Raw genomic sequence first — 57,671 nt, 5'->3', positions numbered from 1 at the left:
GCAGCGTATCTACATAATCACCGGGAGCGAGTTGAATGATGAAAAACGACAACGCTGACGCCAACAACAAAGTTAGCAGTGCCTGCAATAGTCGCTTTGCCACATAAACAAAAGTTTCGCTCGTGACTAGCCCGATTAGCCAATCCCGACCTGTCTCCAAGGAAATTTTAGTAGATGTCATTTATATTTTGTCCTTTGTCATTTGTTCTTTGTCCTTCGTCCTTTGTCCTTCGTCATTTGCCAATTGTTTTGCTATTGACCAATGACTAATGACTAATGACCAATGACTAATGACTAATATTCAATTAAAGAGATAATCGGCACGTCCGGCAAATGTGTACGCCCTTGTAAATCCCGTAGCTCGATAATAAACCCAAAACCTACTAGTTCGCAGCCAATTTTCTGCACCAACTTTGCTGTGGCACTTGCAGTTCCACCTGTGGCAATCAAATCGTCCACAATCAAAACTCGGCTACCTTGGTATAAAGCGTCTTGATGCACTTCTAGGCAATCTGTACCATACTCTAGTTGATATTCAATTGAGTGAACGGTTGCTGGTAACTTCCCTTTTTTGCGGATGGGAATAAAACCAGCTCCTAATTTATAAGCCAGAGGTGAACCAAAAATGAATCCTCTCGACTCAATACCAATGACATAATCAGCTGTTATTTCAGCTTCATTGCATTTTTGTGTTAAAAAGTCAATAGTATAGCGCAGTCCCTCTGGATCGCGCAGTAACGTAGTAATATCCCGAAATAAAATTCCGGGTTTCGGGAAATCTGGAATGTTACGAACGAGAGACTTTAAATCCATAAAATGGGGAATTGGAAATTGGGAATGGGGAATTGGGAATGGGGCATTGGGCATTGGGCATTGGGCATGGGGAATGGGAGCAGGGGAGAAGTTGGAGTAAGTTTTTCCCCTCTGCCCCTTTGCACCTCTGCCTCTTGTGCCCAATGCCCATTACCCAATTTCAGATACCTGAAAAATCGTACACTATAATGTCATACGCTGGGTGTCGAGGCTGAAGCTTCGCCCTTCATTGACGATAATTAGAATCTAAACCAAGCTAGAAAAGGTATTGCACTAATAAATGAGGTGAATTTAGTTATGTTTTAAAATTTTGATTTCAATATAGGGAAAACTTTGAGTAGAAAGAGTTAAGTAATGTATATATCAGGTAGTCATGCTACTGCCACAAGTCTAACGCTCAAGTCTTGGCTACCGATCTTAAATTTGTTTTATCTAGTCTGTTGGAACCGCACAAGGTATTTATAGAATGAATGTTTCAGCAAGTTTAACGCCGTTCAACAGTCCAACCCAAGACTCACTGCCGATGATTCTGGACACTTTACCAGATCCTGCGATCGCTTCCAAAACGTGTCCTCGGAGAACCAGGCTGCAAATTGACCTGATTTTACTGGCAATTGAAGCTTTAGAACTTGGTGGTTCGGAAGCAATCCTGGCTTTTGCTCAAGAGTTGGATCTTAAAGGAATTGTTAAAGACAGGGTGAATTTATGGCGGATGCGTAGCTCTAACCCACTACGAAGAGCGCACATGCGCCGTCCCTTAACTATTATGGAAGCAAAAGCTTTGGTAGTCATTGCTTGCTATATAGCACGGCGTTTAACTGTTGTTATCCGCCAGTTATTAATGATATGTCAACAAATGGAAGAAAAACAGATTCCATTAGAACAGAATTTGCGGCTATCTAATTACCTAGAGCGGTTTAGAGCGCATTTTAAAAGCCGGATGAATACTCGACGTTCTGGTGTACTAGCATTAACTTCTGATGAAAAATTAGATGCGCTAGCAATAAATTTGTTAGGACAATTACTATTTTGTACTGGTACTGCTGGAATGCAGCGGTTCTGGATTAGTCTTTTTGACGGTGAAGTGGAATGAATATTCAACGTAAGTACAGTCTACCTAATTGTACTCTTCTTTTAGAAGGGTTAAGTGATGTCACCAGGGCTGCACAGTTCCAGGAAATGCGCCCAGAATTATCAATATTGGTAAATGCAGAATGCTATTTATCTGGTTACAATCAACCCCTAACCGGAGGGCGGGAATTTTTTGAAAGTTTGGTGAGGGCTGTTAGTGGTTACGCCCAAGAATTTCTGAGTACTGTACCCAATCCGCAAGCACACAATCAAGAATCGGAGCTAGTAGAGTTTCAAAAAATTGATGGTAATCTCCACAGGTTGATCGTACATTCAGAGAATGCTCCAGAGGGGTTCGAGTCTCACTCTAATAATTCTAAACGTCCGCCGATTGAAATAGATTTGAATACGGTGCAGTTGTTTGATTTGGTAGAAGCAGTGGATCAGTTTTTTGCTGATACCCAGACTTTACCAGAATTATCCCTAGAACTACAACCAGTTACTAGACGCTATGGTGGTGCTAGTCAGGCTGTAATCAGGCAGGCTGTTCCTGCTGCTGTGGGAGTATCAAGTTTAGCAGTAGCAGCGATCGCATTTAACTTGATTCCACCTCCTCAAATACGTCCACCGCAGCCTAAGCCAGATGAGCAAACTAGCTCTACAACAAAGAGCCTTAATCCTCCAGCATCAGCGGCTGCAACACCCATTGCAGCTGCAACACCCACACCAACAGCTAATGCAAAGCCAGTAGTTAAAGATTTAGAAGCACTTTTAAACACAGTTCCAGAAATTACCGATCCATCCCAGTTGCGTGCATTGAATCGTCAAGTGTATAACCAAGTTCATCCAGCTTGGACTAAGCGTTCAGGATTGCAACAGGATTTAATCTATCGTTTAGGTGTAGCTGCGGATGGAGCGATCGTTGGTTATAAAGCGGTGAATAAAGAAGCTAATCAAGGAGTCGGCCAAACTCCTCTGCCTAACCTACTTTACAATCCTGCTAACCGCGCTCCCATTTCCAATGAACCAATCGCCCAATTCCGAATAGTGTTTACTACAAATGGTGTGCTGCAAGTTAGCCCTTGGCGAGGATATGCTAAGACACCAGAGGTAGTCGGTGCAAAAATTACTGACTCTAATATCACTAAAGGTTTAAATCAAAAGCTTTATAATACAGTTCGCCAAACCTGGAGTGGCACCCCCACCTTTACGCGAGATTTAAAATATCGGGTAGCAGTCAACAAAGATGGTGTAATTGCTGACTATGAACCACTTAATCAAGTCGCCTTTGATTATTTCCGAGAAACACCTCTTCCTAAGATGTTTAACGCTATCTACGGTTCTAATGTAGCTGCTCCCAATGACAAAGAACCTCTAGCCCACTTCCAAGTGATATTCAAGCCTAGTGGCAAACTCGAAGTTACTCCTTGGCAGGGATATCAGTAATTGAGCATGGGGCATTGGGAAGAGAATTAAGTTACTATTCCCTATTCCCTATTCCCTATTTCCTATAGCTTTGAGATAAGCATTGAGCTTGAATAGTTCATCAAGAATTGGTTTAAATCTGTTTACCTGTTCATTTGCCAATAACTGTCTGGCATAGGCTAACGCACCGTAATTTGTCAATCGTGCCCTACTGGACTGTTTCAGCTAAAATAGGGCAATATAAAAATCCGATTATGTTTTTAAACTTGAATTTCTCAGAGATTTTTAATGCAACATTTTAGCCTTGCCACGCTACTACTCTGAGCAATAACACACCTGACAATTGAATTTTCTACCTATCTCTGTAAGTTTGCGATAATATGGCGCTAACCTGAGAAATTTAGATTTATGACCCAGGATTTTGCCTTTTTAAAGCGTATATATAATGCTTTTGACCCATTTCGCCCCTTACCCGCAGGAGATCCCGCTTACGTTGATTGTACAGAAGTGCGGGGAGATGGTGACATATTAGTAGAAGTAGGTAGAGAGATTTTGTATTCCGACAGAATGACCTCTCAACTGTATGCAGGTCATCGCGGTGCTGGGAAATCAACAGAATTACTGCGGCTTCAGAAATATTTAGATGAGCAAGGTTGCTTTGTTGTTTATTTTCCCGCCGATGAACAAGATATCGATCCAGAAGATGCCCAATATACTGATATTCTTTTAGCTTGTACCCGCCACTTATTAGAAACATTAAAAGATAGCACTTCTCCAGCTAGTTTATTGAACTGGTTAAATGAACGTTGGCAAGATTTAAAAGATTTGGCATTAACTGAAGTCTCCTTACAAAGCTTAAGTATAGAAGGGCAAATTGCCCAATTCGCCAAATTAACAGCAAATTTGCGAACAGAACCTACTCAACGCCAAAAAATTCGTGAGCGTGTCAATCCGCATACAATTACTTTGATTGCAGCTTTAAATGAGTTTATTCAAGATGCCAAAAAGCACTTACCTTCAGGATATTCTCAACTTGTATTAATTGCTGATAATTTAGACCGGATTGTGCCTATACCTCAAGAAGATGGACGTAGCAATCACGACCAAATATTTCTCGACCGTAGCGAACAACTCCAAGCTCTAGATTGCCATTTGCTTTATACAGTACCCATTTCTTTGCTGTATTCTAATCGCGCCGCAGACCTAGCTAATATTTATGGTAATACTCAGGTATTGCCGATGATTATGGTGCAAACGCCTGATAATCAACCCTATCAACGCGGTATTAATAAAGTTATAGAAATACTGCAAAAACGTCTGAGTTTGATAGACTCTAGTTTATCTGTGGTAGATATGTTTGAGCAGCGAGAAGCTTTAGAAAGACTATGCCTCATGAGTGGAGGTCATGTGCGAAATTTATTATTATTAATGAAGGAGGCAATTAAATACACTAACAGCCTACCCATTCCTACCCGAGCCTTACAGCGTTCAATGAGCGAGTTGCGAAATACTTATCGAAATACAGTTTTTGCTAATGAATGGGAAGCACTGGCAACAGTGTATCATTTTAAAGAAATAGAAAACGATCCATTGTATCGAGGCTTATTATTTAATCGCTGTATTTTAGAATATCGTTATTTAAATCGAGAAGGAGAAAGTCAAGTTTGGTATGATATTCATCCTCTTATCAAAGGTATTAAAGAATTTCAAGATACTTTTAATCGACTGTATTCATCATAAAAATAAATCACTCTGTCATTCACAATACCTATACCAAAATGCAACATTTTAGAAGGGTGTCGCTATAGGAACAAAGGCTACCTCTGTAGGCTATCAGGTATTACACAGCTAAGATTATGACCCTAGAACTGACTGATTGGGATAAGGATTTACCATCAGAAATAAATGAAGAATATCAAGCCTTAGTCCGCACACTGAATTTTACAGAAGGGTTTGGTTTATTATTTGTCCGTTGCTCTCCGGCAGAGGGTGTGCAGTTAATTACTAAAATAAAAGAAAATATTACTAATAAAAATATTGAAGTTATACGGCTGGAAGAAGCTGTCACTAATTTATATGAAAAAATTGATTCTTTAGAAAATAAAGAAAAGATAAATATTTTATTTATCACAGGATTAGAGCATTCTTTTTATGAATATGAAGAATGCAAAAGATTAATGGGGTGGAATAGTAGAGATATTTATTCATATAGTTGGAAGGGTGTACCACCTGTTTTAATTAACCTCAACCAACAGCGAGAACGGTTGAAGGATAAATTTAATATCTGTTTTGTGTTATTGCTACCGATATTTGCAATTAAATATTTTATTCAACGTGCCCCAGATTTTTTTGATTGGCGTTCTGGATTGTTTGAATTTCCAATAGATTCAGAAACTTTAGAAAAAGAGTCATCACGTATTATTCAGGATCGAGATTATGAAAAATATATAAACCTCACACCAGAAGAAAGAACTCAAGAAATATTAGCAATTCAAGAATTAATAGCAGAATACCACCAAACACCCGATCGTCAATATGATTTACTGATTAACCTGGGAAAATTACAGTCTGCTGGAGAAGAATATTATCAAGGTTATGAAGAAGCGATCGCTTCCTATAACAAAGCAGTAGAAATTAAACCTGATGAGTACCAAGCTTGGTACAACCTGGGGTATGCGCTAGAGAAATTAGGACGCTATGAAGAAGCGATCGCATCTTATGACAGAGCCCTAGAAATTAAACCTGATGTCCACCTAATTTGGTACAATCGCGGGATTGCACTAGATGATTTAGGACGCTATGAAGAAGCAATTTCCTCCTATGACAAAGCGCTAGAAATTAAACCTAACGATCACCTAACTTGGTACAAACGCGGCAATGCGCTACAATATTTAAGACGCATTGAAGAAGCGATCGCTTCCTATGACCAAGCACTGAAATTTAACCCGGATAAACACGAAGCTTGGATCAACCAATCCCTTGCTTTACAAAATTTACAACGTTATGAAGAAGCGATCACATCCTATGACAGAGCGCTAGAAATTAAACCTGATGACTACCAGACTTGGCATGATAGGGGCAATGCGCTACGAGATTTAAAACGCCATGAAGAAGCGATCTCATCTTATGATCAAGCACTAAAAATTAAATATGATGACTACGAGGCTTGGTATGATCGGGGCAATGTGCTACGAGATTTAAAACGCCATGAAGAAGTGATCGCATCTTATGACAAAGCGCTGTCAATTAAACCTGATGACCACGAAGCTTGGAATAACCTGGGGATTGTGCTAGAGAAATTAGGACGCTATGAAGAAGCGATCGCCTCCTTTACAGAAGCCTTGAAAGTTAAACCAGATTACCACTATGCCTGGAACTGGCATGGCTATGTGCTGGAGAATTTAGGACAGTATGAAGAATCTATTATTTCCTATGAAAAAACATTAAAAATTAAACCTGATGATGATTATGCTTGGGTTAATAGGGGACAAGCTTTAAAGAAATTAGGACGCGATGAAGAAGCGATCGCATCCTACAACCAAGCACTAAAAATTCAACCAGATGGTTACTATGCTTGGAAATGGCGAGGCATTGCATTGAACGAATTGGGTAGATATGAAGAAGCACTCATTAGCCTAGACAAAGCCTTAGAATTGGAACCTAAGGATGACTTGTCTGACCTTTTTTATGTCTGGAAATGGCGAGGAATTACATTGAGCAAATGGGGTAGATATGAAGAAGCGATCGCCTCCTATGACAAGGCACTGGAAATTCTTCAACCTAATTACCATTACCATGATGTTTGGAGCTTGCGAGGGCTTATGCTCTATCAATTGGGACGCTATGAAGAAGCGATCGCCTCTTATGATAAGGCAGTAGCGATTAAACCTGATGATCATTATGCTTGGTACTTGCGGGGTAATGCGTTACGGAATTTAGGCCGCAATGAAGAAGCGATTTTCTCCTATGACAATGCACTGAAATTTAACCCAGATAATAAAGCTTGGAACGACCGGGGAATTGCGCTATGTAATTTAGGACGCAATGAAGAAGCGATCGCATCCCACAACAAGGCTTTGGAAATTCAACCTGATGACCACGAAGCTTGTTACAACTTGGGAATTGCGCTATGTAATTTAAGAAGCTATGAAGAAGCGCTCGCATCCTACGACAAAGCACTGTCAATTCAACCTGATGACCACATAGCTTGGAGCTTGCGAGGGCTTGCACTCGATCAATTAGGACGCGATGAAGAAGCGATCAAATCCTATGACCAAGCACTAAAAATTAAACCTGATAACCACATAGCTTGGTACATCCGGGGGATTATGCTAAAGAATTTAGGACGCAATGAAGAAGCGATCGCATCCTATGACCAAGCACTAAAAATTAAACCAGATGACTACGAGGTTTGGAATGACCGGGGCAATGCGTTACGGGAATTAGGACGCAATGAAGAAGCGATTTCCTCCTATGACAAGGCATTGGAAATTCAACCTGATGACCACGAAGTTTGGAAGAACCGGGGGAAAGCGTTATTTGATTTAGGACACCATGAAGAAGCGATCGCATCCTATGATAAAGCACTGCAAATTCAACCTGATTTAACTCGTGAGAGGTTAGAGTGATTGCACATTTGCCAAATTTCATTAGCTAGTTTTTCAGCAAGTTGATAAACTTCTAAGTCCTCAAAATCAGGTCTTCTCACAAAAGTCCATTGATCATTAATTGATCAATAGTTACCAATCCTCAATGCCCAATGCCCAATGCCCAATTACCGTGTAATTCTCCGCATATAATTTCCCCACAACTGAGCTGCTTGAGCGCTGCTACCAGATGTCGGTGAATTATTGTCGTTTCCCAGCCAAACGCCAGTTACAAGTCGCTGACTGGGGATAAAACCAATAAACCACAAGTCAACGTTTTTATCAGTTGTGCCAGTTTTACCAGCTTCCCCTAGCCCAATGGCAGCACTACGACCAGTACCTCTTGCGATTACACCACGCATCAAACTAGTCATTTCATCGGCGACATTATTTGTCAACACTCGTTTGTTGGCACCTGGATCTTGGTCGAACGAGTAGATTACACGACAGGTTTTGATATCATTGCGATCGCTGCAATCACCACTGTCTAAAATTCGGCTAATGGCATGGGGAGGATTCAACACACCGCGATTGCCAATAGCGCCAAAAGCACCAGTCATTTCCAAAACATTGACTACACTTTGACCCAGTACCAAGCCAGGAACCGGATCGAGGTTTGATTTTATCCCCAAACGCTGCGCCATTGCCACAACTTTATCCAGCCCCACTTGTCTGGCAACTCGCAAGGCGATGGGATTTTCTGAAAGCGCTAGCCCGGTGGCAATATCTAAACTAGTGTCAGCACCAGCACGACAGGGTTTATAAGTAAAGCCTTGCCAAGTTAAAGGGGCGCAAGAATAACTGTTGGATGGTGAAATTCCCTGTTGAATAGCAGCGGTGTAAGCAAAGATTTTGAAGGTGGAACCTGGTTGTCTTTTTGCTTGAACAGCACGATTGAACTGACTTTTTTTGTAATCAGTCCCGCCTACCATTGCGAGGATACTGCCTGTACTAGAGTCAAGAGTGACTACTGCCCCTTGAGAAAAATTAAAATTTCTACCAGAGTTGTTCACTGAATTATTCAACGCTGCTTCTGCTTGTCTCTGTATCGCTCGATCGAGCTTGGTTTCAATGATATAATTACCTTCTCTTGCTGCTCCCTGGCCCAAAATTGATTCGAGTTCAGAGAAGACATAATTGTAAAAATAAGGTGCGATCGTTTTAGCTTGCTGTTCGCAGACTTTAGGACTAATTTGGACAGTAGAGCGTCTAGCTCGGTTCGCATCCTCTGGTTTAATTTTGCCCATCTCCAGCAACCGCTTAATCACGCGATTCCGGTATTCAGCCGCTTCTAGCTTATTGGGCCCATCTCCACAAAAATCGAAAGCGTTGGGAGCAGGTAAAATTCCTACCAATGTTGCTGCTTCTGCCAAAGTTAATTCTTTAGCCGACTTCTCAAAGTAATATCGGGCTGCATCCTCAAAGCCAGAGGTATCACCTCCCAAAAAAACCCGATTTAAGTACATCAGCAAAATATCATCTTTGCTGTAAAAGGTTTCGAGCTTTAGGGCGACAACTGCCTCCCGCAATTTGCGGCCAAGGGTATCTTGTCTACCTACATACTCGCGGAATAAACTGCGGGCAACTTGCTGGGTTACAGTGCTGGCTCCTTGTTGCACATCTCCACTGCGGCTATTAATCAACACAGCTCGTAAAATTCCCAGAGGATCAACCCCAAAGTGCCAATAATAACGACTATCTTCTGAAGCCACTACCGCAGCAGGCAAATAAGGGCCAAATTCCTCTAATCGCTTCATGTCTACATGAGAGATTGTCCGAGGTTCTCTCAGGGGAGTGGCTCCATCACGCGCGTAAACAACTACTGGGGCGCGTGTCGCTGTCGGTAGAGGTTTGACTGAAAATTTCAGCCATTCGACGCCAATCACTAATGTTAACAGGGCACTGACACCACCAACTCCATAAGCTGTCCAACTTGCAGCTTTGACATACCAAGCTGGTGGATCGACATATTGCAACCGTACAGAAGCGGCAAGTTCTGGGGGTCCCAGAGTCAGAATATCGCCGTGACGCAGTTCTAGGGAACTAACACGACGCTTGCCACGATAAATGCCATTGGTGGAGTTTTCGTCTTTGATCGTGAAAACTGGTGTGTGCTGAGTAGAATTCCGCGATAGTGACAGGTGAATTTGGCTGACAACAGGGTTACGGATGACGATATCGCTGGATTTGGAACTACGACCGAGAATATAGCGATCGCCCAACAGTGGATATACCTCTGCTTTATCCGCCCCCGCATCCTGCACCCAAAGTTCTGGTACTTTGGCATTAGGCTTGAGCGCCAATTTTGAAAAATCGACCCTAGCTTGAATCGTATGTACTGCTTGAGTCAGTTGACCTAGTAACGTTTGTGGCTTGTGAGGGGGTTGGGGAGAACTCATCGGCTATTCACATCACAGTTTTTAATGAAGAATCGGGCGAATTACGATCAATTTTAGATGTTAGTCTTTCATCATTTTACTCATAAGCCAAAGCATAAATTAGCTATACGGAACTTTTTGATCTAATTTATACTTTAATTTATGTTAAAGCTAGAATTTATTTGTGATTTTAATCACTTTTTTATACAAGCAAATATTTTTTTATATTCTCAAAGGCTCATCTAAGCTAGTGTTACTAGTTCGATAAATACAACCATAATTTTCCCTTTTGTCTTTTTAAACACTAGTTTTCAAGAAATAACTGATTTAATTTTTACCAATTTTACATATCCACATATTCTGAAACAAACCTAAATCTCTTCATTTAGGAGGATTTTCTAAATCTTAGTTATCTGCTTTAATGGGGCGAGTGTTCCGTTGAGGTTAATTTCAGAATGATGGGAAAATCTCTGAGCCTGATTGGTACAGCTTTATCTTTGGCACTTACCACTAATATTGCTGTAGCCGAATCCAGTAAATCCCCCATAGCCCAATCTAGCAGCGACTCCACTAGCGCACCAACGGAAATCAAGATGTCGCCAGAAGGTATGAAAATTCTGTGCGAGCATTTTCCGCTAAACTCTCGCTGTTCCGGTGGTACAGCAGCCACCCCTAGCGCTCCTGCGCCTAGCGCTCCTGGTAGCACTACAGTACCAGCAGAAACAACAACGCCTGATAGCAGCACCACTCCTGATAGCACAACTGCACCAGGAACCACCCCTCCTGAATCTGGCACTCCCGAAACCACTCCAGCACCAGGAAGCATAACCCCACCGGCACCTGGCGCACCTAGCAACTTAACTCCACCACCAGGAAGCTCAACCACTCCTGAAGGCGCACCTAGCAACTTAACTCCACCACCAGGAAGCCCAACCACTCCTGAAGGCGCACCTAGCAACTTAACTCCACCACCAGGAAGCTCAACCACTCCTGAACAACCTGGCACCCCTGGTAGCACTACCGACCCAGGAAGCGCAACCCCACCAGAACAACCTGGCACTCCTGGCACTCCTGGCAGCAGTATCGAACCCGGTAGCTCTCCCAGTACTCCCGGCTCTAGTTCGCCAAAAACTCCTACCACAGGTAATTAAATTAAAAGCTGGGGCATAATCTAAATAATGGTTTGCCATCAGCGATCGTCGGTGCATCTTTCTTAAAGTCTTGCACCAGTTATGCAAACTGGTGTCAGGTGACAAATAAAAATTGATAAAACCTTATACGTAAAGTCTTCGCATATAAGACTAAGCAAGGGTTTCACTAAGTCAATAGCCTGGGATTAATCATCCCAGGCTTAATAGTTTAATGGGATCTGCCAGTTGAAGTCGGTGTTTTTTGCAAGGAAGCAATTAACAGGCAAACAATACCGATACTAATAAATGAATCTGCCACATTAAATACAGCAAAGTTTATTAGGCGAAAATCAAGAAAATCAACGACATAGCCTAAAACAAAACGATCGATACCGTTGCCCATAGCTCCACCTAAAATCAAGCCATAGCCTAACTGATCCCACAAATTTAATGTTGGGCCAATTAACGCCAACGCTATCAAGACTAAACTCACTCCTAAAGATAGCCAGCGCAACCACTCTACTTTCCCACTCAACAGACTAAAAGCCGCACCAGTATTAGTAACATAGGTGAAGTGAAATATTCCAGGTAACAGTGGTAGTGTCTGCCCCAAGCTAAAGCTTTGTACTACCCAGTACTTTGTTATTTGGTCTAAGAAAAAAGCGATGAAGGCAGCGATCCAGAAAAGACGATTTTTTAAACGCATGGCAAATTAGTCATTGGTCATTGGTCATTGGTCATTGGTCATTGGTCATTGGTCATGAGCTTTTGACAAATGACAAAGGACAATAACAATGAACTAATAAAACATTAAGTGACGCAATATATATGCTATTACAGTAACTGCACAGACCACAGTTAGTTGACCTGGTAGTGCAAACCAGGAGTATCTAAGGATTGCTTGCATCAAGGTTAGATTTTCTGTGCCTTTCCACTGAAAAAGATAGCTAATAATCAAATAAGTAATACCGCATAGGTGGAGAGTTAACAAGCCACAGACACAACTAAAGGCAAGAGTTTCTAGTCGAGGTCTCGCTTTAAAGGCAACTAAGCCACAAATCCAAGCTCCAGGAATAAAGCCTAGTAAATAGCCAAACTGAGACAGCTTGACATAACCAATACCGCCGCCATCGGCAAATACTGGTAATAAGGTTAACCCCATGACTAAATAGGCAATTTGCGAGAGCGCACCCGCATTTTTTCCCCCTAAACAACCCACCAACAATACTGCGCCAATTTGAAAAGTGACACCTAAAGAAAAAGTCTGAATTCCGTGCTGACTCCAAGTCCAAGGTAAGGTGATGCCATAAACTTCTAAGAAGGTACCACCCATTGTCAGGAGTAAGCCAATCATAGACCATAGTAATTGATTGGAAGCAGCAAACATTTATCAGGCAACCAAGGAAAAGCAAAAGGAAAAACCAACAGCAACTAGTATATTCATTAATATTGAAATGAAATTTGTGCTTACATCTTAGGAACTAGCATATTTTCTTTTGCCTTTTTGGTATGTAATTTTTCAGTTCTACGAATTGTAGCTGAGGTGTCTATTATCTGATTTTCTTGGCTGAGGCGTGCTGTGAATTCTGGTATTTAACCTAAAATATGGTAAATTAACATTATTTATATTAGTATTTATATTAGTCTTGCAGAGTAGTGCCTAAATTTAGCTACAAAGTGTTTAATGCTTAATCTTAATTAATATTTATATACTTTTTTGATTACTTGACCAACAAAGTTACACTATCAATAAATTTTTGTAAATAGGTATAACAAACTTACTCTAGTAATATTTCTATCTTAAACTTAAAGTAAGAGTATAAAATTTATCAATAAAAACTAAAAAGCAGGGTTTGCTCTTCATCAAAAAAACAAGTATCTTTATTGCTTTGTTAACCTTTCGTTAATCTCTATTGTTGTCCTTTGGGAGTATCTTAGAAACGCTCACCTGAAAAGTTACTAAAAAATTGATAGCGATGCTCTCACGTCTTAGTGCAACAAAAATTCATCGCCTCACAGGTTCAATTTCAGTGTTAGCACTGACAATCAGCCTAACAGCTTGTGGCGGACAGCAAGCACCAGATAATACAGCCACCAAGGATGCGCCTTCTGGCACTGCTACAGATACTACTGCTTCTAGCACAGCTAAATTAGACCTTGGCGGAACCGTAAAGTTAAGCGGGGCTGGTGCGTCTTTTCCGGCACCACTGTACGATACCTGGTTCACAGATTTAAACAAAAAATATCCCAATCTGCAAGTTGACTATGCATCAGTTGGTAGCGGTTCTGGAGTTGAACAATTTATCAAAGGCACTGTAGACTTTGGTGCCAGCGATGTCGCAATGAAGGATGAAGAAATCCAGAAAGTACCAGCAGATAGAGGCGTTATTTTACTGCCTGTGACTGCTGGTAGCATCGTGTTGGCTTACAACTTGCCTGATGTTCCAGAACTCAAGCTCCCACGAGCAGTTTACGCCGATATTCTACTAGGCAAAATCACGTCTTGGGATGATGCCCAAATTGCCAAGGCTAACCCAGGTGCAAAGCTTCCGAAAGAGTCAATCACAGTTGTTTATCGTTCCGATGGTAGCGGAACTACGGGTGTGTTCACAAAACACCTCAGCGCTATCAGCCCTGAGTGGAAGAGTAAAGTTGGTGAGGGCAAAACTGTCAACTGGCCTAAGGGAGTAGGGGCTAAAGGTAACGAGGGCGTTACTGCCCAAATCCAACAAACTCAAGGTTCCATTGGCTATGTCGAGTATGGCTATGCCAAACAAAATAGTCTCAAGTTTGCTGCTTTGGAAAACAAAGGCGGTAAGTTTGTTGTAGCTAGTGAGGAATCAGCTTCTAAAACTCTCGAATCAGTACCTCTACCCGCAAATCTCCGCTCCTTCATTTCCGATCCCGAAGGGGCTGATTCCTATCCCATCGTCACTTACACCTGGATTTTGGCTTACAAGAAATATCCCAATGCGGCAAAAGCCAAGGCGATTGAAGCTGCGATCGAATACGCTTTAACTGATGGACAGAAGCAGGCTAGTGCATTAGGATATGTTCCTCTACCGCCCAATGTCATCACAAAGGTGGCTGCTGCTGCTGACCAAATCAGCCCAGAATATAAAATTTCTGTCGCCAGTGGTAGTAGCGCTAGCAAGTAAGCAATCAAACACGCTTATTCAGTAGTAACTTTGAACATGGAGTTACTATTGTATCAGTTTAAATAGATGATGAGGCGACAATTTTACTAATCTGGTTGCCTCCCATATTTTTCTCTGATTTAATTCTGAAAGTCGGTATTCATGACTACAAATTCTCAAAATCTTTCATCAGCGATGAAAAATCGCTCTGACGCTGAAAAATCCTTAGATTTGGGTTTTATTTGGCTGACTAAAATTTTCGCTTTTGGAGTTGCTGGGACTTTATTATGGATCGGGTCGCAGGTTGCAATTGCCTCTTGGCCTGCTATCCAAAAGTTTGGTGCTGGCTTTTTAGTCAACACCACTTGGAACCCGGTTAATGATAGCTATGGGGTGCTACCCCAAATTTATGGAACTCTTGTGAGTTCTTTTATTGGTCTGCTGATAGCAGTGCCAATTGGGGTTGGTACTGCTATTGTACTGAGCGAGGATTTTTTGCCTGCTAAAGTGAAGCTGGTACTGGTTTTTGCAGTAGAACTGCTTGCAGCTATTCCCAGCGTTGTCTACGGAGTTTGGGGTATTTTCGTTTTAGTGCCAATCTTAACCAACTTGGGAAAATGGCTCAATGGTTACTTTGGCTGGCTACCATTTTTTAGCACTTCTCCTACAGGCCCAGGAATGTTGCCGGCGGGAGTCATCTTAGCGATTATGACTTTGCCCATCATCACAGCCTTATCCCGCGATGCCTTGATTTCTGTACCCCCAAGTTTGCGCCAAGCCTCTATAGGACTAGGAGCAACACGCTGGGAAACTATTTTACAAGTTCTTATCCCAGCAGCCTTTTCGGGCATAGTGAGTGCTGTGATGCTGGGACTTGGGCGGGCAATGGGAGAAACAATGGCTGTAACGATGTTAATCGGCAACTCCAACAACATCAGTCTTTCTCTTTTAGCACCAGCCAATACGATTTCTTCTCTACTGGCAAATCAATTCTCAGAAGCGAGTGGTTTGCAAGTTGCGGCTTTAATGTACGCGGCTTTAATTCTATTTTTTTTGACACTGGTAGTCAATATTCTGGCAGAGTTGATCGTTCTGAGAGTCAAGCGAATATAGCTTAGTTTTGGGTTAAATTATGACTTCTAATTTTCCAGAGCGCAGTTTAACTCGCTCCCCCACGTCTCAAAGGACACTGTTTAATACAGTGATGACCGTCATCGCTTTTACCTGCGGAGTATTGGCACTTTTACCTTTGCTAGCAGTGCTTTCTTACGTGATTATTAAAGGCTTTAGCAGTCTGAATCTGGCCGTGTTTGTTGAATTGCCACCCAAAGCTCTCCAAAAAGGAGGAGGCTTTGGTAATGCCATTTTAGGCACGCTGCTGATGGTAGGAATTGCTGCCTTGATTAGTATTCCCTTTGGAGTTTTAGGGGCGATTTACATCACAGAATTTAGTTCGGCGAGAGTAGCTAGATGGGTGCGTTTTGCAGCTAATGTCCTTAGTGGAGTCCCCTCAATTATTGCTGGGGTATTTGCCTATGGGATTGTAGTTTTGACAATGGTAAAGTTGAACTTAGGATCGTATTCAGCTCTAGCTGGAGGGTTTGCACTGGCAATTTTGATGTTGCCAATTATTCTGCGAACTACTGATGAAGCGTTACAGTTAGTATCGCAAGATTTGCGACAAGCATCTGTAGGGTTGGGAGCGACTAACTTTCAAACGGTGAGTCAAGTAGTCTTACCAGCAGCTTTACCAGCTATTGTAACTGGGGCAACGCTAGCGATCGCCAGAGCATCTGGAGAAACCGCACCTTTGCTATTTACTGCCCTATTTTCTAACTTTTGGCCAGATGGTTTATTCCAACCAACAGCTTCCCTGGCTGTTTTAGTTTACAAATACGCCATTTCTCCGTTTAAAAATTGGCAATCTCTAGCTTGGGCAGCATCTTTAATTTTGGTTTTGATGGTTCTAATCACAAGTATCATCGCTCGCTGGGCAACTCGCAAAAAAGCTTAGTAAACAACCATCCACAGTGCAAATCCCATCGTTTAAACCAACACTAGATTTAATTTATGGCTACCAACACTAGGACAGTGAATAACACTGAAACCGTTTTACGCACTGAAAATCTCAACGTTTACTATGGCAAGTTTTTAGCCTTACAGAATATTTGGCTAGATATACCGAAAAATCAAGTGACAGCTTTTATCGGCCCTTCTGGTTGTGGTAAAAGTACGTTGTTGCGATGCTATAACCGTCTCAATGACCTGATTGAGTCATTTCGGGCAGAAGGTAAAATACTTTTTTACGATAAAAATTTGTATGCATCCGACATCGACCCTGTAGAAGTGCGTCGGAGAATTGGAATGGTGTTTCAAAGACCAAACCCATTTCCTAAATCAATTTATGACAATATTACTTTTGGAGCCAAAATCAACGGCTATAAAGGTAATTTGGATGAATTGGTAGAAAGCAGTCTCAGAAAAGCAGCTTTGTGGGATGAAGTCAAAGATAAACTACAGCAAAGTGGCTCATCTTTATCGGGTGGACAACAACAACGGTTATGTATTGCTCGCGCGATCGCAGTACAACCTGAAATTATACTGATGGATGAACCTTGCTCCGCTCTTGACCCCATTTCCACCTTGCGTGTTGAAGAACTGATTCACGAACTTAAAGAGCAATATACTATTGTCATTGTCACCCATAACATGCAGCAAGCAGCACGTGTTTCTGATAAGACAGCCTTTTTTAATGTTCGGACTTCAGAAACAGGAACCCGTAATGGCTATATGGTAGAGTATGATGCAACAGAAGTAATTTTCAACAATCCTCAGCAGGAAGATACCAGAGATTATGTCAGCGGCAAATTTGGATAAATAAATATTTTACATTTTTGATGTTAAAGCAATGAGGGATACTCGGAAATTAAAGTTGTGCGATATTCCTCTATGTTTTTTATTTGAAGGACTTTTTTTCTCCCTAACAAACTTCATTTCCATGCTGTCCGATGTCTATTACTTGGTGCGCTCAAAAACTGACGGGAATTATCTTATAGCTCGTCCTGATGCTGAAACATCAGGTTATTTATTGCTATTTCAAGAAAACTTTGACGCCCTTAGCTATCTCAACACCCATGCAGCAGAAGTGGCAAATCGCTTTGCTGTGGAATCTATTGCGCGTACACAGTTAGGAAATTTGCTCAAACGCTGGGGTTTTAACGGTGTGGGTATTGTGACTGACCCGTTGTTGCCCAAAGTTGAATTTTTACAGCACAATTAACTAATTCACGTTTAATGTGAATTAAGCTTTGAAACCCTTGTAATTTCATAGGTAATCCCAAAACTATGATTTTGAGCGAATCTAGAAACCCTTATGGAATAAGCGGCGTTTCTAATTCACATCAGACGTAATTCGTAATTCGTAATTCGTAATTTTATTAATTAAATACTTGTGCGATCGCACAAGTAAAATTAGGCAATATGGGTGAACTCAATTCATCACCATTAAACAATGTAGCAACTAACTTTAAACTTGCTTGTTCGCGTCTATATACTTCCACCTGTTGCTTGCGCCAATCTACAATCCAATATTCTCTGACACCTCGTGATGAGTAGAGCTTAAGTTTTAGTTCTCTGTCCCGCTTTTCATTTTCACTACCAGCAGATAGCACCTCTACAACCAGTTCTGGCGCACCAGTCAAATGCCCCGCCTCGTCTAAAAGTAAAGGCAATCTTTCGTTGCTAGCCCAGACAACATCGGGAATAACATTATCATTATCGCCAAAAATTATTCCTGGAGCAGTCACAACTTCTCCCAGACCAGTAATTTGTGACCAGTTATCCAAGGAAGTGCTAATTCTGACACAGGTTTTTTGATGCTTCCAATGAGGCGCTCTAGTCACAAATAATTCCCCGTCGATAATTTCATAGCGATTCCCGTTATCTGGAAACAACTCTAAGTCGGCGGTAGTCCAGCGCACTCTCTCAGATATTGGCTGGTTCATAAATCATCTCTGTTAGGGATTTACCTATTTTAGCCTGAGTGGAAATGGAACATTATAGCGTTTTTCGTTTGTATGCAATACAGTCTGACCTCTCTCCTTTTAGGCTTTGAATCTTACTCCCCAACGCTAGTAGGGAAGGATACAGCTTTTAAATATGAATGCTGGGACGAAGCTATTAAAGCTTATAGTATTGCTATACAAGCAGTAGAGACTAGCCGCAGTTGGGTAAAGTCTGAATTACGCCGTCAAAAGATTCTAGAAAATTCTATCGGCATTTACGAAAACATGGTGCAAGCCTGCATCAATGCTGGACAAATAGAAAAAGCTTTTGAATATTCAGAGCGATCGCGTTCTAAACGCCTGGTAGACTTAATGGCAAGCTACAACCTCTCTAAAGGCGAAGAAATTCCCCCAAAAGTCTAAGAATTATTGCAGCAGTATGAAGCACTGCAATGGCAAATTGACCAAGAACGCCAAAGCCATAAATCTGAAAATAATCGCAGTGACACACGCGCTGCTTGGGAAGCTTATAATGAAGCGATCGCATCTTTAGAAACCCAAAAACAACAAGTTTGGGAAAATCTCAGACGCGAAGATCGCGTATTAGCTGGCGAAATTCAAGTTAACCCCCCCAAATTCAGCTACGAGAATTTACAAAATTAGACCTAAATAAAATATTTCAGGAAGTAGAAGCAAGGGAAAAAGAATTAATAGGAAATAGAAAAAAATATCCTTCAGATTCTATCGAATATCAACAATGGAAGCTTGAATATAATATGTATACTAAATTGAACAGACAAATTAAAAAAATCGAAAACTCTACTCAGCAATTTCCCTTTTCACTTCCTCATTACTGGGCTGCTTTTATTTGCCACAGTTTACGGTGAGAAAATAATAGTATTGGGGTAATTACTCGCCCTGTTCATCAACCTGATTAAAATTTGGTAATAATTTAGGATTCAAAGTTTGATCTAAAGTGTAGGGACAGATTTCTGGAAAAACATTTTCACCCAACTCAGTTTCTCGAATCGCTAAAGCCAAACCTAGTTCATAAACACTGAAGAAAACTTCATCGAGATAGGGTTTCAAACTAGGGCTATCTTGCAGAAGCAGCTTAATTTGAACACGTTGCTCTCGAATTGTACCCAACCAGCTATTGCTACGTTTTTCAGGTTGAAATTGCCATTTTAGTAGATGTCCTAGCAATACTCCCAGCCGATTTCGCAATTCTTGCCGTTCTCTTCTGCCCAAAGTTTCAATTTCTTCAATCAGGTTAACTGTATCTAATTGTTCCCACTGTTGAGTTTTGAGCAAGCTAACCTGCTTTTGCGTCCAATCATAGAAATCTGTTTCATATAGGTGAGATGTGTACATTTTTTCCACTTTATTTACACCTATCTACTTACCTACCCCTGCGGTAACGCTTGCAGCAAAATCCAAAATCCAAAATCTAAAATCCAAAATCTAAAAATAAATATTGGGTTTAGCGATGCCTACAGTGGCAAGCTACGCCAAACCCAACCTCAAATAATCTAAAATCTCAGAACTAATTCGCTACCTCAGCCACCTCAATGACTCGCCCTTCATAGTCCTTGACTAAAAAGTTCAGGGGTTTCTGGTTACGAATCTTCAATTTCAAACCGCGCGTTTCGACTCGCATTAAAATCATTTCCAGGCAGTCATGGTCAAAACAAACGTGGCGTTGCTGATTTTTGCTACCTAAACTCGCACCAGTAATGACGTGTAACTGAGTGTTTTTCTTCAATTGATACCACAGCCCATCGTTAGCATTATTCATCATTTTGCTAGACAAGCTCGGTCCAGTAGACATATATAACGGATCGATGCCAGTTGCGCCAATAGTTTGTTCGTAGTTGTAGTAGTAGTGCAATGGCACCTCAGCTGCTGGCAAATCTAGCAGCCCTTCATACAACTGTCGGGCAATCTCTAAATCTGACACCATTACAGTGTGTACTTTTGGGGCACTGGTGAGAAACATCCACATGGCACCAGCATAAGCTGCTAGCAGCATCACCATAATGCCTTGAGTGGAGAACAGGCTATCTAAGGGCAGGGAAGGCAGAAAGGAGCCTAAAGTAAGGGGACTGAGGAGGAACGATATGACACTAACTGCTATAACCATGAACAAATAAGGATTCTTTAAGAGAGTTGATTTTATGATTGTCGATTAAGACTAAAATTAAGTCCTTGTTTCTAGTTTATCAATACTCAACTAGTCTGAGTCTCATCTACAAACTGAGCAACACCAAGATATTATGCGATTAACTAGGGGAGTGCAATTCCCAACACTATCTATTTTAACAACTATCAACTCCAAGACTTGTGCAAATTCCTCATTTTCCCGAAGCTAATCACCCACTGGTGAAGTCGCTGTTCCATCACAGTGACCATGAACTACTGACTCTGTTTCAGCGCTATCCAGATGCCGGAAAGTACTTTACAGTGATTTTTTGCCGCTATAGCCCCATAGTCTACACCTTAATTCGGCATTCGGCGCGATCGCCTGTGCAAGCAGATTATCTGTTTGCCCTCACCTGGCGACATATTTATTACGAACTCGGTGGACTAAACTTAACTGAGTCTGAATCAGGTGAGGAAGCCTTGACCATGCAAAATTGGTTAATTAATATGACAGCTTTCTGTATAAATGAGATTAAACTACCACCCACAGAAGCAATTCATTATTCTCTGCAAGCGACTTCACCGCCGCTATGGTGCTATGTACAACAGGCGTTAGACCAACTACCGCCAGTTTTACGATTAATTGTATTAATGGCTCAAACTTTCCACTGGAGTGAAACTAGAATCGCTGCTTATCTACAAGCTGAAGGAGAAGCGATCGCTCCTAAGGAAGTAGCGAATTTTCTCCAAGAAGGCTATCGTATGCTAGAGGACAAATTACCCACAGATATCCGCGCCATATACTTTGGGGAAGATTTAGCTCAATCAAAACTTAAGTAGAAATGCGTATATTAATTGTCTTCAATTTAAAACTTAAAACTTCTTCTTAGACCTTCTACTTAAACCCGCAACTTTACGGGTAATTTTTATGAAACAACGGCTTGTATCTCCCTGGCAAAAGGTAGGCTTAATTTGTGTAGGTGCGATTTCTTGTCCGCAGGTACTTTTACACAGCTTTTTACTGTTTACTTTTTTGCTGAGTCCTGTAGCGGGTGCGGTTGATATTTCTGAACAACTCCATCGCCCTTTAAATAATTCCGTTGGGCGACAATCAAGAGATGAAGCAGACGGTTTGCTGCGTGTTGCTCAACAAGAATACGCTTCAGGACATGCCGACAAAACAATTGCGTCTTGTTTGCGGGCATTAGAACTATATCATTCCATTGGCGACCTGAAAGCACAAGGTCTGACGTACAATTTGCTTGCTAAGGCTTATGTGCAGCTTGGTAGTTCAAAAGAGGCAGAAGATGCTTTCAGAAGAGGATTAGCGATCGCTCGTGATACTAAAGACTTCCAATCTCAGATTTTTGTGCTGAATAATATCGGTACATTTCTGCTGCAAAAAGGCGAATCTGCTGCTGCTGGTGAAACAATTGAAGATGCACTCGCAATTGCTCATGGGGTCAAAAATATTGAAGGTGAAGGACTGTCTTTGAGTAATTTGGGTTTAGTAAGTGCCAGGTTGGGAGATTATAACAAGGCGATTAAACTGTACGAAAATGCTTTAACTTTCCGCCGTCAGACTGGCGATGCCATCGGTGAAGCAAATACTTTGAATAATTTAGGAGATGCTTATTTAGCATCTGGAAATTATCAAGATACCATTGCTACTTATGGTGAAGCAATGCAGACAGCTAAAACCAACCGCGATCGCACCAATGAATTACGAGCAATTGACGGTTTAGTTACGGCTCACACTGCTGTAGGACGCTACGAACGCGCCTTTGACTTACTAGAGCAACGTTTAGCACTCGCGAAAGAATTACAAAATTTACGCGAAGAATTAAAATCTTTTGAATCTTATGCCCAGTTATATAAGCAACAAGGTAATTACCTAACTGCCAGCAATTTTTATGAAAGGGCAATTATACTGGCGCGGACATTGCAAGATAGCAAGCAAGAAGTGCAATTGCGGGATCAATTAACTAAAATGCTTCAGCGAAAGTAGTAGTCAATTGAACGTTAAAAGGGCGGTTAAAAACCGCGTCTACACAGGGAGAACCTATAAAAGCTTGATTTTCTCTTACCCCAAGTGGGTGTAGCTCTTATTTGTGTAGCCGCGAATTACCTTCGCCCTAGCTCTAAATTAATTAATTCAAGAACACTGAACCGTTTCGTTCAATTCTTAGAGCACTTCTGCCCTGTGCTGCATTGGTGGCTTCCTTAAATGTAACTTCCAAACTTCCTGGCTCTGAAGAAGCTTGTGGAGTCACTATTAACTGTCCACCATCTTGTCGTTCAAATGTTACTGTTACTGGTGCTTTTAAAGCTTGCAGTGTTACATCTGACTTACCTTCTAGCGATCGCGGTGCCGTATCGCCAATCACTTGAAAAGTTATCTTAGCCGCAGTATTATTCACCAACCTGATATTAACCATACCATTAGTGAGTGCGATCGTCGCACTGGGGGTTTGCCGTGGTTCAACTAGTGGTTGTTGGTCATTAGAAACCGCAGGTGGTGAAGGCTGTTGAGTTCGATCGCCAGGAATTGGGCGTGGTGGTCTAGCACCTGGTTGTGGTGGTACGGGAGACACTTGCCCCTCAGCCGGAGGAACTGGTTGTGGTGGTACGGGAGACACTTGCCCTTCAGCCGGAGGAACTGGTTGTGATGGTGTGACACCTGATTCTGGTGATACGGGAGCTTGAGAGCGCTTGTAGGGTGGTTCGTTAAAAATGCTGGGACTTGGGTTTAGTGTTGAAGAAGTAGCTCCTGGCTCTTTAACCTTGGGAGTAGATTCTTGTGCGAAAGCTTGAGGAATTGCTGGCAGACTAATCAGGAATCCCCCACAAAGAGCGCCAAATAACTTGCTATACTTGCGGAAATTTTGAAATTTCATATTTTTTCTAAACTCCTAAAAAAACTTCAACTTTTTTTCTGACAAAGATTTCTCCAACCGGAAATTAAATTAGGTTTTATCGGTCGTTGAATACATCTAAACATTTAACAAATTACTCAATTGATCGCATCTAGCTAAGGATACGGAAATAATCTAAAAAAATGAAAATATTTCATTCTCAAGATTTAAAGTCTTAATCATTAGACCTCTTGCAAAAGTCCCTAACACCCCACCCCCAAAGCATCGGGGAGGCGAGCGTTTGTGTCAGCAAATGCGGAGTGGCGTTCTTTATTTTTGATTTATGCAAGAGGTCTATTGTCATTAAGCACATTTGTGTAATAGTCAAATTCAATATACTGCTAAAAAATAAATTTTCTCGCTAATAACTAAAGTCAATTTGAATGGGCTAAAATCTTACATCTATCACAGGAAATAAAAATTTATTCGCGAATTAAGACTCAAGAGTTATTGGTAAAGTGATAGTAAAGGTAGCACCAATGCCTTGGGTACTTTCAACTTGAATATGACCGTGATGATATTCGACAATAGCTTGAGCGATCGCTAATCCCAATCCTGAACCTGTAGCACTGGCTGTCGCTGTATTCCCCGTCCTATGAGTACGTGCCGGATCTACTCGATAAAAGCGGTCAAACAAGCGTGGTAGCGCTTCGGCTGGAATTCCAACTCCGGTATCACTCACCTTAACTTGCAACTGGGCACTGGTGTTACGTAGTCCAGAAACACGATTTATTCCTTCTATCCGCGCCAATTCCACTTTCACTCGTCCACCTGCTGGAGTGTAATGCAAAGCGTTAGCAATTAAATTTGTGAACAGCCGCACCAATTGATCCCAATTACCTACAAGAGTAAACCAATTTTCCAGTAATTCGGGGCTAGTTTCAGAGATAGGAGGGTCAACTAAGTCTAGAGAAAGGGCGATTTCTTTCTCAGGGACTAACAATTGTTGTTCTTCAACCACCTCTATTAGCAAAGCGTCCAATGGACAAGGTGAAAAAGTATCTTTGCTAAGACCACTATCCTGTCTTGCTAGGAAGAGTAAGTCATTGACTAACTTACCCAAACGCTGCGTTAACCGTTCCACCACCTTTAACTGTTGTCGATATTGCAAAGAAGTAGTCGTTTCTGTCTCTGCTAAATCCAAGTCAGCAAGCGCAACTTGCACATTAGTTTGAATCAAAGTGATAGGACTTCTAAGTTCGTGGGAAGCATCAGCAGTGAATTGTTTAAGACGTTGATAAGATTCACCCACCGGTTCCATCGCTTTACCCGAAAGAAACCAACCACTTGCGCCTACAGAAAGCACCATTAAGCCAATACCTAATGCCAAATCAAAAATTAACTGGCGACTAGGTTTAGTAACTTCAAACCAGGGATGACTAACGCGCAGATATCCTAATACTTGTCGTCTCACTTCTACTCGTTCGGTGACTTGTCGTAATAAGAGTGGGGAGCTAGGAATTTTAAATTTTGAATTTTTACTCTCTCCTTTGACTACGCGCACAGTTTCACCAGTGCGATTGACACGAATGGGAATATTTAGGGGTTCAGATAGCGTTGACCAAAGTAATTTACCAGTTGGACTAAACCATTCTAGGTCAATGTGGTCATCTTCTACAGTGTCGGTATTATCACCAAAACTGGCTTCTACATTAATGCGAAATTTATCTGCATCAGTATTAATTGGCTCAAATATGAGCGTAGATGCACAACCACTGGTTGTGAGGCAACGCTCCACTATTTCCACTACATGGTTAAGGGTGTCATCAATCCGCTCAATCAGTGTAGTACGAAAGTATAAATAAACGCCACTGGCAAACAGTAGCAGCAATACAGCAGTGACGGCAGTGTACCAAATTGCAAGACGGCGGCGAGTAGCCTGAAACACATTTTCACCTACTTTGTTTGACTGAATCTCATCAGATTACGTGTTAAGTATAATTTTAAAGTGCTTTTTATTATCAACAATTTTGTCCAAAATAATACTGGTTCAATTGTTTGCGATCGCAAACAATTTTAACGCTCAAAAAAATAATATAAATATAACTTTGATTCCATTTACTGAGGGGTTAAATAAAAAATTTAATCTTTGTATATGGTGAGTTTCTACGCGTCTTATACAACAAAAGGTAAGGGCTTTTAAAACCTAGTTTTTAGCCAGAAGCTAGAAATGCTGCTCATTGGGCTGACAGCAACCCAATGAACAGCATCACAGTCTGAGGCTGCGAAATAGGCAATCTTTCAAAGCTTTGTCTAGACTGGTTTTTAAGTTAAGTTAACACATGTAGTTAGATGTCCACCCCACAAGCAACAGTTGAGTATTTTTTATCTGGAAGTCACTTGAATTCCGAATTACTATAGCGGTTCCCATTCAGATGCGGTACAACATTATATCCTGGGGTGTAGAGGCACGGCAGTGCCCATTGGTGTCAACTTAAGCCGAAACCCTTTTCAAACCTCGTTTACAGCCGGAGGCTGAAAATGCACATCATTGCGGCTTTGCCGCAAGTCTTGAGGCGGAGCCTCTAAGACGGCATTCCCAGTCAGAGCAGGGGAACAAGACAATCTCTCAAAGCTATGTCTAGACTGGTTTTTACGTTAAGTTGACACCTGTAGGGGCACTGCCGTGCCCCTACAGGTGTACCTCACGCAAACGAGAAGCGCTATATCTTCTCTACGAGAGGCTGTACGAACGAATAGTTCAGGGTTAGCTAGGAACGAGCATCTGTAGAAACATTATTACGAATTACAAATGATATTAAACCTCTACCAAAATGGCCTCCCGCAGCTTGCCAATCACATCACTCAGATTACCCGTATTCAGACGGTAACTCAAAGGATGGGCAATCAATCGCGCCGTGCTTTGATACAGACTAGCAATTTCAATCAAACCATTTTCGCGCAAAGTTCGCCCTGTAGAAACCAAATCTACGATCGCCTCTGACATTCCAGTAATTGGACCTAGCTCTACTGAACCATACAATGGCACTATTTCCACAGGTAAATCCAGACTATGGAAATATTCACGAGCGCAATTCACATATTTTGAAGCAACTCTACCATGCGGTGGTAAATCTAAAGGCGATCGGTAAGAACTTGATGCTTTTACCGCCACCGACATGCGACAATGACCAAACTGTAAATCTACCAAGTGGGCAACTTGCGGCTGTTTCTCTCGCAACACATCGTAACCAACAACCCCCAGTTGTGCTTGACCATATTCTACATAAACAGGGACATCTTGCGCCCGCACCAGTAAAGCTTTTGCAACTCCCTTAGTGTCAGGAATTTGAAGTTGGCGAGTTCCTGAATCTAAAAAAGCACTAAAATCTAATCCGACAGCTTGTAGCAAGCGGATGCTATTTTTAAGTAGTTCCCCTTTTGGCAATGCAACAGTCAGCATTTTTTGTATTGGTATCCTTAGCGTCTTGGCAGTTGAATAATATTGAGAATATCTCTATATGCTTACCACAAGTAGCATGAGAATTTTATTAGTTGATGATGAAGTTGAACTAACTCAACCCTTGAGCCGCTTGTTAACTCGTGAGGGTTACGCTGTAGATGCCGTTTATGATGGGACATCTGGTAACGAACTTGCACAAGCAGGCAGTTATGACCTACTTATTTTAGATTGGATGCTGCCAGGAAAAACGGGGTTAGAGATTTGTCAGGAATTGCGACGCCAAAGCAAAACCACTCCCGTTCTGTTTCTTACAGCTAAAGATACTCTTGATGACCGCGTACAAGGTTTAGATGCTGGTGCTGATGACTATTTGGTTAAACCTTTTGAACTGCGGGAGTTATTAGCAAGAATCCGCGCTTTATTGCGTCGTTCCGGTACTCAAATTTATGAAACTACTACCGGACGTTTAACCGTTGCTGATTTAGAACTAGATTGTGAAAATCAAGTAGCCTATCGCCAAGGACGAATAATTGAGCTATCGCAAAAAGAAAGCCAGTTGTTGCAATACTTTATGGAACATAGTGGACAATTGCTAACTCATGCCCAGATTATGCAAAATTTGTGGCAAGAGTCAGAACAACCCAGTAGTAATGTGATTGCGGCATTAATTCGTTTGCTGCGGCGTAAGATTGAGGTAGGTAGAGAAACTGTGCTGATTCACACAGTCTACGGCAAAGGCTATCGTTTCGGTGCTTCCTCAGTAGAGTCAGTTTAGCGGCCTGTTTGGACTCACAAAGATTTGGTTAATTGTTCGATAACATCAGCATTTGCCACAAATAGATAAGCAAATGCAAAGCTGAATCAACAGCTTGAGTTTACAAGGGATGCGATCGCCATTTAATCTTGTAGCAAATAGTTCTAAACCCTTACAAAGCTCTGTTACCAACGTAGACATCGCTTTATGTAATAACTCTATTCTTTTTGGTGAGAATCAATTCCAGCCGACGGACTTTACAAACATCACAGCTAGCAGTTAAGTCAAAAGCGTAAAATAATTACGTAAACTTTATGTAACAATAATTACGTAATCTTTGATTGCAGTGGTAAAGTTCAATTCAGGCGATCGCAACCTATTCTACAGTCGCTTATACCTGTGTGAAAAAAATTTTAAACCAGTCTGAAGATGAAAGATTCTCCTATAGAAGAAGTTAATCCAGACATCGAAAGTATTGTGAAGGGAAACACTGCTTTTGCTCTTGATTTGTATGAAAGACTTAAGTCAACGGAAAAAAACCTATTCTTTTCCCCATACAGTATATCTTTAGCATTAGCTATGACTTACGCTGGTGCTCGTAAAGAGACAGAAAGGCAAATAGCTCAAGTTCTCCATTTCACATCGGGGCAGCAACAACTTCACCAGATATTTGCTTGCCTAGAAATGGAATTGAAAGCAGTACAAGATTGGTCAGGAATTCTGTTGCAAACTGCCAATTCACTATGGCCCCAAACGGGATATCCTTTGCTTAAAGAGTTTTTAAAGCTCGTAAACAATTCTTATGGGGTGGTAGTTACTGCCGTCGATTATCAGAAAGATCCAGAAACAGCAGAAAACATTATTAATGCTTGGGTTGCTGAAAAAACTAAGGATAAGATTCAGAATTTGATCCCGGTAAATTCTCTGAATGAATTGACACGTCTAGTCTTAGTCAATGCGATTTATTTCCAAGTAAACTGGAAAAATAAGTTTGACAATACCCTCACGGAAACAGCTCCATTTTGGATAACATCTGCCAAAAAGATTCAAGTGCCTATGATGGAGCAGCAGGAGACATTTGGGTACAGAGAAACCGAGGACTTACAGGTTCTTCAGTTACCATACGTTGGCAATGATCTATCAATGCTTGTTCTGTTACCCAAACAGATTAACGGACTGAGGAAAGTTGAAGACAACTTAACCCTGGAAAATCTGGCGAATTGGGTAGAGGGACTTCAAGAGAGAGAGGTTCGTGTATTTCTGCCACGTTTCAGAGTCAGTTCTCAGTTTAAATTAAATGAGACTTTGATTGCGATGGGGATGAGAGATGGTTTTGATGAAAATAAAGCTAATTTCTCTGGTATGGATGGCAGAGAAAATGGGTTGTACATTGGAGCAGTTGTCCATCAGGCTTTTGTTAATGTAAATGAAGAGGGTACTGAAGCAGCAGCCGCAACAGCTATTGGGATGGTAAATTTATGCTGCTCTGAGCCACCTTTACCAGTACCAGTTTTTAAAGTTGATCGTCCCTTCATTTTTCTGATTCGCGAGAAGATAACAGGGAGTGTCCTTTTTCTTGGGAAAATAGTCAATCTTGAGGGGAGTTTGTAGCCTTTTATTTGGAAGTCCCTAAATCAACCATCTATCTTAGCGATCGCACTCAGTTGACTATGAAGGCTAGACTTGATCGTGATGTACTTTTGTCAGGCAGCGATCGCACTCTGCAAAGAGACAATGGAATATATAGTGAGATTTCCCAGACGACGAGAGTTAGGATCGGAAGGTAGTTTGTCGAACACATACTAACTATATAGCATCAACGTCGCGTGTTGTTCATAGCGACCCCGATATATTGGGGGGAACCCCTGTTTTTGTTGGTACTCGTGTGCCGATAAAAACCTTGCTCGATTATCTGGAAGCAGGTGATTCACTGGATGAGTTTTTAGATCACTTTCCCAGTGTCAGCTGTAAGCAAGCAATCGCCACTCTAGAATTAGCAAAGGAAATGCTAACTGCCTATGCGAATTCTGCTTGATGAGTGTGTTCCACGACCCTTAAGGCTTCAACTCACTGATTATGAGGTACGCACAGTTGTGGAAATGGGATGGTCAGGTAAAAAGAATGGTGAACTTTTGCAATTGATGGCGCAGGAGAGTTTCACGGTTCTCCCGACAACACACCAAAACTTACGATATCAGCAAAACTTGCAACAGGCTGGAGTGGCGGTCGTTGTTCTGGTGGCGTCTAGTAATCGCCTACCTGATTTACTTCCATTGATACCTAGTGTTCATAGTGTCCTAGAAACGATTGCTCCGGGTGTGGTTGTTGAAATCAGAGATTTTTGATGCGTAGGTGCAGCCCGCTGTAGGCATCGCTTTATGCAATAACTCTATTCTTTTTGATGATGAAACCGAATTCCTAAAAAGATGTCATAAACAAACTCAAAAAAGTCCTTTTTCTGCAACAATCCTGAAGTTTGATAACATCCTTTTTCATCTAACAGGGGCTTCATCACATAGTATGCAGGTTGATAATTATACCAGGGAATCGAAGGCCACAAATGATGAATTAAGTGGTAATTCTGTCCCATAATCAAGATATTGAGAATCGGGTTAGGATAAACGCGAGCATTTTTCCAGCGATCGCGCTCTGCAAAAGGACGATGGGGCAAATAGTCGAAAAATAATCCCAGTGCTATCCCGACTACAAAAGCCGGTATAAACCAAAAATTGAGAATGTAACCCAAAAAGTGGTATTGCACTGATGTATAAACAATTACACCGACAATTAAGCGGCTGATAAACCATTCTAGTAGCTCATATTTACGCCACAGTTGCCGTTGAAAGAAAAACACCTCGTGGTACAAGAAGCGGACTGCAATCAGCCACAGCGGGCCACCCGTAGAGACATAATGATCTGGGTCGTCTTTAGGATGATTAACATGTCCATGATGCTGTAAATGCACCCGCGTAAATACTGGAAAAGCAAAAGCTAGCATCAACGCACTACCATGCCCTAACATCGCATTCATCACCCGGTTGCGATGGGCAGATTGGTGACAGGCATCATGAATTACTGTTCCAGCACAATGCAAGGCAATCGTGTTAACGCAAAAGCATAGCCAGTGCGGCCATTCCCAAAGCCAGTAACCAAAGTTGGATAACACCAGCATGGCCACAGCAACAGAAAACAACAGCAGCGTCGGATTGAAATCACCGGGAGGCGCTAAAAATTCCTTGGGTGGGATTGTCAGTGGCTTTTGTGCCTCCGATGCGATCATCTTTTAGATTGACTCCTTCTTCAGCAGACATTACGAATATACGATAAATATTAGTGAATAATAAAGTTTTGCAAAGTTTTGTATGGCAAGATTTATCCACAGCTTTGCATATCAGCAGATGAATAACGCTATGATTCCAGACGAAGCCTAGTCTTTACTGATAAGTGGGGTATGACAATCGGCAAGAAGTTGATGGAATAAACTCCTTCGTTGGGAGGATGTATACAAGATTGATGTACTATATCTAGTCTATCCCACAGCCCCCACCTCCCATAAACCCTCATCTAACTGCTTATATCTGATTGATATAGCAGTGACTGAAAAGGAGATGCCACTTAAGTTACGATGACTTCCCAGATAGCTCCCTAACTTCAGCCCCTATGCAATTAAGAGATTCTCTGCGCCGGACAAAAATTGTCGCTACTATTGGCCCCGCCACTAGCAGTCCTGAAATGCTCAAGGCGATTATTGAAGCGGGAGCCACGACGCTGCGGCTAAACTTCTCCCACGGAACTCATGCCGACCATCAGCGTAGTATTCGCTTAATTCGGCAAACCGCTTTTGAATTAAATCAGCCAGTAGCTATTCTCCAAGATTTGCAGGGCCCAAAAATTCGCTTGGGGAAGTTTGACAACGGGTCTATAGTTTTGGCAAAAGGCGATCGCTTCACCTTGACAAATCGTCCAGTGGTAGGTACTCAAGAAATTAGCTGTGTCACCTACGATTATTTAGCCGAAGAAGTCCCAGTCGGGGCAAAAATCCTCCTTGATGATGGACGAGTAGAAATGCTGGTGGAGGAAATTAATCGGGACAAAGGTGATTTGCATTGTCGGATCACCGTGCCTGGTAAACTTTCTAACAATAAAGGCGTAAACTTTCCCGGCGTTTACCTGTCAATTAAGGCAATGACCGATAAAGACCGAGAGGATCTAATGTTTGGTCTAGATCAAGGTGTCGATTGGGTGGCACTTTCCTTTGTCCGCAATCCCCAGGACATGATCGAAATTAAAGAACTAATTTCTAGTACAGGCAAACAAGTGCCAGTGGTTGCCAAAATTGAAAAGCACGAAGCCATTGAACAAATGGAAGCGATTCTGGCTTTGTGTGATGGTGTGATGGTTGCCAGAGGCGACTTAGGGGTGGAATTACCAGCGGAAGATGTTCCGGTACTCCAAAAGCGGCTAATTGCGACAGCAAATCGCTTGGGGATTCCGATCATCACCGCTACTCAGATGTTAGATAGCATGGTGAGCAATCCCCGTCCCACTCGCGCGGAAGTGTCGGATGTGGCAAATGCGATTTTAGATGGCACAGACGCGGTGATGCTCTCCAATGAAACCGCTGTGGGTAGCTTCCCTGTAGAAGCAGTGGCGACGATGGCGCGAATTGCCGAACGTATGGAGCAAGAAGAAGCCCAACACTTAAACTTACGTTCTGCCAGAGATGCCCGACGCTCTATTCCCAATGCGATTAGTCAAGCTGTTGGTCAAATTGCCGAACAACTAGGTGCAGCGGCAATTATGACCCTAACGCAAACGGGGGCAACAGCTCGCAATGTCTCTAAGTTCCGTCCTCACACACCGATTTTGGCAGTGACACCCCATGTAAATGTGGCGCGGCAGCTACAGATGGTGTGGGGAGTAAAACCGCTGTTAGTGCTAGGATTGCCTTCGACCGGTCAGACATTTCAAGCTGCGATTAACGTGGCTCAGGAACTTAAGTTACTGTCTCAGGGAGATTTAGTCGTGATGACGGCTGGTACACTCCAGGGGATTTCTGGCTCTACAGATTTGATTAAGGTAGAGGTAGTAACGGCAGTACTAGGTCATGGAATTGGACTGGGACAAGGTTCAGTAAGTGGTCGCGCACGGGTAGCTAGTACTGGCATGGATGTGAGTAACTTTAATCCTGGAGACATATTAGTTGCACCCCGCACTAGTGCCGATTTTGTCGAGGCAATTCGGAAAGCTGCCGGGATTATTACGGAAGAAGAAAGTCTCACAAGTCATGCAGCAGTGATTGGCTTGCGTCTCGGTGTACCAGTGATTGTCGGCGTTAAGCAGGCAACGCAGGTGATTCGGGACGGAGCGATTATAACGCTGGATCTACAACGGGGTTTGATTTACTCTGGGGCGGTGAGAACGGCTTAGAAGTGGGGATTGGGAGCAGGGGAGCAGGGGAGCAGGGGAGCAGAGGAGAGAAATAAGCAATGCCCAATGCCCAATGCCCAATGCCCCTTTATTAAACAGTTGCGATCGCAGCCCCAAGCCATCCAGCAAAGTTTTGCTGCTGTGTGGAGTTAGGATGTTCAACAGGCTTTACCTGATATCTAGTTGGATGTGGTGACGCTAGGGTGATGGAATAGATACGCAGTTCGTCTTGGTGAAAAACTGCGACTTGGATGCTATCCTTGAGTTGGTAATCTTTCAGGCGATCGCTTAAGCCACCCGCCGTTATCTTAATCCCATCAATTGCTAACAACTCATCACCTGCATCAATTCCGCCTACTTGTGCAGGTGAACCAGTCTCCACAAACTTAACGATCTCCCGCCCATTTTCTGTATTTATTCTCACGCCCAAGTAAGGTTCTTCCTGCTGTTCAGCTACCAACTGCAAGCCAAAGGGTTCTAAATACTGATTGAAAGGCAAATCATCAGTACTATCAATGTAGCGTTTAAAGAAATCAGTCAAATCGATTCCGGCAACAGATTCGATAACTTCTTGCAACTGTTTTGGGGTATAGCCAATTTCATCTTGCCCAAATTGCTGCCACATTTTCAGCATCACGTCATCAAGGGAGTGCTGATTGTTGTGAGTAGAGCGAATCAGCAAATCCAGCAACAACGATACCATTTCTCCTTTTAAATAGTAGGAAATTTGGGAATTACCGCTATTGGCATCTGGGCGATAGAGTTTTATCCAGGCATCAAAACTCGACTCGGAAACGGGTTGTATCTTGCGCCCCGGTGTAGTTTCATATTTGGTAATTTCCTTACCCAAGTTATTCAAATACGATTGAACATCATAAATTCCCGCCCGCAAAGGAATTAACAAGTCGTAGTAACTAGTAGTGCCCTCACAAAACCACAATGATGGTGTATAGTTTTCTTGGTCGTAATCAAAAACCTCTAATGCTTTTGGGCGAATTCGCTTGACATTCCATAAGTGAAAGAACTCGTGTGCAACTAATTGAAGAAAGCGATCGTATTTTTCCTGAGCGCGAAATCCAAAACGCTGGTAAATTAACGAGCAAGAGTCTTTATGCTCCAAACCGCCAAAAGCTTGGCTAAATAAATGTAGCAGAAACACATATCTTTGATATGGCAAACCGCGGAACATCTGCGCTTCTACCTGAATAATTTTTTGGATATCAGCAATCATCTGCTGGGCTTGATAATTACCTTGCCCCCAGATTGCCAATTCATGGGGTTTTCCTAATACCTCAAATTTATACAATTGGTGGCTACCAATCTCAAAGGGAGTATCCACAAGAGTATCAAAATCGCTAGCTAAGAAAGTATTCGTTTCTTCACCAACGGGTGGTAAGGCAGTAGTTACCTGCCATTCCGGCTGTGGTGGTACGATGGTGACGCGAATGGGTTGCTTATCCCAGCCAGGTATTCTAAAAAATAGTGCCGCACCGTTAAAATAACCGTGGGTGCTATCTAAGTGATTTGTTCGTACCGATAGCTCATTGGCAAAAATGCGGTAACGTACAGTTAATTCTGAAACATCTATTTTGTCTATCTGCCAGTGATTTTTACCGATTTTCCGCCAATTTAAAGGCTTATTCTCTGCAAAAGCCTCAAAATCCTGTAAATTCTTCGCGTATTCCCGGACTAAATAGGAACCAGGTGTCCACACTGGCAGTTTTAAATCGAGAATCGGTGAGGAATAATCGACAAGGTGTAAAGTCACCTCAAACAGATGGGTTTCTGGTTGGGACATTGCCACCAGGTAATGAATCGTTGGCTCGGTTTCTTGGAGGTAGGTGTTGGGACGAATTGCTGTTGCTTTAGTCATCTTGCGTGCTGAGTTAATAATCAATGGGTAATTTCCCCATCATGACAAATTTGCTTTTAACATCGCACGCAAACCGTCTTTCGTTCATCATCATCCAAAATCTCTGGCGTTAAACTTACAAAGAAGCAAGCTACGCGAGAATCGGATAAAAAAATTACACTTTCCCAGCCAAGTTCATCAACTGTTTGAAGTTCACAAGATAAGTGATGTTGTTGGCGCTATCAATTTTGATCCACCCTTTTTCATGTAGTTTTTCCATGATTTTGGTGGTTTCTTCAACACCGATTTCTGTCACCTCTGCTAAATCTTTAAAGGGAATGTTAAAAATTTCTCTTCCTAAGTCTGATTCCTGACCATAGCTTTCACCCAAAGTCACTAGGGTATGGGCGAGTTTAACCGCTGGTGGTGAAGACCGCATTTGTAAGCGCAGGTTAATTTGCCGCAATCGCCGCACCATCAGTTGCAACATTCGGTGATGTAACTGTGGGTCTTTAAACAATATTTGAATAAACCGCTCTCTGGAGATACTAAGCAACTTCACCGGTGAAAGGGCAATGACATCAGTTGAGCGTGGAGATTCATCCAAAATTGCCATTTCTCCAAAAAAATCGCCACGCCCAAAAATTGCCAGAGCTACTGAATCTTCCCCGACGGTACGCCGGACTTTGACCCAACCAGAAACCACAAAGTAAACGGCGTTACCCCAAGCATCTTCCATCACAACGGCTCGCCCAGATGGGTATTCATGTTCAATTGCAACGTTGAGTAGCCATTCCAATGTCTGTGGATTGGCTGTACTCATTAAGGGGAAAAGTTCACTAAAAACCTCAGTTAGCATGAAATATTTGCAACAATAGGATTCAAAAGTGGGAAACTAACTTTGCTACTATTAAGTTTGTTTAAACCGTAATCTTACTCAGAATACGATCGCAAAATTTGTATTTATTTAGAGATGAATCTCTAAGCTTTATCAGTCTAGGATTCAATTACAACATAACAATTATGTATGCGAACGAAATCAGCGTTTTCACTTACTGACCGATGATTTACTCTTTGTTGATAGATTGCTATTTAGTACCAGTATTTTGATCTGTTGGTCTAAATTTTTCACTAATTGATTTAGGGCAACTAAAGCCTCTAATTGCTGAGAATCAAGGCTAGGATTCAGTAAAAGTCGTTCTTGTAGTTCATGTAACTTGATGCTTAGTTGCTGAGAAATTCCTAAAGCATCGCGGCCTAGACGCGTCAACTGCTGTTGTTGATAGAATTTTAATGCTGCTCCCCGCAATACTTGGAGTGTTGCCTCTTCGCCATAGATTCCCGGCATGACTCGCAAGCGTAATAATAAGCGATTTTTTTGATATACGTATTCCTTTTCTACCTGTTTTGGTTCTGCAACCGTGGTTACAGGCAAGGAAGCAAACCGCTTTAATTCATTCAGTACTCCTTGGAAAACTGAGAGCGGCAGTTTGTCTAATACAGACTGCAAAACTCCATTGTCACTCCACAGTATTCTGCCTTCATAAGCTTGTCTTTCTAAGTACAGACGACCAATTCCCCCAGCTAGGATTCGCCCTAGTAATTCTTCTAGTAATTTTTTGGGTGGCAGTGTTTTTAGGAACTCAATGGAACTCAGTAGTTCGGAAGCTTGTGTGGGAAAAATAGGTAAATTGTTTGATGATGTGGCTTCAGAATTCTCTCCCGGTTGAGTTCTGGAAATAGGGGTCAAGAACGTCGTAGTTTGAGATGATTGGTCTGGCTCTGGGATAGGAGGCAAGTCTACCCGCTGACCAGAATTTTGACGCTTTTGCGTCTGAAACACCATCAATATTGGTTGTTGATTTGATTCCGAGTCGGCATCTAAGGAAAGATTAAATATGTCAGCAATCGTAGGTGGGCTATTTCTTGGGGGAAAGTCCACTGTTGGCTGATGCACAAGTTTTGCATCTAGCTGGGATGTATTCTTATGGTTGAGGTAGGCTGATAGTATTCTGCGATGGGCATCGACTGCGATCGCCTCAATCACCACTGTGCAATTGATAGAAGACAAAATGCGACTAACGTAATCTAGGGCTTCGCTCTCTTGTGGATGAACCATGCCTAGCAAGAGGTTTTTGTCTTCTAATCCAAAGGGCAAAATTTGGTGGTAGAGGCAAGCTTCAAAGGACAAAAGATGATCAATCAGGTGGAATATTTGTTCGCGATCGCCTCCTTCCTCCCACCTAGTTTGAGCAGCAGTTAGCATTTGCTGTCCATTTGCTGCGGTATCATTTAGTTCGTCCTTTGAAGACAACATACATTTGATTCGTTGGTGTTTAGTTATATTTTGCCTCTAATTCAATAGGTAGTTAATAAAGATACTTTGTTATATTGTTAAAATTCCAATTATATATACTTAAGTAAATGTAAGTAGAAGATGAATTTTAGATTATGGATCGGGGATAATACTGAGGATTGGGGATTGGGTATTAGGTATTAATTATTCTCCCCTGCTTCCCTGGTTTCCACTCCCCATTACCCCTTATCCCCAGAGGGGGCCCCACATTTCCCATTTTCCATTTTCCACTACAGGCTACTCCTGGGTTCTTAAAGCTTGGGCTGCAAGATAGACTTTCGTCCATTCGCCTAGCACTTGATGGGTTTTGAGTTTTAACTGTTCAGCGATGGCTTCTATTGAATTACCTGCTCTCCGCAAATTTAGGATCTGCCGCCCTAAAGGAGTCAATTTTTCATCAAGTTGCTGCCATTGGTTTTGGGTTAATCCCAAGTTATGTTCTTGCAAGGAAATTGAGAGCCAGTTGTCTACGAGTTCTGGATTACCTTTGAGGGCAAAAACACGTACAGCATGGTAACTAATTTTTTCTCGCAGACGGTAGACTTCTTTAGTCTGCTTATTCAGTTTTTTGGCGATCTCTTCCTGGGACTTACCTTGCAGATACAGCCGTAGCCATTCCACTGCTTCTGTGCCGAGATTTTCTTGTAAATAATTTTCAAATTCTTTTTGTACTGACTGGCGCAGCCCCTGTTGTTCCTCTAGTTGTTGTGCTTCTTGATATTCTGCGATCGCCTGACTATCGACTAAGTTAACTCGATTGTCACTGTCGTCTGTGAGAACTTCTTCTGATACTAGTCGAACCAAATCACGTCCTGGCACTTGGGTTAAACCACCGCGCTGAGTGCGACGCAAATAATTCACAAATCGGTAAGCTAATAGGGGTTGATTCCTTACTGGCCGCAAACAATATTCTTCTAAACTGGCAAATAGCAGAGCATCTCCTAATCTTCTATCGGTTGTATATTTGGCAATATCAGCCATTTGCTGTTGCATCTGGCTGTCGTTTTGGAGTAATTCTTGGAGTACTTCTTGTAACACATCCATCACACTGCGCTGGCGATCGCGGCTGAGAGAAACCCAAGTCTGAATCTTATTCCGTAATGTTACTAAACTCCCCAATCGGGTTATCAAGTTGCGATAAGCACGTTCTCGCCCCAGCCCCAAGTAGCGTTGACGTAAAATCCTCCAGCGATATTCCATCGCTTGCTTGGCGATATCGAGTTCTTTAGGATTAAACAGATCGAACCGTTTTGAGTCAGATCCCAACAGCCAGAGAATAATGCTTTGCCTAGCGGCTTCATTTTGATCTGGACATTCAACAGCCAAGCGCTTTTGCCAATCTAGAGCCAGTTTTTCCACATCCCTTGTCATAGTGAGATTGCATTCCTCGAAACTCAATTTTGAAGTTTGCATCACAACCCCCATTCGCCCCACCTAATTGTTTAACTGGCAGCTGCCCCAGATTTCATGAATTTCATGAAAATAGCTCAGTGATTCTACTTTTATTACGTCTGAATTCACTAAAATTATGCAGAAATTTCTACATTGATGTTTTACTTTTACTTTAAAAAGTCCAAAACCAATATATATCAAGCATTTGGGACATTCTGCTAATTTAAACTTTGTGTAAAGTTATGTTTTTTAGTTGAGAACAGAAATCTGCTTAAAGTGGTGAGGATACACCTTGCACGAAATGGATCGGGTAAATCTGATATTTTGTAACAGATTCGAGAAACGAATCTAATTTAACTCAAAGTTGGACGTTATTCCACCAGTATAAGTTTCAACTCTGTACAAACCCTTAGGTAGTATGATATTTAGTTGAATCTCAATATCCTTAGTGTTAACGAGATTTTGCCCTGGAAGATTCCCTAACCCCCCGGACAAGTTGGCTGAATTGCCTGCTTTTTAAGGAGGATCGGGCTTTAACTGAATCGTATTAAGTTACGTTTTGTGATATTTGTTGATTTAATTAAGTGTATATACGGTAATTAGCGTTTCAAAGAATGTTTGGTAAGTCCTTGTATAAAATCTTAGATAAATACTATAGCTATAGCGCAGAATTAGTCTCAGTATCCGATGTGGCGATGTCTACGACGGGCTACGCCTAGGCTATTTTGGATACTAGGGATTGATAGGCAAATTTATCTTTTTTAAACTAGCTTCAGTCACAACTACACCTTTCATATTGGTAAGTTATTCTTAAAACTTTTATATTTATAAAAACGAATAGTCAACAGTCAATATTGGTTTTGACTATTGACTCTGAAAGTTGCTTTACCTCTGTTTCAAAATTCAACTGATGCAAAATCTAAAAACAGAATGAATGTAATCCTCTAAAGTTTTGATAATCAGAAGCCTGACAAAAAACTTCTCTTTTAATTCATTTATGGGAAGTTTTTGTTTTGAATTCCCCCGCAGGAGGTTAAATCTATCGATTGTTCGATCTAACAATGGGATTTTCTACAGATTCTCGATACCCTTGGACTTGTTCTGTGTAACCAATTGGCAGAACAGCTTCAACGTTTTCATGGGGACGAGCAATAATTACCCAGGATTCAAGTGTACCGCCATAAACATTTTCTGCGGCTTCAACACCGGCAGCCATAGCGGCTTTTACTTCAGAAACATCGCCACGAATATTAACTGTAAAGCGAGCGCTACCTACTCTGATATAACCAACGAGGGTAACTCGACCAGCTTTTACCATCGCATCTGCTGCTGCTAGCACCGCAGGAAAACCTTTCGTTTCAAGTGCTCCAACTGCCTGTAATGACATTATTAATCTCCTGTATGAATAAACTGGGGGTTACAAGTTAATTGTACGAAGCTTCGCTACAGATTTTGATAGCAAAATTGCTTAGAACATACGGAAAGGTTCTGATTCCTCAGTGAAATGGATTGGTAATATGGTTTCCACATTTTCCGGGGGATTAGGAACGATGTAGTAGGTAATTACTGTACCAACTTTTACTTCCTCTCCCGCTACGATTCCGGCTTCAACAGCTCTATTTACTTCAGAAACGTGTCCCCGGACAGCGACTAACAAGCGAGCACTTTCCGCTTGACCATAATACACAATTGTGACTGCGGCAGCCTTGACCATTGCATCTGCTGCTGCTAAGACACTCGGAAAACCTAAAGTTTCAATTACGCCAACCGCCATTGGCATGGCATTAGCTCCTGAATTAAGGGATAAGCGATTTTAATTGTACGTGGCTTTAGTCCCCATTTTGACATTTTGGAAAACTTTCTTTGATGCCATATTTTTTGGGAGAGTAGAGACGCGATTAATTGCGTCTGTCCTGTACGTGATTAATCGCGTCTGTCTTGTACATGATTAATCGCGTCTGTTGGGAGTTAAAATATTTTGATAGCCCTTGGCTTATGTTTTATATATATATTACAAATAATACCTCAACATCTTAGGTTGTGTAACTTTACTGTTTAACAAAATCAGTTATGCGTGGAGACAAGCTAGTACGATAAACTGAAATTTATGTTTCCGAATTTTCTTCCTACGGCAGTTGAGCAACTCACAGAACCTACTTCGATCGCACTAGCTCGGAGTATTCAAACAACTGCGATCACTACTCCTTTAACTAATCAACCAGTTACCACCACCTATGTCAAGCAAGGGTGTGGTAGGACTCCTATTTTATTAATTCACGGCTTTGACAGTTCTGTATTAGAATTTCGGCGGCTTTTGCCACTACTTTCTGAAGATAATCAAACTTGGGCAGTGGATTTGTTGGGTTTTGGATTTACAGATAGACTTTCAGGAATTGCCTATAGCCCAACTGCGATTAAAACCCATCTTTATTATTTCTGGAAAAGCCTAATTAACCAACCTGTAATTTTGGTAGGTGCTTCGATGGGGGGTGCGACGGCGATTGATTTTACGTTGGCTTACCCGGAAGTGGTAGAAAAGCTGGTGTTAATTGATAGTGCGGGGTTAGCGGGTGGTTCGCGATTGAGTAAATTCATGTTTCCCCCATTAGATTATTTAGCAACTCAGTTTTTGAGTAATATGAAAGTGCGCGATCGCGTTTCTCGCATTGGATATAAAAATCAAACTCTTGCCTCTATCGATGCGTTATCTTGTGGAGCATTACATTTACAAATGCCGAGTTGGCATCAAGCTGTGATTTCTTTCACTAAAAGTGGTGGTTACAGTGCTTTTAGAATTGAGAATTTATCACAAATTGTGCAACCAACGCTAATTTTGTGGGGCGATTCCGATAAAATTTTGGGTACTGGGGATGCCATGAAATTTAAAAGGGCAATTCCACATAGTACTCTCACTTGGATTCAAGATTGTGGTCATCTCCCACACCTGGAACAACCACAAATAACTGCCCAGAATATTTTAAACTTTTGTGGTGAACACATTAAGTAGCTAGGCGTAAAGAAATTAAAGTTTGTAGTGAGTTAGCGCAGTCTTCTCCCAAGGGGAGACGCCAAGGGCGATGGGGGTTTCCCCCATGAGCGACTAACTTTCCCGTTGGGTAAAGACTTTAGTCCTGATAATCCTTGTTTTGAGCGATGAATCGCTCACTACGAACGTAGATATAACCTAAGCCTTGGCTACATAAGCTGCTATTATTATCTGGCGTTTCCAGATTTAAGGGGGAAAAGTCAAATATTAGACCTGTCCGGCTGCCAATACTTGGGCTGCGGTCAAATCCAGCGTTGAAAAAGTTACAGACCTGATTAGGTCTTTTCCCTGAAACGTAGTTTCTTCATACAGCCCATCTACCAGAGTCAGCAAGGTAACTCGATCTTTATCAGCGTCAACAATCCAGTATTCAGGGATACCCCGTGCGGCATATTCAGAACGCTTATAACGGTAGTCTCTATCCTCATTCACCTTCCCAGCAGAGACAACCTCAACCACCATTATTGGGGAAGGCATATCTGGGGTAATCGTAGCTCGCCCACCTGCTAGAGCCGCTAATAACTCTTGCGTCAAAATCATCAAATCTAGCAGTCGCACACGAGTCCGGTTGCCTATCACCACGAGTTCTGTATCTTTGTGGCGAATGAGTTGAATCGGCACAAACTTAAGAAATTCCGACAGTAGATAAAGAGAAATTAAGTTATTTCTATCAGTTTCCGGCGGCATTTCGACCAACTCTCCATCCACAAGTTCGTACTGGGTGTCTGTGCCGTTATCATAGGCAAGATACTCTTCTAGAGTGAGTTTATTGTGGTTGTATTCATTGTCTTCATCAACCCCACTGCTGATAGTCGCTCTGGACATCCCCTAATTGTATCAGTTGAATAATTTGAAGCCTTAAAGATAGCACCTGAGCATATTCATTTTTTAATTTAACATGAGCAAAATCCTGCTATTAACCCAATAGTTAAGACTTTTGAAGGAAGATTGTCTAGGTCACTCGATTTTGGATTTTGGATTTGCGATTTTAGATTAACCTCTTCTTTAAAGAAGAGGCTTGAACAACGACTTTTTTTCTTTTTTTCTGCATGAATGGAGAGGCAAGCTAACCCTTTATTTTAGATTTCAGATTTTCATTTTAATCCAAAATCTAAAATTGTTCGGTCAGAAATGGCACTGCGGGAACGACAGATGAATTAAGTAGTGCCATAGATTATCTGACTGATTAACTGACTCTAGCGCTCTTCTATGACTCTGGAGAGAGAATAATCCAAGCGATTAGAAATCACGGCTACATAAACTCTCGTCCGCCTGCGCGGACTAACGCCAAAATAGGGTTTCAAATTTAATCTGACGAGAGTAATAAAAGAGCGCTAGTCAAGTAACCACATTTCATTAGAACTATCGGGATACTCATTTGGTTGATTTTGAGGTTGATTTTGAGCGAGTGTTTCCGATGACCGATGTGATTTTTTGTAGTTAAGTGGATTGTAGTGGTCTTTTACTGGTTTGATCGCGCTAGTTTCTTTGACAACAAGTTTAGATTTCTCTTCTGCTTTTTGTTCTGCTTCTTTTTTTAAAGAATTAATTTCTTCTATCAGCTGGGAATTTGCTTCTGCAAGTTGCAATGCTGTTTTTTTGGTTTCATCAAGTTCTTTTGTTAGCTGTTCTAGTAATGTTTTGTGTTCTGATACAAATGTTTTTTGTTTAGATAATTTTGATTGCAAATCAGTAATTTCTTGTCCAAGAGATACTTCTTTTTTGTGGCTTGTTTCTAGATTACTTGTCAATTCTTTGACAGTTGCTTCTAAATCAGCTTTAGTGGGACTTGTGCGCTTAGTAGAAGTTGGCTCAAGTGTTTCTGCTGAGGATTCTTCATCAGATGAAGCTTGTTCTTCAACAATTTTTTCGGCTGTAACTTCGATCGCAGATTCACCTTCTGAGGGTGTAAATTTTTGCGCCTCTTCTTGTAGTAAGTCAGAGAGACTTTGTTTCCTAGCCATTATTATTTTCTCCAATCACGCTGTAATTCATCAGCTGCACGGCGGTAGTCTAATTCCGCCTCCCGTGCATTTCCTCCTCGCCATTGAGTAATCGCTACACCTTCAAGTGCTGCTCGTTCATGAGCTTTATAGGCACGGATGAAGGTATTACAAGTAGGAATACCTAAGCGAGTCAGAGTGTTTTTTGCTTCTTGTGCTTCCCCCAGACTGCGCGTATCGACTTTGGTGAGCAATACCCGATGGGGAGTTCCCACGGGGATGACGGCTTCCTTGACTGTTTCCACGAGGATTGCTAAATCCATTGCGGCTGGGGGTGTCGGCAAAACTAGATAATCTGCGATCGCAACTACCGCCACTAATGCTTCAGAGCGCAGGGCGGGAGGCGTATCCACCACTACTAAATCGTAACCTGTTATCTTTGCTAAATCACTTAAAAGTGTGGGATCGGTTTCTTGAGATAAATCAAATCCCATTCCCTGCTGACTGCGCCCAAACCACCAACTGGCAGAACCTTGAATATCTGCATCAATCAGCAGCACCTTTTTTTTATTCGCAAAGTTTGCAGCCAGATTGACTGCGGTAGTCGTTTTACCGACTCCTCCTTTACCGTTGAGAATAGCGATGATTTTTGGCACTGCTTGCTTCCGATGCTGCCTTTTGAGTGCTGAGTTAGGAGTGCTGAGTGCTGAGTTAGGAGAGACGCGATTAATCGCGTCTGTACAAGAGTTGTTATTTCCTCTTTGTCTTCTTTTTCAGTTTTCAGTTTCCAGTCTCTAGTCCCCAATGATGAATATAGCGCTTTCTGTAACCCTAAGTAACATGAAAAGTCGTAACAATAAAATTCAGAAGCCATCAACTCCACAAAGTTCTATGACAACAACTTACAATTTGCCTGATGGGCCTCAAATGCCGCGCTGGCTGCGGATGATCAAGTTTATTACTCAGCCAGTGAAATATGTGGATGATTTTGCCAAAATCTACGGTGACACTTTCACGATCAGGAGTAGTAGCTCTGATAACCATCTTGTGTATTTTAGTCAACCCCAAGCGCTTGAGCAGATTTTTACTGCTGATTCTAGGCATTTTGACGTTGGGAGGGGGAACATAGGACTAAAATTTTTGCTTGGCGATCGCTCCTTTATGTTAGCGGATGGCGATCGCCACCAGCGCCAACGGCAATTATTAGCTCCTCCCTTTCATGGTGAAAGAATGCGGGCTTATGGTGAGGAAATTCGGGAAATAACCCGACAGGTGACTAATGAATGGCAAATTGGCAAGCCTTTTAAGATCCGTGAGTCGATGCAAGAAATCACCTTGCGTGTTATTCTGCGGGTTGTATTTGGTTTGAATGATGGAGAACTGTTTGAGGAACTGAGGCGATCGCTAAGTGACTTACTAGACTTTATCACTTCGCCCATAATGTCCAGCGCCTTCTTTTTCCAGTTCATGCAAAAAGATTTCGGTGCGTGGAGTCCTTGGGGCTGGGTTCTGCAACAACGGCAAAAAATTGATCAACTTATTTATGCTTTGCTTCGAGAACGTCGGGCTGAACTCGATCAAAATCGCCAAGATATCCTAAGTTTGATGATGGCTGCTCGTTACGACGATGGTCAAGGGATGTCAGATGAAGAATTACACGACGAGTTAATGACACTGCTAGTTGCAGGACATGAAACTACCGCTTCGGCATTGACATGGGCTTTTTACTGGATTGATCGTTTACCAGAGGTGCGTGAGAAGTTGTTACAGGAACTCAACACCCTTGGAGTTAACACCGATTTAAGTAGTGTAGCTAAATTGCCCTATTTAACAGCAGTTTACCAAGAAACACTGCGAATTTACCCAATTGTCATGACTGCTTTCCCGCGGATAGTGAAGACTCCAATTACAATTATGGGCTACGAACTGCGAGAGGGAATGGTAATAGTCCCCAGTATTTATTTAGCGCATCATCGAGAAGAAGTTTATCCACAATCCAAGCAGTTCAAACCAGAACGCTTTTTAGAAAGACAATATTCACCTTATGAATATTTACCCTTTGGTGGCGGTAATCGTCGCTGTATTGGAATGGCATTTGCTCAGTATGAAATGAAAATTGTCTTGGCAACTGTTTTGTCAGAATTTCAAGTTTCGCTAGTGAATAAACGTCCCGTGCGTCCTGTGCGCCGTGGGTTAACTTTAGCTGCACCAGCCGGAATGCTGATGGTTGCAACACCTCAAGTAAAGCGTGCAAATACACCAGCGTTAGTTTAGGCAAGTAGGGTGGGCATTAAAATGCCCACCCTACTATCGTGTAATAATTACGAATTACGTTAGCGTAGTGTTAGCGAGTCTCCGTACTCTTACAGAGAAGTAAGCTACGCGGAGCGTCTCGTAAGAGAGCGTCATTACGAATGATCCTAACTCCCTTACTTGTTGGCGAGTTGTTCATAATGTTCTTTGTCGCGGTATTTAATTGTTCTCATATCCAAGGCAGAAAAATCAGTTAGTCTTGGTGACTATCTTTTATAAACCCGCACTCGTAGTGCGTGTACTGATTTTACACTACCACCATATCATTCTGAAGACGAACTGAAAGTTTGTCTTTAGAATGATATGGAGTTTTATGGATCATGAAGCAGCTCGACAACTTTTTGGTAATAGAGTACGTGAACTTCGACAACAGATGGGTATTACACAAGAACAGTTAGCAGAAGTTATAAGTAAGACTACTGAACACATTAGCTTCTTAGAGCGTGGTGAGAGATCACCATCGTTTGAAGTTATTTTAGACATCGCTGATGCGATCAATGTGTCAGTCTCTTATCTAATGAATATTGAACAACCCAATGAGCATACAGATCCCATAACTACGCTCATAGTTGCACCAGTTTCTCCCTCTCTTGTAGAACCAGTTGAAGAGCCAATTACTACAGAAAATGAACGCCAATCAAATCTGGAGCGTTTACAATCTGCCTTTGATGGCGTCAGAGAAATGCAGCTGCTTGCAAATGAATATGGAATTACTGATATTTTTCAAGATAATGGTGGTAAGGTCTTACAAGTATTGATTCTTTTAGGGTTACGTATATCTCCCGGACGTGAAGGAAATGATGCAATGGATGCTGACGGTAATGAGTATGAATTAAAAACAGTAAATCGCTTACTTAACAAAAATGCAGGCATTACTACTCATCATCATCTAAATAAAGAGATTCTCAGAAAGTACCGTTTGGTGCAAGCACAGAAGGCGAAAAGCCAATTTACATAAGCTTCTTGATCAACATTTCCATAACTCTTCTCACGTTGTAATGCAAATGGTGGCGAAGTCATCACTAGATCAATTGAGTCTGAATCAAGATAATCCAGTAATTCAAGTGAGTCACCTACATATGCAGCACCAAAGTTTGTAGTGTATAAAGGAGCGCTAAGAACCATTACTGCTTTAATTACCTAATAATCTAAATCAAAAAGACTAAACAGTTTCCTTAAAAATGCTTACTCCAGATTCAAGCATAGAGCCAAAATCACAAATGTGGCTACTTAACCTTCTATCTGCTCACTCATCCGTTGTTCCAACACATCTAATAATCCATCCACATCCTTCCCAACTTCCTCAAAACAAATCGGTGGTGCTGGTTCCGGTGCAAACTGAATTAACTTAATTTCCCCCTTCCCAATCCCAATCATCACAACTTCCACATCCGGCTGATGATTCTCAACAATTCCCAAAATTTCCTGAAGCCGATTCTCAACCTTAATATTTAAATTCTCTATCTGCTCTTTCGGACAATAAACAAAATGCGGCGTTGGTTGCAAATCAATTCCAACAGTACCTTGACTGTCACCATTTGCTAACCATAATCCCCAAAACAGCGCCGCCAATTCTTGCTGATTTGCTTTGACAAACTTATCCAACTGGCGACGCCACTTAGTATCACCTGATTCTGGTTGACTATTACCAAAAAACATAAATAATTCGTAATGAAGACACAGACAATAGGTGAAACTTATCTCAAACCTGACTGTACACGCCAGAGGCCGGAATAAATACCGTCTTTCTCCAGCAATTGCTCGTGGGTTCCCGACTCTACTAATTTCCCATGTTCCATGACATAAATGCAATCCGCATTGCGGATAGTGGAAAGACGATGAGCGATCGCAATTGTAGTTCTATCTACTGTAATCCGTTCTAGCGATCGCTGGATTGCTGCTTCTGTCTCATTATCCACCGCCGAGGTCGCCTCGTCTAAAATCAGAATGGGCGGATTCTTTAAGACTGCACGTGCGATCGCAATCCGTTGTCTTTGTCCACCAGATAACTTTTGTCCTCTTTCCCCCACAATTGTCTCATAACCTTCGGGCAATTCAATAATAAATTCGTGCGCCTCGCCTACCTTCGCCGCCCTGATGATTTCTTGCTCTGTAGTCTCAAAGCTGCCATAAGCAATATTCTCAGCTACAGTGCCATGAAATAGAAAGACATCCTGACTCACCAAACCAATGCAACGACGCAAATCTTGCAAATTCAAACTTTGCAAATCAATACCATCGAGAGTAATGCTTCCAGCTTGCACTTCGTACAACCGCAACAAAAGTTTGACTAAAGTGCTTTTACCAGAACCAGTTGAACCGACAATTGCAATGGTTTTCCCCGCCGGAATATCCAAAGACAGATTTTTAATTACTGGAAATCTATCTTTATAGGCAAAATAAACATTGTTAAATTTAACTTCACCACGTACTTCATCCACAGGTAACGCCACATCACCTGTATGAATAGCGATAGGGGTATCCAATAAATTCATAACTCGATTAGTAGAAGCCATTGCCCTTTGATATTGGTCAAATGTCTCGCCTAATCTAGTTAAAGGCCACAGCAATCGCTGGATTAAAAACACTAATACGCTGTAAGTACCTACAGACATTTCTCCAGAAACCGCTGCCATCCCGCCATACAAAAGTAATGCCGTGAACCCAACCAAAATTAGCATCCGAATTAACGGGACAAAAGCAGCAGAAAGAGTAATTGCCTTCCTATTACTGCGGCGATAAGCATCACTATCTAATTCTAAACGAGAGGCTTCATAAGTTTCGGCAGTGAAACTTTTAATAGTAGTGATTCCGCTGATATTGTTTGACAACCGCGAATTCAGAAAACCTACTTTTTCTCGTACATCAGCATAGCGAGGTGCAAGTAGTCGTTGGTAAGCAAAAGAACCCCAGAGGATGAATGGCATCGGTGACAAAGCCATCCACGCTACACTAGGAGCCAAAATAAAGAAAGCAGCGCCAATAATTAGAACAGTTGCAGAAACTTGGATGATATCATTTGCTCCTCCATCCAAAAACCGCTCTAATTGGTTAATATCATCACTCAGGATAGACATTAAACCGCCAGTACTGCGTTCTTCAAAATAAGCCAATTCCAACTCTTGCAAATGTTTGTATGCATCCAAACGCAAGTCATGCTGAATATTCTGAGCCAAATTCCGCCAAAGTCGAGCGTAGGCGTACTCAAAAACAGATTCTAGTATCCAAATGATTACAGTCAGCAAGGAAATAATCAAAAATTGTCCAAAGACATCGCGTACCCCTAACTGTGCAATTATAGAATCCTGTTGCTTGACTACCACATCCACCGCCACGCCAATTAAGCCGGGTGGTGCTAAATCGAAAAATTTATTGAGGATAGAATAAGTAGTCGCCAGCCAAATTTGTTTACGATATTGGTGTCCATACTCAAGCAAACGCTGGAGAGGATGCGTTGAATGTTTACGCCTTCTTGATGCCCGATGAAATTTTAATGCAGTAGCCACGGCTTTTTGCGGTTTTGTGTGACTGATATTACCACGGAACAAAGTCTTGAGTCCTAAGTCCTGAGTCAGAAGATTGATTCAAACAGACTAATGAGAAACTTAAACTAGTAACTGAGTTTATTCAAGTCAAAGCAAAACTGGGGATTGGGGACTGGGAGACAAGAGGAATAAGCATAACAAATGACTAATGACTAATGACCAATGACTAACTAATATTGGAGAGAGGAATTTGAAAAATCAGCAATTGGGTAATTGGCAAACCACAGTTTTCGGAATTGTGTTAGCAATACTAGTGATTATTGGGCTAAATTCCTTTATTATTATTAACCCAGGGCAAGCAGGAGTAATCAGCATCTTGGGTAAAGCAAGAGATGGCGCTTTATTGGAAGGTATTCACTTGAAACCGCCTTTTATCACTGTGATAGATGTATATGATTTAACAGTGCAAAAATTTGAAGTCCCTGCAGAAAGTTCTACTAAAGACTTGCAAAATTTATCTGCGAGATTTGCAATTAACTTTCGCCTCGATCCGATTAAGGTAGTTGAAGTTAGAAGGAAACAAGGAACATTAGCGAATATTGTATCAAAAATCATTGCGCCCCAAACACAAGAAGCATTTAAAATTGCCGCAGCTAGAAGAACAGTAGAAGAAGCGATTACCAAAAGAAGTGAATTGAAAGAAGACTTTGATAATGCCTTAGGCGATCGCTTAGACAAATATGGGATAATTGTGTTAGATACTAGCGTAGTTGATTTAGCATTCTCACCAGAATTTGCCAGAGCCGTCGAAGAAAAACAAATTGCTGAACAACGAGCGCAAAGAGCCGTTTATGTAGCACGGGAAGCTGAACAAGAAGCCCAAGCAGACATTAATCGTGCCAAAGGTAGGGCAGAAGCTCAAAGACTCTTAGCAGAAACACTCAAAGCCCAAGGAGGACAGTTGGTTCTGCAAAAAGAAGCAATTGAAGCTTGGAAGACTGGCGGCGCTCAGATGCCCAAAGTGCTGGTTATGGGTAGTGACTCAAAAAACGGCGTACCCTTCATATTCAACCTTGGGAATGTCCAAAATCAACCGTAAAAGGGAAGTGGGCATGAGATAACAAGGTCTAAAATTATGGAATTTGCTTTGACCTCAGACAAATTTTACAATACATTGGACTATTCCCAATTCCAAATCTAAAATCTAAAATTCAAAATGGTATAAGTTGGGCTAGTACAGGTCGGTGGAAACCTACCATTTCATTACAGCCAGAAAGCCCAAAATTAAAGCCTTTTGACTTTTGACTTCTGCCTTGCGGTACTAGTCTCAACTCAAACACCACAGAAAAACCAACAAGATAATAGTCGAAGTTTATGTCAACCCCCAATCCTCAGAATCTCACCGCCGAAGAAGCGAAAAAATTACTGAACAAATTCAACTGTCTAGACATTGCCCCTATCCTCAACTCATCAGAAAAAGTAGTAATTCGTAATGCCTTAATTTTGCTCACCAAGCTTACTGATTACCAAATTTTAGGAATTTGTGCTGATACAGCAGAAGAAGGAATATTGGCGATGAAAACCTATTCTCTGGCTTTGGGTTATGAACCACCAAACAATTTACTTACACCCGAAGGCCCAGTTTATATCAAATTAAATGGGAAAAATGGCTTGTGTTATCTTGATTCCTATGATGGACATCATCGGGGAGTATTAGTATCTTGCCAGTCTTATGATGAAGATGGAATCAACGAAATGTATGGACACCTTCCCTTGGATTTATTTGTATAGAATTCGGCGAATGTAGGTAAGGTATTTACCTTACCTACTCACTAATGAGAAATAATTAATGACTTCAATCTTATGAGTATTATTACACTACAATCAGTAAAAAAAGACTTTGGCATCAAGGAAATTTTAAAAGATGCTAGCTTTAGCCTTGATGCTACCGATAAAGTTGGATTAATTGGTACTAATGGTTCTGGTAAATCAACCTTATTAAAAATGATCGCTGGGCTAGAATCGATAGATAGCGGTCAAATTTTAATCAACTCCGGTTCTAAAATTATCTACTTACCCCAGCAGCCAGATTTAGATGAAAATCACACAGTTTTAGAGCAAGTTTTCGCTGACAGTGGCGAACATACAGCTTTAGTACGCGAGTATGAAGAACTTTCTGATAAATTAGTTCACTATCCAGATGATAGTCAACTGATGTCTTGCCTTTCTGTCGTGATGCAACGGATGGATACGACTGGTGCTTGGGAACTAGAAACAAATGCCAAAATCATCCTCACAAAATTAGGAATTTCTGACTTTGATGCCAAGATAAGTACTTTATCTGGAGGTTATCGCAAGCGTATTGCTTTAGCATCAGCTTTGCTATCAGAACCAGATGCTTTGCTCATGGATGAGCCAACAAACCATCTAGATGCTCTTTCTGTAGAATGGTTACAAAGTTATTTGAATCGCTATCGCGGCGCATTGTTTTTGATTACTCACGATCGCTACTTTCTAGATCGCGTTACCAATCGGATTATTGAAATCGACCGAGGCGACATTTACACCTATACAGGTAACTATTCATATTACCTCGAAAAGAAAGCTTTAGCTGAAGAATCTGCCGTCAGCAGTCAACGTAAACACCAAGGCTTGTTGCGGCGCGAGTTAGAATGGCTCAAAAAAGGGCCAAAAGCCAGAAGTACCAAGCAAAAAGCTAGAATTGACCGCGCTCACGCTCTGCGGGATACTGAATTTAAACAAGTTCAAGGTAAAGTTGATATTTCTACAGTTGGTCGTCGCATTGGTAAAAAAGTTATTGAATTAGATAACGTTTCTAAGGCATACAATGGACGCACTTTGATTAATAATTTCACCTACGAATTTAGTCCAGAAGACCGCATCGGCATTATTGGCGCTAACGGTGCTGGTAAATCCACTTTAATGGATATAATTACTGGACTGGTTAAGCCAGATTCCGGCATTGCAGAAATTGGTACTACAGTTCACATCGGTTATTTTGACCAGCATTCTGAAGAATTGCTCACAGCCTTAAACGAAAATCAGCGCGTGATTGACTACATCAAAGAAGAAGGAGAGTTTATCAAAATTACTGATGGGACTCAAATTACTGCTTCTCAAATGTTGGAGCGGTTTTTGTTTCCTGGTAATCAGCAGTATGCCCCAATTAGTAAACTTTCGGGTGGGGAAAAACGCCGTTTATTTCTGTTGCGGGTTTTGATGAGTGCGCCCAATGTCTTAATTTTAGATGAACCGACAAATGATTTAGATGTTCAGACATTGGCAGTATTAGAGGATTATTTAGAAGACTTTGCCGGGTGTGTAATTGTAGTTTCTCACGATCGCTACTTTCTCGATCGCACCATCGACACAGTATTTTCCTTTGAGTCAGGTGGTAATCTCCGGCAATATCCAGGTAATTACTCGATTTATCTGGACTATAAGAAGGCTGAAGAAGCACAGCAACAAGCTGCTAATACTAAGGAGAAGCCCAAAAATGTCGAAGTCCAAAATGGTGCGGCTTCAGCCAAGGATGTAGAGAATACCAAGCGGCGGAGATTATCCAATTGGGAGAAAAAGGAATTTGAGCAGTTGGAAGGTAAGATTGCCGAGTTAGAGGCTGAGAAGGCGGAAACCGAGAAAACACTAGCAAATGTCTCACCGGGGAATTATAGCCAAGTGCAGAAATTGTATGAACAGGTGGAAAATCTTAAGCAAGCGATCGATGTGGCGACTGAACGCTGGTTAGAATTGGCAGAGATGGAGTCTTAATAAGTAGGGTGCGTTACAATACTGCTCGGTTAAGTCTAAAAAATAAAAATGTGTAGGTTGGGTTGAGGAAGGAAACCCAACCTTTTGCGGGGTTTGTTGGGTAACGCATTGCCTCAACCCAACCTACAAATATTCTTAACCGAGCAATATTGAAAGTCTAATTGCTCAATATGCCAACTAAAATGTGAGTTAATTCAGTTAATTCTTCAGGAACTCGATATAATTTGAGGTCTTCCGTTATTTGTTTTTCTTGACGGTTGTATATTGCAAATCGCCAATCTTCACCAGTAGTTACTGCACCATAAATAAGCGGCAATTCTGAATTTATCCATTGAGCGAGTGCAATCAACTCAACTGCTAATTGTGTAAATCCTCTACTTAAATCGGCTTGTTTCGCTTCAATTACTAACAATCCCTTACCTTTATCAATATAGTAATCCAAGCTGTCTTTTAGTTGGTCACTAATATTAATGGGATACTCAATATTCAGTTGGGTTTGGGCAATTTCGCAAACTTCTAATAATATCGGTGCAATAATTGCTTGCTTGCGTGCATCCTCACTAAGTAGCTTGACCCGTCGGAGGTTACGTTCAATGACTCGGTGTAATTCTGCAATTATCTCAAGAGGAAATTCTGTTTTTGGTAATTGCAATCGTTCGCGTTTATAGGAATAGCCTCTTGAATCTCTTTGGAATAGATATCATTGCTAACATCGGTAAAGCTTATAGGCACGTTAGCAAGTACTGGTTTAGTGGTAAAAGCACATAACAATATAATGGCAGTAGCATTTACAAAACTTTTGGTAGTTATATCACTAAAAAAAGAGTTAAAAATTGGTTTGAGCATAAGGTTTTATCATAAATTAAATGCTTATTATTGTAGACGTTGCTCTATTTTAGAAGGTTTCTTAAAGCTATTAGTTATACCTGAAATTGTGATCGCTTTTAGAGGATATTTATAAACTCGCCGAGTGACTAGAAGTCGCAGCTACACAAGACTTTACCCACCGACTTGAGTTTCCAACCCTCAATTTTTCCTTAGAGGTTGTTTGAAAAGTCGTGATTGATGTATCAAATATTTTTTTACCCCTCCCTAACCCTCCCCTTATAAAGGGGAGGGGACTGGATTTTCTGATTTCCCCCCTTTATAAGGGGGGATTAAGGGGGGTGATTTTAATCACAGTCAAACACTTTTCAAATATCCTCTTAGTGCTATTTTATTTTTTAGCTTTCAAATCTCGTTTCCAGCCTCTGGCTGGAAATGCTCTCTCATTGCGACAGAACCGCAAGTCTTGAGGCGGAGCCTCAAAAACAGGCATTCCCAGTCGGAGACTGGGAACGAGACAACCCTCATGTAGAGACGCGATTTATCGCGTCTGATAAATTTGTTAAATTAATATCATTCAAGTCGAAAATTTAACCATGCCCAATGTCTTCATCAGTCATCGTAAAAGTGATGCTCAACAAGCTGAACAGCTGGCAAATGAATTAGGTGATGCGGGGCATGAAGTATGGTTTGATGAATGGAAGATAGACGTAGGAGATTCGATTGTTGAGCGTGTTGACCAAGGGCTAGAAGGATCTAAGTATTTAGTGCTGTGTTACTCCTCCTCTAATATGTCGTCTTGGGTAAACCGTGAGTGGATGTCAGTGTTAGCTCGACAATTGGCAGGACACCAAGTAAAGGTATTGCCGATTTTGCTCACAGGTGGGGAACCGCCTGCTATTCTAGCTGATATTAAGTATGCAGATTTAGTTCAAGACTGGTCAAAAGGAGTATCTGAACTGCTGCGGGCAATAAAATGAGTGATAAAAACTGGCAGGTTTACATTGCCCACGCTAACGGAGAAGAAGATTTAGCAGAAGAATTGGCAAAACCCATCCGCGAGGCTGGCTATGAGGTAATACATCGCGGAACTGTCATGGTAGGGCAGTCTTTCACTGAAGAAGTCTCAAAAGTTCTGAGTGCTGGCGGGGCAGTGGTATTGTGTGGAACTAGTAGAGCATTGGGAACCCGTTGGGCATCCCAGATTGTTAACGCAGCCAGACAGCAGACTTCTGGGGGAGAAACGCGAGTTTTTTGTATCCAAATGGAACAGGAGGCGGATGTAGAGAGATTGAGCTTTGACGAATGTATTGCTCTTTATTGGCAAAACCCTGCAAAAGCAATTGAGGATTTGATTGCTGCACTCAAAAAGCACTATCCCCTTAATACTAATATTGCTCATTCTGTTTACCGTCCCCTGCAAGCGCCACCTTTACCCACATATTTTGTAGAACGCCCAGAGTACAGCGATGATTTAAAGGCTCGTCTTTTAAATGGTTCATCGTCTGATAGTCGCACTTTAGTAATTACTGCGATTCACGGTTTGGGTTCGGTGGGCAAATCTACTTTAGCTGCGGCTTTAGCCCATAATGCAGAAATACAATCTCGTTTTTGTGATGGCATTCTTTGGGCAACATTAGGTCAACAACCCAATGTGCTGGCTTTACTTAGTGGCTGGGTGCAAGCATTAGGAGACTATAGCTTTAAGCCTACCAGTACAGAAGCAACTTCCACCCATTTGCAGACTCTGCTTTATGACAAAGCTGTGTTGCTAGTGGTGGATGATGCTTGGAATACCGAAGATGCACGAGCATTTAATTTTGGTGGGGCGCGTTGTCAAGTTTTAGTAACTACTCGTGAAGGTCACATTGCCGATGCCTTAGCAGCCAACATCTACAGCCTGGATATAATGAAACCAGACCAGGCAATGGAATTGCTGACTAAGAAATTAAGACGCGAGATTACAGGCACAGAACGTCACTCAGCAGAAAATTTAGCCAAAGGCGTTGGTTATCTTCCCCTAGCATTGGAACTCGCAGCCGCCGAAGTTGCCTGTGGTACGACTTGGAATGAATTGTTGGGAGATATTCAGCAAGAAATAGCTAGATTAACAAGTTTTGACCGACCGGAAGCCGAAGAAATTACTGATGAGGCTAGTTTAAAACGCCTGAGTTTAACCGCATCATTAAATTTGAGCGTCAAGAGAATGCCACCAGAAAAGCAGCAGCATTTCTCTTGGTTAGGGGTATTGCCGGAGGATGTCAACATTAATAAGATGATGGCGGCAACGCTGTGGCAGATGGATAAGCGTGATGCTGCCAAGATGTTGCAATATTTACGGAATAAAGCATTGCTATTAACAGGAGTACCGCTTGCTGATGGTATGCCTACCTATCGCTTACATGACTTATTCCACGATTTAGCTTGTAATTTGTTAACTGCTCCCTCTGAGCCAAAGCGCCGAGGAGATTTGGCTGGGTTGGGTTTAAACCTTGCTGATGTTCACGCTGCTTTTTTAAAGAAGTATCGGCAGAAAACCCAGAATGGTTTATGGCATACTTTACTCGATGATGGTTACATTCATCAGTATTTAGTTTGGCATTTGGAAAAGGCTGGACAGTTAGAAGAGATTCACCAGTTATTGCGGGAAGAGTCTGCAACTGGAAGCAATGGCTGGTATGAAGTGCGAGAACAATTGGCACAAACTGGCGGTTACATCACAGATATTTCTCGTGCTTGGGAACTAGCAGAAGCGAATCGCACTGAATCAACACTAAGCTTGCAGTGTCGTTATGCTTTGATTACTGCATCGATGAATAGTTTGGCAGCTAATCTACCAGCAAATCTGCTGGTAGCGTTAGTCAAAAACAAGATGTGGACTCCCGAACAAGGACTAGCTTATGCCCTGCAAAAACCAAAACCACAAGAGAAAATCGACTCGCTGACAGAACTAGTCAATTATTTAACACCAAATTTTCAAGAATTAGCACTGCAAAAAGCTCTTGCTGCTGCCAGGGCAATACAGTCTGAGTATTATCATGCCTATGCCTTGAGTGCCTTAGCCCAGAAACTGCCACCAGAGTTGTTGCCAGAAGCCCTTGCTGCTGCCAGGGCAATACAGGATAAGTCTTCTCGTGTCTATGCCTTGAGTGCCTTAGCCCAGAAACTGCCAGATATATTGCCAGAAGCCCTTGCTGCTGCCAGGGCGATTCAGGATGAGTCTTCTCGTGCCTATGCCTTGAGTGCCTTAGCACAGAAACTGCCAGATATATTGCCAGAAGCCCTTGCTGCTGCCAGGGCGATTCAGCATGAGTCTTCTCGTGTCTATGCCTTGAGTGCCTTAGCCCAGAAACTGCCAAAAGTTTTGCCAGAAGCCCTTGCTGCTGCCAGGGCGATTCAGGATGAGTCTTCTCGTGCCT

The 57,671-nt window shown here is 41.8% G+C and carries 52 protein-coding genes (1 of these 52 running past the window's edge); 28 read left to right on the top strand and 24 right to left on the bottom strand.

Annotation, left to right across the window (positions count from 1 at the left end):
* A protein-coding gene (locus tag HWQ40_RS01420) for an ABC transporter permease (protein WP_292738462.1) crosses the window boundary here: on the bottom strand, nt 1-181 show its start. The gene continues 866 nt to the left of window position 1, outside the view; 181 of the gene's 1,047 nt are visible here — the first part of the coding sequence; it begins with the start codon at nt 179-181; the stop codon falls past the left edge of the window.
* A gap of 113 nt (nt 182-294) precedes the next feature.
* Nucleotides 295-813 (bottom strand): adenine phosphoribosyltransferase, encoded by a 519-nt coding sequence (locus tag HWQ40_RS01415; RefSeq protein WP_292774557.1) that lies wholly within the window; start codon nt 811-813, stop codon nt 295-297.
* Between the two features lie 466 nt (nt 814-1,279).
* Here HWQ40_RS01415 and HWQ40_RS01410 point away from each other — a divergent pair, with 466 nt between their 5' ends.
* The 4 genes from HWQ40_RS01410 to HWQ40_RS01395 all read left to right on the top strand — a co-directional run bounded on the left by HWQ40_RS01410 (nt 1,280) and on the right by HWQ40_RS01395 (nt 7,937).
* On the top strand, nt 1,280-1,906 hold the full coding sequence (locus HWQ40_RS01410) for a DUF3038 domain-containing protein (protein ID WP_292774545.1): 627 nt from the start codon (nt 1,280-1,282) through the stop codon (nt 1,904-1,906).
* Entirely contained in the window at nt 1,903-3,330 is a 1,428-nt protein-coding gene (locus tag HWQ40_RS01405; protein ID WP_292774543.1) for a DUF4335 domain-containing protein, read from the top strand. Before HWQ40_RS01410 ends, HWQ40_RS01405 begins: the two co-directional genes overlap by 4 nt.
* 387 nt (nt 3,331-3,717) lie before the next feature.
* Nucleotides 3,718-5,049: an AAA family ATPase gene (locus HWQ40_RS01400; protein WP_292774541.1), complete on the top strand. Its 1,332-nt coding sequence runs from the start codon at nt 3,718-3,720 to the stop codon at nt 5,047-5,049.
* Between the two features lie 116 nt (nt 5,050-5,165).
* A complete protein-coding gene (locus HWQ40_RS01395; RefSeq protein WP_292774539.1) occupies nt 5,166-7,937 on the top strand; it encodes a tetratricopeptide repeat protein in 2,772 nt (923 codons plus the stop codon).
* A gap of 146 nt (nt 7,938-8,083) precedes the next feature.
* On the opposite strand, the gene HWQ40_RS01390 is transcribed toward HWQ40_RS01395, so the two are convergent.
* Nucleotides 8,084-10,354 (bottom strand): transglycosylase domain-containing protein, encoded by a 2,271-nt coding sequence (locus tag HWQ40_RS01390; protein WP_292774538.1) that lies wholly within the window; start codon nt 10,352-10,354, stop codon nt 8,084-8,086.
* A gap of 434 nt (nt 10,355-10,788) precedes the next feature.
* Here HWQ40_RS01390 and HWQ40_RS01385 point away from each other — a divergent pair, with 434 nt between their 5' ends.
* Complete coding sequence (locus HWQ40_RS01385) at nt 10,789-11,484, top strand: hypothetical protein (protein ID WP_292774537.1); 696 nt, start codon at nt 10,789-10,791, stop codon at nt 11,482-11,484.
* A gap of 208 nt (nt 11,485-11,692) precedes the next feature.
* Here the strand turns inward: HWQ40_RS01385 and lspA are convergent, their stop codons facing one another.
* Both lspA and HWQ40_RS01375 read right to left on the bottom strand, forming a co-directional pair.
* Nucleotides 11,693-12,169, bottom strand: coding sequence for a signal peptidase II (lspA, locus tag HWQ40_RS01380; RefSeq protein ID WP_292774536.1), 477 nt, complete (start codon nt 12,167-12,169; stop codon nt 11,693-11,695).
* 93 nt (nt 12,170-12,262) lie between these two features.
* Nucleotides 12,263-12,850, bottom strand: a complete 588-nt coding sequence (locus tag HWQ40_RS01375; RefSeq protein WP_292774535.1) for a biotin transporter BioY — start codon at nt 12,848-12,850, stop codon at nt 12,263-12,265.
* Nucleotides 12,851-13,439: 589 nt separating this feature from the next.
* Between HWQ40_RS01375 and pstS the strand changes: the two genes are divergently transcribed.
* The 5 genes from pstS to HWQ40_RS01350 all read left to right on the top strand — a co-directional run bounded on the left by pstS (nt 13,440) and on the right by HWQ40_RS01350 (nt 17,880).
* On the top strand, nt 13,440-14,621 hold the full coding sequence (gene pstS, locus HWQ40_RS01370) for a phosphate ABC transporter substrate-binding protein PstS (protein ID WP_292774534.1): 1,182 nt from the start codon (nt 13,440-13,442) through the stop codon (nt 14,619-14,621).
* 141 nt (nt 14,622-14,762) lie between these two features.
* Entirely contained in the window at nt 14,763-15,713 is a 951-nt protein-coding gene (gene pstC / locus HWQ40_RS01365; RefSeq protein ID WP_292774533.1) for a phosphate ABC transporter permease subunit PstC, read from the top strand.
* 19 nt (nt 15,714-15,732) lie between these two features.
* Nucleotides 15,733-16,614, top strand: coding sequence for a phosphate ABC transporter permease PstA (gene pstA, locus HWQ40_RS01360; protein WP_292774532.1), 882 nt, complete (start codon nt 15,733-15,735; stop codon nt 16,612-16,614).
* Between the two features lie 56 nt (nt 16,615-16,670).
* Nucleotides 16,671-17,477, top strand: coding sequence for a phosphate ABC transporter ATP-binding protein PstB (gene pstB, locus HWQ40_RS01355; RefSeq protein WP_292774531.1), 807 nt, complete (start codon nt 16,671-16,673; stop codon nt 17,475-17,477).
* A gap of 121 nt (nt 17,478-17,598) precedes the next feature.
* Nucleotides 17,599-17,880 carry a hypothetical protein gene (locus tag HWQ40_RS01350; protein ID WP_292774530.1) on the top strand — a complete coding sequence of 94 codons (282 nt, stop codon included), beginning with the start codon at nt 17,599-17,601 and terminating at the stop codon, nt 17,878-17,880.
* A 157-nt stretch (nt 17,881-18,037) separates the two neighbouring features.
* On the opposite strand, the gene HWQ40_RS01345 is transcribed toward HWQ40_RS01350, so the two are convergent.
* Entirely contained in the window at nt 18,038-18,604 is a 567-nt protein-coding gene (locus tag HWQ40_RS01345; RefSeq protein ID WP_292774529.1) for a Uma2 family endonuclease, read from the bottom strand.
* A gap of 72 nt (nt 18,605-18,676) precedes the next feature.
* Here HWQ40_RS01345 and HWQ40_RS01340 point away from each other — a divergent pair, with 72 nt between their 5' ends.
* Entirely contained in the window at nt 18,677-19,027 is a 351-nt protein-coding gene (locus tag HWQ40_RS01340; RefSeq protein ID WP_292774528.1) for a hypothetical protein, read from the top strand.
* Nucleotides 19,028-19,033: 6 nt separating this feature from the next.
* Nucleotides 19,034-19,267, top strand: coding sequence for a hypothetical protein (locus HWQ40_RS01335; RefSeq protein ID WP_292774526.1), 234 nt, complete (start codon nt 19,034-19,036; stop codon nt 19,265-19,267).
* Between the two features lie 246 nt (nt 19,268-19,513).
* Here HWQ40_RS01335 and HWQ40_RS01330 read toward each other — a convergent pair whose 3' ends face one another.
* Together HWQ40_RS01330 and HWQ40_RS01325 are read right to left on the bottom strand one after the other, a co-directional pair.
* Entirely contained in the window at nt 19,514-19,978 is a 465-nt protein-coding gene (locus HWQ40_RS01330) for a DUF29 domain-containing protein (protein ID WP_292774525.1), read from the bottom strand.
* Between the two features lie 172 nt (nt 19,979-20,150).
* Nucleotides 20,151-20,747 (bottom strand): glyoxalase-like domain protein, encoded by a 597-nt coding sequence (locus HWQ40_RS01325; RefSeq protein WP_104909553.1) that lies wholly within the window; start codon nt 20,745-20,747, stop codon nt 20,151-20,153.
* Between the two features lie 200 nt (nt 20,748-20,947).
* Between HWQ40_RS01325 and HWQ40_RS01320 the strand changes: the two genes are divergently transcribed.
* Together HWQ40_RS01320 and HWQ40_RS01315 are read left to right on the top strand one after the other, a co-directional pair.
* Nucleotides 20,948-21,586, top strand: a complete 639-nt coding sequence (locus tag HWQ40_RS01320) for a sigma-70 family RNA polymerase sigma factor (RefSeq protein ID WP_292774524.1) — start codon at nt 20,948-20,950, stop codon at nt 21,584-21,586.
* A gap of 88 nt (nt 21,587-21,674) precedes the next feature.
* Nucleotides 21,675-22,754 (top strand): tetratricopeptide repeat protein, encoded by a 1,080-nt coding sequence (locus tag HWQ40_RS01315; protein WP_292774522.1) that lies wholly within the window; start codon nt 21,675-21,677, stop codon nt 22,752-22,754.
* A gap of 142 nt (nt 22,755-22,896) precedes the next feature.
* On the opposite strand, the gene HWQ40_RS01310 is transcribed toward HWQ40_RS01315, so the two are convergent.
* The 3 genes from HWQ40_RS01310 to hisG form a co-directional block, all read right to left on the bottom strand.
* Nucleotides 22,897-23,643, bottom strand: a complete 747-nt coding sequence (locus tag HWQ40_RS01310) for a hypothetical protein (protein WP_292774521.1) — start codon at nt 23,641-23,643, stop codon at nt 22,897-22,899.
* A 451-nt stretch (nt 23,644-24,094) separates the two neighbouring features.
* On the bottom strand, nt 24,095-25,549 hold the full coding sequence (locus HWQ40_RS01305) for an ATP-binding protein (protein WP_292774520.1): 1,455 nt from the start codon (nt 25,547-25,549) through the stop codon (nt 24,095-24,097).
* Nucleotides 25,550-26,419: 870 nt separating this feature from the next.
* Nucleotides 26,420-27,064, bottom strand: a complete 645-nt coding sequence (hisG, locus tag HWQ40_RS01300; RefSeq protein ID WP_292774519.1) for an ATP phosphoribosyltransferase — start codon at nt 27,062-27,064, stop codon at nt 26,420-26,422.
* A 76-nt stretch (nt 27,065-27,140) separates the two neighbouring features.
* Between hisG and rppA the strand changes: the two genes are divergently transcribed.
* The 4 genes from rppA (at nt 27,141) to HWQ40_RS01280 (ending at nt 30,163) form a co-directional block, all read left to right on the top strand.
* The gene (rppA, locus tag HWQ40_RS01295; protein ID WP_292774556.1) at nt 27,141-27,839 is read left to right on the top strand and encodes a two-component system response regulator RppA; all 699 of its coding nucleotides are present in this window, start codon (nt 27,141-27,143) and stop codon (nt 27,837-27,839) included.
* 408 nt (nt 27,840-28,247) lie between these two features.
* Nucleotides 28,248-29,429 (top strand): serpin family protein, encoded by a 1,182-nt coding sequence (locus tag HWQ40_RS01290; RefSeq protein ID WP_292774518.1) that lies wholly within the window; start codon nt 28,248-28,250, stop codon nt 29,427-29,429.
* A 199-nt stretch (nt 29,430-29,628) separates the two neighbouring features.
* Nucleotides 29,629-29,853, top strand: coding sequence for a DUF433 domain-containing protein (locus tag HWQ40_RS01285; RefSeq protein ID WP_292774555.1), 225 nt, complete (start codon nt 29,629-29,631; stop codon nt 29,851-29,853).
* Complete coding sequence (locus tag HWQ40_RS01280) at nt 29,837-30,163, top strand: hypothetical protein (protein ID WP_292774517.1); 327 nt, start codon at nt 29,837-29,839, stop codon at nt 30,161-30,163. Before HWQ40_RS01285 ends, HWQ40_RS01280 begins: the two co-directional genes overlap by 17 nt.
* A 44-nt stretch (nt 30,164-30,207) precedes the next feature.
* On the opposite strand, the gene crtR is transcribed toward HWQ40_RS01280, so the two are convergent.
* Nucleotides 30,208-31,098, bottom strand: coding sequence for a beta-carotene hydroxylase (gene crtR, locus HWQ40_RS01275; RefSeq protein WP_292774515.1), 891 nt, complete (start codon nt 31,096-31,098; stop codon nt 30,208-30,210).
* Nucleotides 31,099-31,478: 380 nt separating this feature from the next.
* Here crtR and pyk point away from each other — a divergent pair, with 380 nt between their 5' ends.
* Nucleotides 31,479-33,248: a pyruvate kinase gene (pyk, locus tag HWQ40_RS01270; protein ID WP_292774513.1), complete on the top strand. Its 1,770-nt coding sequence runs from the start codon at nt 31,479-31,481 to the stop codon at nt 33,246-33,248.
* A 91-nt stretch (nt 33,249-33,339) separates the two neighbouring features.
* On the opposite strand, the gene HWQ40_RS01265 is transcribed toward pyk, so the two are convergent.
* From HWQ40_RS01265 to HWQ40_RS01240, 6 genes are all read right to left on the bottom strand, one after another.
* Complete coding sequence (locus tag HWQ40_RS01265) at nt 33,340-35,121, bottom strand: M61 family metallopeptidase (RefSeq protein ID WP_292774512.1); 1,782 nt, start codon at nt 35,119-35,121, stop codon at nt 33,340-33,342.
* Between the two features lie 154 nt (nt 35,122-35,275).
* Nucleotides 35,276-35,959: a Crp/Fnr family transcriptional regulator gene (locus HWQ40_RS01260; RefSeq protein ID WP_104908940.1), complete on the bottom strand. Its 684-nt coding sequence runs from the start codon at nt 35,957-35,959 to the stop codon at nt 35,276-35,278.
* Between the two features lie 189 nt (nt 35,960-36,148).
* Nucleotides 36,149-37,417, bottom strand: coding sequence for a pilus assembly protein PilB (locus tag HWQ40_RS01255; RefSeq protein WP_292774511.1), 1,269 nt, complete (start codon nt 37,415-37,417; stop codon nt 36,149-36,151).
* A 276-nt stretch (nt 37,418-37,693) separates the two neighbouring features.
* Nucleotides 37,694-38,881, bottom strand: coding sequence for a HetZ-related protein 2 (locus tag HWQ40_RS01250; protein WP_292774509.1), 1,188 nt, complete (start codon nt 38,879-38,881; stop codon nt 37,694-37,696).
* Between the two features lie 1,006 nt (nt 38,882-39,887).
* Entirely contained in the window at nt 39,888-40,235 is a 348-nt protein-coding gene (locus HWQ40_RS01245) for a carbon dioxide-concentrating mechanism protein CcmK (RefSeq protein WP_292721114.1), read from the bottom strand.
* An 81-nt stretch (nt 40,236-40,316) separates the two neighbouring features.
* Nucleotides 40,317-40,628, bottom strand: coding sequence for a BMC domain-containing protein (locus HWQ40_RS01240; protein WP_094352432.1), 312 nt, complete (start codon nt 40,626-40,628; stop codon nt 40,317-40,319).
* Between the two features lie 327 nt (nt 40,629-40,955).
* Here HWQ40_RS01240 and HWQ40_RS01235 point away from each other — a divergent pair, with 327 nt between their 5' ends.
* Nucleotides 40,956-41,855 (top strand): alpha/beta hydrolase, encoded by a 900-nt coding sequence (locus HWQ40_RS01235; RefSeq protein WP_292774508.1) that lies wholly within the window; start codon nt 40,956-40,958, stop codon nt 41,853-41,855.
* Nucleotides 41,856-42,101: 246 nt separating this feature from the next.
* Here HWQ40_RS01235 and HWQ40_RS01230 read toward each other — a convergent pair whose 3' ends face one another.
* From HWQ40_RS01230 to HWQ40_RS01220, 3 genes are all read right to left on the bottom strand, one after another.
* Nucleotides 42,102-42,719, bottom strand: coding sequence for a Uma2 family endonuclease (locus tag HWQ40_RS01230; protein WP_292774507.1), 618 nt, complete (start codon nt 42,717-42,719; stop codon nt 42,102-42,104).
* A 509-nt stretch (nt 42,720-43,228) separates the two neighbouring features.
* Entirely contained in the window at nt 43,229-43,858 is a 630-nt protein-coding gene (locus tag HWQ40_RS01225) for a hypothetical protein (protein ID WP_292774506.1), read from the bottom strand.
* Between the two features lie 2 nt (nt 43,859-43,860).
* A complete protein-coding gene (locus tag HWQ40_RS01220) occupies nt 43,861-44,493 on the bottom strand; it encodes a ParA family protein (protein WP_292774505.1) in 633 nt (210 codons plus the stop codon).
* A gap of 235 nt (nt 44,494-44,728) precedes the next feature.
* On the opposite strand from HWQ40_RS01220, the gene HWQ40_RS01215 reads away from it, so the two are divergent.
* Both HWQ40_RS01215 and HWQ40_RS01210 read left to right on the top strand, forming a co-directional pair.
* Nucleotides 44,729-46,111, top strand: a complete 1,383-nt coding sequence (locus HWQ40_RS01215) for a cytochrome P450 (RefSeq protein WP_292774504.1) — start codon at nt 44,729-44,731, stop codon at nt 46,109-46,111.
* Nucleotides 46,112-46,463: 352 nt separating this feature from the next.
* Nucleotides 46,464-47,108 carry a helix-turn-helix domain-containing protein gene (locus HWQ40_RS01210; protein ID WP_292774503.1) on the top strand — a complete coding sequence of 215 codons (645 nt, stop codon included), beginning with the start codon at nt 46,464-46,466 and terminating at the stop codon, nt 47,106-47,108.
* A gap of 272 nt (nt 47,109-47,380) precedes the next feature.
* On the opposite strand, the gene HWQ40_RS01205 is transcribed toward HWQ40_RS01210, so the two are convergent.
* Nucleotides 47,381-47,809 carry a hypothetical protein gene (locus HWQ40_RS01205; RefSeq protein ID WP_292774502.1) on the bottom strand — a complete coding sequence of 143 codons (429 nt, stop codon included), beginning with the start codon at nt 47,807-47,809 and terminating at the stop codon, nt 47,381-47,383.
* Nucleotides 47,810-47,847: 38 nt separating this feature from the next.
* Nucleotides 47,848-49,656 carry an ABC transporter ATP-binding protein gene (locus HWQ40_RS01200; RefSeq protein WP_292774501.1) on the bottom strand — a complete coding sequence of 603 codons (1,809 nt, stop codon included), beginning with the start codon at nt 49,654-49,656 and terminating at the stop codon, nt 47,848-47,850.
* Between the two features lie 229 nt (nt 49,657-49,885).
* On the opposite strand from HWQ40_RS01200, the gene HWQ40_RS01195 reads away from it, so the two are divergent.
* The 3 genes from HWQ40_RS01195 (at nt 49,886) to HWQ40_RS01185 (ending at nt 53,427) form a co-directional block, all read left to right on the top strand.
* On the top strand, nt 49,886-50,734 hold the full coding sequence (locus HWQ40_RS01195) for a prohibitin family protein (protein ID WP_292774500.1): 849 nt from the start codon (nt 49,886-49,888) through the stop codon (nt 50,732-50,734).
* A 275-nt stretch (nt 50,735-51,009) separates the two neighbouring features.
* Nucleotides 51,010-51,426: a DUF1824 family protein gene (locus HWQ40_RS01190; protein WP_292774499.1), complete on the top strand. Its 417-nt coding sequence runs from the start codon at nt 51,010-51,012 to the stop codon at nt 51,424-51,426.
* 72 nt (nt 51,427-51,498) lie between these two features.
* A complete protein-coding gene (locus HWQ40_RS01185; protein ID WP_292774498.1) occupies nt 51,499-53,427 on the top strand; it encodes an ABC-F family ATP-binding cassette domain-containing protein in 1,929 nt (642 codons plus the stop codon).
* A gap of 157 nt (nt 53,428-53,584) precedes the next feature.
* Here the strand turns inward: HWQ40_RS01185 and HWQ40_RS01180 are convergent, their stop codons facing one another.
* Complete coding sequence (locus HWQ40_RS01180) at nt 53,585-54,079, bottom strand: hypothetical protein (RefSeq protein ID WP_292774497.1); 495 nt, start codon at nt 54,077-54,079, stop codon at nt 53,585-53,587.
* A gap of 51 nt (nt 54,080-54,130) precedes the next feature.
* Between HWQ40_RS01180 and HWQ40_RS01175 the strand changes: the two genes are divergently transcribed.
* From HWQ40_RS01175 to HWQ40_RS01165, 3 genes are all read left to right on the top strand, one after another.
* Complete coding sequence (locus tag HWQ40_RS01175) at nt 54,131-54,388, top strand: hypothetical protein (RefSeq protein ID WP_292774496.1); 258 nt, start codon at nt 54,131-54,133, stop codon at nt 54,386-54,388.
* 460 nt (nt 54,389-54,848) lie between these two features.
* A complete protein-coding gene (locus HWQ40_RS01170) occupies nt 54,849-55,232 on the top strand; it encodes a toll/interleukin-1 receptor domain-containing protein (protein ID WP_292774495.1) in 384 nt (127 codons plus the stop codon).
* The coding region (locus HWQ40_RS01165; protein WP_292774494.1) for an NB-ARC domain-containing protein at nt 55,229-57,671 on the top strand (2,443 nt) is incomplete at its 3' end. The genes HWQ40_RS01170 and HWQ40_RS01165, both read left to right, overlap by 4 nt.

The sequence above is a fragment of the Nostoc sp. NMS9 genome (assembly GCF_017114995.1).
Lineage (GTDB): Bacteria > Cyanobacteriota > Cyanobacteriia > Cyanobacteriales > Nostocaceae > Nostoc.
This window is presented reverse-complemented; position numbering and strand designations above follow the sequence as displayed.

Coding starts and splice junctions, on each gene's coding strand:
- HWQ40_RS01415 (WP_292774557.1), bottom strand. CDS start 813: ATGGATTTAAAGTCTCTCGTTCGTAACATTCCAGATTTCCCGAAACCC.
- HWQ40_RS01410 (WP_292774545.1), top strand. CDS start 1,280: ATGAATGTTTCAGCAAGTTTAACGCCGTTCAACAGTCCAACCCAAGAC.
- HWQ40_RS01405 (WP_292774543.1), top strand. CDS start 1,903: ATGAATATTCAACGTAAGTACAGTCTACCTAATTGTACTCTTCTTTTA.
- HWQ40_RS01400 (WP_292774541.1), top strand. CDS start 3,718: ATGACCCAGGATTTTGCCTTTTTAAAGCGTATATATAATGCTTTTGAC.
- HWQ40_RS01395 (WP_292774539.1), top strand. CDS start 5,166: ATGACCCTAGAACTGACTGATTGGGATAAGGATTTACCATCAGAAATA.
- HWQ40_RS01390 (WP_292774538.1), bottom strand. CDS start 10,354: ATGAGTTCTCCCCAACCCCCTCACAAGCCACAAACGTTACTAGGTCAA.
- HWQ40_RS01385 (WP_292774537.1), top strand. CDS start 10,789: ATGATGGGAAAATCTCTGAGCCTGATTGGTACAGCTTTATCTTTGGCA.
- lspA (WP_292774536.1), bottom strand. CDS start 12,169: ATGCGTTTAAAAAATCGTCTTTTCTGGATCGCTGCCTTCATCGCTTTT.
- HWQ40_RS01375 (WP_292774535.1), bottom strand. CDS start 12,850: ATGTTTGCTGCTTCCAATCAATTACTATGGTCTATGATTGGCTTACTC.
- pstS (WP_292774534.1), top strand. CDS start 13,440: ATGCTCTCACGTCTTAGTGCAACAAAAATTCATCGCCTCACAGGTTCA.
- pstC (WP_292774533.1), top strand. CDS start 14,763: ATGACTACAAATTCTCAAAATCTTTCATCAGCGATGAAAAATCGCTCT.
- pstA (WP_292774532.1), top strand. CDS start 15,733: ATGACTTCTAATTTTCCAGAGCGCAGTTTAACTCGCTCCCCCACGTCT.
- pstB (WP_292774531.1), top strand. CDS start 16,671: ATGGCTACCAACACTAGGACAGTGAATAACACTGAAACCGTTTTACGC.
- HWQ40_RS01350 (WP_292774530.1), top strand. CDS start 17,599: ATGCTGTCCGATGTCTATTACTTGGTGCGCTCAAAAACTGACGGGAAT.
- HWQ40_RS01345 (WP_292774529.1), bottom strand. CDS start 18,604: ATGAACCAGCCAATATCTGAGAGAGTGCGCTGGACTACCGCCGACTTA.
- HWQ40_RS01340 (WP_292774528.1), top strand. CDS start 18,677: ATGCAATACAGTCTGACCTCTCTCCTTTTAGGCTTTGAATCTTACTCC.
- HWQ40_RS01330 (WP_292774525.1), bottom strand. CDS start 19,978: ATGTACACATCTCACCTATATGAAACAGATTTCTATGATTGGACGCAA.
- HWQ40_RS01325 (WP_104909553.1), bottom strand. CDS start 20,747: ATGGTTATAGCAGTTAGTGTCATATCGTTCCTCCTCAGTCCCCTTACT.
- HWQ40_RS01315 (WP_292774522.1), top strand. CDS start 21,675: ATGAAACAACGGCTTGTATCTCCCTGGCAAAAGGTAGGCTTAATTTGT.
- HWQ40_RS01310 (WP_292774521.1), bottom strand. CDS start 23,643: ATGAAATTTCAAAATTTCCGCAAGTATAGCAAGTTATTTGGCGCTCTT.
- hisG (WP_292774519.1), bottom strand. CDS start 27,064: ATGCTGACTGTTGCATTGCCAAAAGGGGAACTACTTAAAAATAGCATC.
- rppA (WP_292774556.1), top strand. CDS start 27,141: ATGAGAATTTTATTAGTTGATGATGAAGTTGAACTAACTCAACCCTTG.
- HWQ40_RS01290 (WP_292774518.1), top strand. CDS start 28,248: ATGAAAGATTCTCCTATAGAAGAAGTTAATCCAGACATCGAAAGTATT.
- HWQ40_RS01280 (WP_292774517.1), top strand. CDS start 29,837: ATGCGAATTCTGCTTGATGAGTGTGTTCCACGACCCTTAAGGCTTCAA.
- crtR (WP_292774515.1), bottom strand. CDS start 31,098: ATGATCGCATCGGAGGCACAAAAGCCACTGACAATCCCACCCAAGGAA.
- pyk (WP_292774513.1), top strand. CDS start 31,479: ATGCAATTAAGAGATTCTCTGCGCCGGACAAAAATTGTCGCTACTATT.
- HWQ40_RS01265 (WP_292774512.1), bottom strand. CDS start 35,121: ATGACTAAAGCAACAGCAATTCGTCCCAACACCTACCTCCAAGAAACC.
- HWQ40_RS01260 (WP_104908940.1), bottom strand. CDS start 35,959: ATGCTAACTGAGGTTTTTAGTGAACTTTTCCCCTTAATGAGTACAGCC.
- HWQ40_RS01255 (WP_292774511.1), bottom strand. CDS start 37,417: ATGTTGTCTTCAAAGGACGAACTAAATGATACCGCAGCAAATGGACAG.
- HWQ40_RS01250 (WP_292774509.1), bottom strand. CDS start 38,881: ATGGGGGTTGTGATGCAAACTTCAAAATTGAGTTTCGAGGAATGCAAT.
- HWQ40_RS01245 (WP_292721114.1), bottom strand. CDS start 40,235: ATGTCATTACAGGCAGTTGGAGCACTTGAAACGAAAGGTTTTCCTGCG.
- HWQ40_RS01240 (WP_094352432.1), bottom strand. CDS start 40,628: ATGCCAATGGCGGTTGGCGTAATTGAAACTTTAGGTTTTCCGAGTGTC.
- HWQ40_RS01235 (WP_292774508.1), top strand. CDS start 40,956: ATGTTTCCGAATTTTCTTCCTACGGCAGTTGAGCAACTCACAGAACCT.
- HWQ40_RS01230 (WP_292774507.1), bottom strand. CDS start 42,719: ATGTCCAGAGCGACTATCAGCAGTGGGGTTGATGAAGACAATGAATAC.
- HWQ40_RS01225 (WP_292774506.1), bottom strand. CDS start 43,858: ATGGCTAGGAAACAAAGTCTCTCTGACTTACTACAAGAAGAGGCGCAA.
- HWQ40_RS01215 (WP_292774504.1), top strand. CDS start 44,729: ATGACAACAACTTACAATTTGCCTGATGGGCCTCAAATGCCGCGCTGG.
- HWQ40_RS01210 (WP_292774503.1), top strand. CDS start 46,464: ATGGATCATGAAGCAGCTCGACAACTTTTTGGTAATAGAGTACGTGAA.
- HWQ40_RS01205 (WP_292774502.1), bottom strand. CDS start 47,809: ATGTTTTTTGGTAATAGTCAACCAGAATCAGGTGATACTAAGTGGCGT.
- HWQ40_RS01190 (WP_292774499.1), top strand. CDS start 51,010: ATGTCAACCCCCAATCCTCAGAATCTCACCGCCGAAGAAGCGAAAAAA.
- HWQ40_RS01185 (WP_292774498.1), top strand. CDS start 51,499: ATGAGTATTATTACACTACAATCAGTAAAAAAAGACTTTGGCATCAAG.
- HWQ40_RS01170 (WP_292774495.1), top strand. CDS start 54,849: ATGCCCAATGTCTTCATCAGTCATCGTAAAAGTGATGCTCAACAAGCT.